The organism is Trueperella bialowiezensis (assembly GCF_900637955.1).
Taxonomy (GTDB): Bacteria; Actinomycetota; Actinomycetes; order Actinomycetales; family Actinomycetaceae; genus Trueperella; species Trueperella bialowiezensis.
In genome coordinates this window covers 746,371-804,041 of sequence record NZ_LR134476.1, presented here as the reverse complement: position 1 = coordinate 804,041, position 57,671 = coordinate 746,371, and the positions used below count along the sequence as shown (strand labels likewise).

The 57,671-nt window shown below is 59.4% G+C and carries 47 protein-coding genes, 2 tRNA genes and 1 pseudogene (2 of these 50 only partly in view); 36 read left to right on the top strand and 14 right to left on the bottom strand.

Features of this window, described 5'->3' with window-relative positions:
* The 3 genes from EL234_RS03725 to EL234_RS03715 form a co-directional block, all read right to left on the bottom strand.
* Positions 1–539, bottom strand: partial view of an amidohydrolase gene (locus tag EL234_RS03725; RefSeq protein ID WP_126416205.1) — the start only. It extends 682 nt beyond the left edge of the window; 539 of the gene's 1,221 nt are visible here — the first part of the coding sequence; it begins with the start codon at positions 537–539; its stop codon lies beyond the left edge, outside the window.
* A gap of 201 nt (positions 540–740) precedes the next feature.
* Positions 741–1,085, bottom strand: a complete 345-nt coding sequence (locus tag EL234_RS03720; protein ID WP_126416204.1) for a DsrE family protein — start codon at positions 1,083–1,085, stop codon at positions 741–743.
* 127 nt (positions 1,086–1,212) lie between these two features.
* Positions 1,213–2,481, bottom strand: a complete 1,269-nt coding sequence (locus EL234_RS03715) for an O-acetylhomoserine aminocarboxypropyltransferase/cysteine synthase family protein (RefSeq protein ID WP_126416203.1) — start codon at positions 2,479–2,481, stop codon at positions 1,213–1,215.
* A gap of 884 nt (positions 2,482–3,365) precedes the next feature.
* Between EL234_RS03715 and EL234_RS03710 the strand changes: the two genes are divergently transcribed.
* The 5 genes from EL234_RS03710 (at position 3,366) to EL234_RS03690 (ending at position 8,478) form a co-directional block, all read left to right on the top strand.
* The gene (locus tag EL234_RS03710; protein ID WP_126416202.1) at positions 3,366–4,931 is read left to right on the top strand and encodes a hypothetical protein; all 1,566 of its coding nucleotides are present in this window, start codon (positions 3,366–3,368) and stop codon (positions 4,929–4,931) included.
* Positions 4,928–5,419 (top strand): hypothetical protein, encoded by a 492-nt coding sequence (locus EL234_RS03705; RefSeq protein WP_126416201.1) that lies wholly within the window; start codon positions 4,928–4,930, stop codon positions 5,417–5,419. Before EL234_RS03710 ends, EL234_RS03705 begins: the two co-directional genes overlap by 4 nt.
* An 80-nt stretch (positions 5,420–5,499) precedes the next feature.
* A complete protein-coding gene (locus EL234_RS03700; RefSeq protein ID WP_126416200.1) occupies positions 5,500–6,675 on the top strand; it encodes a peptidoglycan-binding domain-containing protein in 1,176 nt (391 codons plus the stop codon).
* 71 nt (positions 6,676–6,746) lie between these two features.
* A complete protein-coding gene (locus tag EL234_RS03695) occupies positions 6,747–7,412 on the top strand; it encodes an ABC transporter ATP-binding protein (protein ID WP_197718458.1) in 666 nt (221 codons plus the stop codon).
* A 13-nt stretch (positions 7,413–7,425) separates the two neighbouring features.
* Complete coding sequence (locus tag EL234_RS03690; protein WP_126416199.1) at positions 7,426–8,478, top strand: ABC transporter permease; 1,053 nt, start codon at positions 7,426–7,428, stop codon at positions 8,476–8,478.
* 99 nt (positions 8,479–8,577) lie between these two features.
* Here EL234_RS03690 and EL234_RS03685 read toward each other — a convergent pair whose 3' ends face one another.
* Positions 8,578–10,332, bottom strand: a complete 1,755-nt coding sequence (locus EL234_RS03685) for a dolichyl-phosphate-mannose--protein mannosyltransferase (RefSeq protein WP_241969081.1) — start codon at positions 10,330–10,332, stop codon at positions 8,578–8,580.
* A 66-nt stretch (positions 10,333–10,398) separates the two neighbouring features.
* Here EL234_RS03685 and EL234_RS03680 point away from each other — a divergent pair, with 66 nt between their 5' ends.
* The 4 genes from EL234_RS03680 to rsmI all read left to right on the top strand — a co-directional run bounded on the left by EL234_RS03680 (position 10,399) and on the right by rsmI (position 14,863).
* A complete protein-coding gene (locus tag EL234_RS03680; protein WP_197718457.1) occupies positions 10,399–12,021 on the top strand; it encodes a succinic semialdehyde dehydrogenase in 1,623 nt (540 codons plus the stop codon).
* Positions 12,022–12,063: 42 nt separating this feature from the next.
* Complete coding sequence (locus tag EL234_RS03675) at positions 12,064–12,996, top strand: SDR family NAD(P)-dependent oxidoreductase (protein ID WP_241969079.1); 933 nt, start codon at positions 12,064–12,066, stop codon at positions 12,994–12,996.
* Positions 12,997–13,001: 5 nt separating this feature from the next.
* Complete coding sequence (locus tag EL234_RS03670; protein WP_322787218.1) at positions 13,002–13,370, top strand: metallopeptidase family protein; 369 nt, start codon at positions 13,002–13,004, stop codon at positions 13,368–13,370.
* A 668-nt stretch (positions 13,371–14,038) separates the two neighbouring features.
* Positions 14,039–14,863 (top strand): 16S rRNA (cytidine(1402)-2'-O)-methyltransferase, encoded by an 825-nt coding sequence (rsmI, locus tag EL234_RS03665; RefSeq protein ID WP_126416195.1) that lies wholly within the window; start codon positions 14,039–14,041, stop codon positions 14,861–14,863.
* 587 nt (positions 14,864–15,450) lie between these two features.
* Here rsmI and EL234_RS09515 read toward each other — a convergent pair.
* A pseudogene (locus EL234_RS09515) lies at positions 15,451–16,029 on the bottom strand (isochorismatase family protein); the annotation flags it as partial.
* A gap of 274 nt (positions 16,030–16,303) precedes the next feature.
* Between EL234_RS09515 and metG the strand changes: the two are divergent.
* The 7 genes from metG (at position 16,304) to EL234_RS03625 (ending at position 25,138) form a co-directional block, all read left to right on the top strand.
* Entirely contained in the window at positions 16,304–18,133 is a 1,830-nt protein-coding gene (metG, locus tag EL234_RS03655) for a methionine--tRNA ligase (RefSeq protein ID WP_126416193.1), read from the top strand.
* Positions 18,134–18,135: 2 nt separating this feature from the next.
* Positions 18,136–19,158: a TatD family hydrolase gene (locus EL234_RS03650; RefSeq protein ID WP_126416192.1), complete on the top strand. Its 1,023-nt coding sequence runs from the start codon at positions 18,136–18,138 to the stop codon at positions 19,156–19,158.
* A 194-nt stretch (positions 19,159–19,352) separates the two neighbouring features.
* Complete coding sequence (locus EL234_RS09290; RefSeq protein ID WP_164712332.1) at positions 19,353–20,684, top strand: aggregation-promoting factor C-terminal-like domain-containing protein; 1,332 nt, start codon at positions 19,353–19,355, stop codon at positions 20,682–20,684.
* Complete coding sequence (locus tag EL234_RS03640) at positions 20,651–21,658, top strand: ribosomal RNA small subunit methyltransferase A (protein WP_241969077.1); 1,008 nt, start codon at positions 20,651–20,653, stop codon at positions 21,656–21,658. The genes EL234_RS09290 and EL234_RS03640 overlap by 34 nt, the downstream gene beginning before the upstream one ends.
* Before the next feature lie 18 nt (positions 21,659–21,676).
* Positions 21,677–22,573 (top strand): 4-(cytidine 5'-diphospho)-2-C-methyl-D-erythritol kinase, encoded by an 897-nt coding sequence (locus EL234_RS03635; protein ID WP_126416191.1) that lies wholly within the window; start codon positions 21,677–21,679, stop codon positions 22,571–22,573.
* A complete protein-coding gene (locus EL234_RS03630) occupies positions 22,573–24,423 on the top strand; it encodes an ABC-F family ATP-binding cassette domain-containing protein (RefSeq protein ID WP_126416190.1) in 1,851 nt (616 codons plus the stop codon). Before EL234_RS03635 ends, EL234_RS03630 begins: the two co-directional genes overlap by 1 nt.
* A gap of 214 nt (positions 24,424–24,637) precedes the next feature.
* The gene (locus tag EL234_RS03625; protein WP_126416189.1) at positions 24,638–25,138 is read left to right on the top strand and encodes a MarR family winged helix-turn-helix transcriptional regulator; all 501 of its coding nucleotides are present in this window, start codon (positions 24,638–24,640) and stop codon (positions 25,136–25,138) included.
* A 135-nt stretch (positions 25,139–25,273) separates the two neighbouring features.
* On the opposite strand, the gene EL234_RS03620 is transcribed toward EL234_RS03625, so the two are convergent.
* The 3 genes from EL234_RS03620 to EL234_RS03610 form a co-directional block, all read right to left on the bottom strand.
* Positions 25,274–26,500, bottom strand: coding sequence for an ABC transporter permease (locus EL234_RS03620; protein WP_126416188.1), 1,227 nt, complete (start codon positions 26,498–26,500; stop codon positions 25,274–25,276).
* Complete coding sequence (locus EL234_RS03615; protein ID WP_126416187.1) at positions 26,497–27,465, bottom strand: ABC transporter ATP-binding protein; 969 nt, start codon at positions 27,463–27,465, stop codon at positions 26,497–26,499. Before EL234_RS03615 ends, EL234_RS03620 begins: the two co-directional genes overlap by 4 nt.
* 152 nt (positions 27,466–27,617) lie before the next feature.
* Positions 27,618–28,280: a TetR/AcrR family transcriptional regulator gene (locus EL234_RS03610; protein WP_241969075.1), complete on the bottom strand. Its 663-nt coding sequence runs from the start codon at positions 28,278–28,280 to the stop codon at positions 27,618–27,620.
* A gap of 125 nt (positions 28,281–28,405) precedes the next feature.
* Between EL234_RS03610 and EL234_RS03605 the strand changes: the two genes are divergently transcribed.
* From EL234_RS03605 to EL234_RS03595, 3 genes are all read left to right on the top strand, one after another.
* Positions 28,406–28,476: transfer RNA gene (locus tag EL234_RS03605), tRNA-Gln, on the top strand.
* A gap of 17 nt (positions 28,477–28,493) precedes the next feature.
* On the top strand, positions 28,494–29,543 hold the full coding sequence (locus tag EL234_RS03600; protein WP_126416186.1) for an NTP transferase domain-containing protein: 1,050 nt from the start codon (positions 28,494–28,496) through the stop codon (positions 29,541–29,543).
* 116 nt (positions 29,544–29,659) lie between these two features.
* Complete coding sequence (locus tag EL234_RS03595; protein WP_126416185.1) at positions 29,660–30,640, top strand: ribose-phosphate diphosphokinase; 981 nt, start codon at positions 29,660–29,662, stop codon at positions 30,638–30,640.
* A gap of 21 nt (positions 30,641–30,661) precedes the next feature.
* On the opposite strand, the gene EL234_RS03590 is transcribed toward EL234_RS03595, so the two are convergent.
* From EL234_RS03590 to EL234_RS03570, 5 genes are all read right to left on the bottom strand, one after another.
* Positions 30,662–31,945: an amidase gene (locus EL234_RS03590; RefSeq protein WP_126416184.1), complete on the bottom strand. Its 1,284-nt coding sequence runs from the start codon at positions 31,943–31,945 to the stop codon at positions 30,662–30,664.
* Positions 31,946–31,953: 8 nt separating this feature from the next.
* Positions 31,954–33,354, bottom strand: coding sequence for a short-chain fatty acid transporter (locus tag EL234_RS03585; RefSeq protein ID WP_126416183.1), 1,401 nt, complete (start codon positions 33,352–33,354; stop codon positions 31,954–31,956).
* Between the two features lie 96 nt (positions 33,355–33,450).
* On the bottom strand, positions 33,451–34,626 hold the full coding sequence (locus EL234_RS03580) for a thiolase family protein (RefSeq protein WP_126416182.1): 1,176 nt from the start codon (positions 34,624–34,626) through the stop codon (positions 33,451–33,453).
* Positions 34,626–35,285: a 3-oxoacid CoA-transferase subunit B gene (locus EL234_RS03575; RefSeq protein ID WP_126416181.1), complete on the bottom strand. Its 660-nt coding sequence runs from the start codon at positions 35,283–35,285 to the stop codon at positions 34,626–34,628. Before EL234_RS03575 ends, EL234_RS03580 begins: the two co-directional genes overlap by 1 nt.
* Positions 35,282–35,962, bottom strand: coding sequence for a 3-oxoacid CoA-transferase subunit A (locus EL234_RS03570; RefSeq protein ID WP_126416180.1), 681 nt, complete (start codon positions 35,960–35,962; stop codon positions 35,282–35,284). Before EL234_RS03570 ends, EL234_RS03575 begins: the two co-directional genes overlap by 4 nt.
* Positions 35,963–36,122: 160 nt before the next feature.
* On the opposite strand from EL234_RS03570, the gene EL234_RS03565 reads away from it, so the two are divergent.
* From EL234_RS03565 to EL234_RS03525, 9 genes are all read left to right on the top strand, one after another.
* Positions 36,123–37,037 carry a LysR family transcriptional regulator gene (locus tag EL234_RS03565; protein WP_126416179.1) on the top strand — a complete coding sequence of 305 codons (915 nt, stop codon included), beginning with the start codon at positions 36,123–36,125 and terminating at the stop codon, positions 37,035–37,037.
* Between the two features lie 187 nt (positions 37,038–37,224).
* Entirely contained in the window at positions 37,225–37,860 is a 636-nt protein-coding gene (locus EL234_RS03560) for a 50S ribosomal protein L25/general stress protein Ctc (protein WP_126416178.1), read from the top strand.
* 151 nt (positions 37,861–38,011) lie between these two features.
* Positions 38,012–38,599, top strand: a complete 588-nt coding sequence (gene pth, locus EL234_RS03555) for an aminoacyl-tRNA hydrolase (RefSeq protein WP_126416177.1) — start codon at positions 38,012–38,014, stop codon at positions 38,597–38,599.
* A gap of 27 nt (positions 38,600–38,626) precedes the next feature.
* A complete protein-coding gene (gene mfd / locus EL234_RS03550) occupies positions 38,627–42,199 on the top strand; it encodes a transcription-repair coupling factor (RefSeq protein ID WP_126416176.1) in 3,573 nt (1,190 codons plus the stop codon).
* Positions 42,200–42,337: 138 nt separating this feature from the next.
* Positions 42,338–43,129: a DUF3800 domain-containing protein gene (locus EL234_RS03545; protein ID WP_126416175.1), complete on the top strand. Its 792-nt coding sequence runs from the start codon at positions 42,338–42,340 to the stop codon at positions 43,127–43,129.
* A gap of 442 nt (positions 43,130–43,571) precedes the next feature.
* Positions 43,572–44,852 (top strand): phosphopyruvate hydratase, encoded by a 1,281-nt coding sequence (gene eno / locus EL234_RS03540; RefSeq protein ID WP_126416174.1) that lies wholly within the window; start codon positions 43,572–43,574, stop codon positions 44,850–44,852.
* 326 nt (positions 44,853–45,178) lie between these two features.
* The gene (locus tag EL234_RS03535; RefSeq protein ID WP_164712331.1) at positions 45,179–46,171 is read left to right on the top strand and encodes an FtsB family cell division protein; all 993 of its coding nucleotides are present in this window, start codon (positions 45,179–45,181) and stop codon (positions 46,169–46,171) included.
* Positions 46,172–46,239: 68 nt separating this feature from the next.
* On the top strand, positions 46,240–46,818 hold the full coding sequence (locus tag EL234_RS03530; protein ID WP_126416172.1) for a DUF501 domain-containing protein: 579 nt from the start codon (positions 46,240–46,242) through the stop codon (positions 46,816–46,818).
* The gene (locus EL234_RS03525; protein ID WP_126416171.1) at positions 46,815–47,786 is read left to right on the top strand and encodes a Ppx/GppA phosphatase family protein; all 972 of its coding nucleotides are present in this window, start codon (positions 46,815–46,817) and stop codon (positions 47,784–47,786) included. The genes EL234_RS03530 and EL234_RS03525 overlap by 4 nt, the downstream gene beginning before the upstream one ends.
* A 122-nt stretch (positions 47,787–47,908) precedes the next feature.
* Here EL234_RS03525 and nhaA read toward each other — a convergent pair whose 3' ends face one another.
* A complete protein-coding gene (nhaA, locus tag EL234_RS03520) occupies positions 47,909–49,258 on the bottom strand; it encodes a Na+/H+ antiporter NhaA (protein ID WP_126416170.1) in 1,350 nt (449 codons plus the stop codon).
* A gap of 181 nt (positions 49,259–49,439) precedes the next feature.
* Between nhaA and EL234_RS03515 the strand changes: the two genes are divergently transcribed.
* The 8 genes from EL234_RS03515 to EL234_RS03480 all read left to right on the top strand — a co-directional run.
* A tRNA-Leu gene (locus tag EL234_RS03515) sits at positions 49,440–49,513 on the top strand.
* A 271-nt stretch (positions 49,514–49,784) separates the two neighbouring features.
* Positions 49,785–50,069, top strand: a complete 285-nt coding sequence (locus tag EL234_RS03510; RefSeq protein ID WP_126416169.1) for a hypothetical protein — start codon at positions 49,785–49,787, stop codon at positions 50,067–50,069.
* A gap of 221 nt (positions 50,070–50,290) precedes the next feature.
* Positions 50,291–52,582 (top strand): VWA domain-containing protein, encoded by a 2,292-nt coding sequence (locus tag EL234_RS03505; protein WP_126416168.1) that lies wholly within the window; start codon positions 50,291–50,293, stop codon positions 52,580–52,582.
* 62 nt (positions 52,583–52,644) lie between these two features.
* Positions 52,645–54,027, top strand: coding sequence for a SpaH/EbpB family LPXTG-anchored major pilin (locus EL234_RS03500; protein ID WP_126417235.1), 1,383 nt, complete (start codon positions 52,645–52,647; stop codon positions 54,025–54,027).
* A gap of 64 nt (positions 54,028–54,091) precedes the next feature.
* Positions 54,092–55,003: a class C sortase gene (locus tag EL234_RS03495; RefSeq protein WP_126416167.1), complete on the top strand. Its 912-nt coding sequence runs from the start codon at positions 54,092–54,094 to the stop codon at positions 55,001–55,003.
* 119 nt (positions 55,004–55,122) lie between these two features.
* Positions 55,123–56,025 (top strand): PIG-L deacetylase family protein, encoded by a 903-nt coding sequence (locus EL234_RS03490; RefSeq protein WP_164712329.1) that lies wholly within the window; start codon positions 55,123–55,125, stop codon positions 56,023–56,025.
* A gap of 2 nt (positions 56,026–56,027) precedes the next feature.
* Positions 56,028–56,969 (top strand): ATP-grasp domain-containing protein, encoded by a 942-nt coding sequence (locus EL234_RS03485; protein ID WP_126416165.1) that lies wholly within the window; start codon positions 56,028–56,030, stop codon positions 56,967–56,969.
* A protein-coding gene (locus tag EL234_RS03480; RefSeq protein ID WP_126416164.1) for a glycosyltransferase crosses the window boundary here: on the top strand, positions 56,966–57,671 show its 5' portion. The gene runs 506 nt beyond the window's last position; the window shows 706 of its 1,212 coding nt (coding positions 1–706); its start codon is at positions 56,966–56,968; its stop codon lies off the right edge, out of view. Before EL234_RS03485 ends, EL234_RS03480 begins: the two co-directional genes overlap by 4 nt.

Genomic DNA, 57,671 nt, shown 5'->3' with positions numbered 1-57,671 from the left:
GAGACCGGAGCGGTAAGAACGTGCTGGCCGAGTGCCACGTCGGGCTTCGGGATCTTGTTGACCAGGCCGTCGTCGACCATCGACTGCGCACCTTCAGCGGTCTCCTCGCCTGGCTGGAAGAGTGCGAGGTAGGTGCCTGACCAGGCGTCCTTGTTGTCTGCCAAAATCTTCGCCGCACCAAGTGCACACGAGACGTGCATGTCGTGGCCGCACGCGTGCATGACGGGCTGCTCAACGCCGTCGCGGTCTACTTGCTTCGCCGTCGAAGCGTAGTCGACGCCCGTGTCTTCTTTGACAGGCAGGCCGTCGAAGTCCGCGCGGAACAGTACTGTTGGGCCTTCGCCGTTTTCGAGAATGCCGACGACGCCGCCGCCGACTTCCACCGTGTCGTATCCGATAGCGGCGAGCTCCTCGCCGATGCGCTTGAGCGTGTTCGTCTCTTGCATGGATAGTTCGGGTGTCTTATGCAAGTGGATGTATAGATCCTCTTGCCAGTCCTTGAAGCCCTCAATGTTTGCCTTGAGGTCAACCAGTGACATGTTTCCTCCTTTATTAATGCTGTCCAGCTAGGGATTTAGCCATCAGAATAAAGCCTAGTCGAAAAGCCGCGCGGAGGTGAGGATTGCAACAAAGTTGCCATGATTTTCACGACGCCGGCGGTGTATGGCGTCGTGAAAATATTATGCGGCGGAAATTTTTAACTGCGTGGTTTATGCGCAGCGAGCGCTGTCCGGTGTAAGTTATGCCTTCACGTATCCGTAGCCCTCAGCCTGAAGCCGGGCGATTTCTACGATTCCGGCGTCGACGACGCGCACGTAGTCCGGGATTAACTCCACTTTGACTTGCCGCTCATCCAAGGCGACTTCGCAGACGACAAAGTCAACGCCTTCTGCTTCCAAGCCGCGGATGCGTGCCATCCGGTTCGGGTCAGCTTCTAGCTGGGAGAACGACCTGACCGCACCGCCGTTAGCGACGACGACGGCGCGGTTGCTGGCGTCCGAGCGCACGAAGTTGCGTACCGAACGCAGCGTGAATGGCCAGCGGTCGTTTTCGTTGATGTGGAACACGAGCTTGTAGTTCGACATGATTTTCTCCTTTGAAAATTCGGAGCACAATTTAGTGTTGCTAGCCACATTACCGCGCCCTGCGGATATTTTCACGTCAAGATAATAAGTTCGTGTCCCTTTATTCAGTTGTTGGTGCGCCGATCAGTTATTTGAGCTGGTCAAGCGCCTGGGCGAGATCTGCGATCACGTCGTCGGCATCCTCCAGACCCACCGAAATACGGACGAGCCCCGGGGTGATGCCCGCTTCGATGAGCCCGGCGTCGCTGACCTGCCGGTGCGTCATCGATGCCGGATGCAGCACGCACGAACGCGAATCGGCCACGTGAACTTCACGCGAAACCAGTTTGAGCGCGTCCATGAACGTGGTGCCAGCCTCGCGCGTGCCGACGTCGATGGCGATCACGCCGGAGAACCCGCCGTCGAGGTATTTCTTCGCCAGCTCGTGGTAGGGGGAGCTGGGCAGGCCGGGGTAGCGCACTTCGCCGATGACGTCCGTGCGTGTGTCGAGGTACTGCGCAACTTTGAGCGCGTTGTCGCAGTGCCGGCGCATGCGCACGTGCAAGCTTTCGAGGCTGAGGTTGAGCATGAACGCCGAGTGCGCGGCCGGGTACATTCCGAAATCGCGCATGAGCTGCATGCGTGCCTTGATGACGTTCGGCGCGGCCGCGTAGTCCTTCGTGTAGACGACGCCGTGGTACGACTCGTCTGGTGTGGTGAAGTCCGGGAACTTGCCGTTGGTGTAGTCGAACGTGCCCGAATCGACGATCATGCCGCCCACCTGGACCGCGTGCCCGTCCATGTATTTGGACGTGGAGTGGATGACGATATCAGCGCCATATTCGATTGGCTTGCACAGCACCGGCGTGGCAAACGTGGAATCGACGATGAACGGCACGCCCATGTCGTGGGCGATCTTCGCGAACTTTTCCAAGTCGAGGACGGCCATCGACGGGTTGGAGATCGTCTCGCCGAACATCAGCTTCGTGTTGTCCTTGAACGCTGCCTTGATCTCTTCTTCCGAGGCGTCCTGGTCCACATAGATCGCTTCGATGCCGAAGCGCTTGAGCGTGACGGTGAACAGGTTGAGCGTGCCACCGTAGATTTCCGAGGAGGTGACGAAGGAATCGCCAGCCGAGCACAGGTTCATGATGGAGATCATCGTTGCGGCTTGACCCGACGACGTCGCCATCGCCGCCGCCCCGCCCTCAAGGTCGGCGACCTTCTGCTCGACCGCCATCACCGTCGGATTCGCGAAGCGCGAGTAAATGAGCGCGTGGGTTGGTTCGTCAAACACGGCTGCGATCGCATCCGACGAATCATAGGTGTAGGTGGTTGACTGCACGATGGGCAGCTGGCGTGGCTCGCCGTTTCCGGGCTGGTAGCCAGCGTGAATGTATTTCGTTTCGTCCTTCACAGTGCCTCCTTGAGCTGGGCGGTTACTGCGCGGTCAGCGCTCTTGGAAGTATCCTAATCTGCCAAGCGGCAAGGCGCAGAAGTGTCCGCGGTGGGCGGGCTCGGTAGTTTCGCTGTTCCGGGGGTACCTGTTTGCTTCGCGGGGTACCAAATCCGGCGATTTGTCTACCCCCGGAACGCAACGGGTACCCCGGGAATCCTTAAACTGACCGGGCGTGCGGCTGTTCACTGCTGTCGTCATTGACGGTGCAGTATCCCAAACTTGAAAAACTCATTGACGGCGAGAACTAACGTGCGTAGATTTGGCGCTAATGAGACAACCGTTTCATTTTTCACCAAAGGAATATAAGTGGGATTATCTCCCATCCCGCCCCATTGACAAAGGGGGACGCAAATGCATACCAAGAATAAAATCAAAGCAGCATTGGCAGCACTCGCTTTGGCTGTCACTGGAATTTTTGCAGGAACCGTACCCGCGCAAGCGTTTAGTTCAAGTTCCTCTCTCACCGCGAATGGCGTTACCTACAAGGTGTCGGCATACTCTTGTAATCTTTATTGGAGATCTTGCAATTGGAGCACCACTGCGTCGCTCAGTAAATCAATGAGGTACACCCACACCTCAAGAGTGAAAGCAAACGGATTTGGAGTCAAGGTGACAATCTCAAAATCTCCAGGCGCGACCCTGTCTGGAAACAGCACCAATCTTGTGACATCGACGCAACGCGGATATGGGCGCTATTCGCAAAATAAGGGTTTGGCGACGCCGTCGTTGTTCTCCGTGAGTGTTGCGGCTCGTTCTTCACTGACAGCCGGGGGACGAACTGTATCCACGGGCTGGACAACGTGGTGATAATCCGAACGGTTAGGGGCGCGAAGAAGGGGTCTTTGCCCTTCTTCGCGCTCCTAGCAAGTGCTAGTCTCATTGTTGGGTGTACGACAACTGTAAATAATGCTCACGACAGCATAGACCAAGCCAAGGCATCGGGACAGAGCCTACTTACTGCGAACGGTCTTCTATACCCACCCGAGTTATGGGGTGCAATCGAGCCGACGACGCTTGCCAGACTCAGCTATGCCCAGCTTGATGCAACGACAGCTCAGAGCTGGGACCTCACTCCTCAAGAAACGATTCATGCAATCCGCGAAGAAATGCCTGAGTTCACCGACGTTTACGTGAACTACTTGGTCGCAAACGCTTTGGATCGTGGCGTGTCAATGCCTGGCGCCGATCAGCCCTTTGGTATTAGCGATGACTCTTTAATTGAACAATGGGAAGATGCTCCAACCAATGATCTTCCAGTTGTCGGTATGTTGTATATTCATGCCATTGCCCAACAACGAGATCTTTCACTCCCCTTTAGTGATGCCCATCTAGAGGCTATCGAAGTGGCTTTCCGGTCCGATGATCTTTTCCAGGCGTCGGTTGCGTTTGAATTAGCGTCGCATTTTGCTCCGAGCCAGTTCGAATACGCTGACCTGCCGACGAATATTGCTGAGCCATCCGATGCGCCGTTGGCGCTTGCGAGTCTGCAGCGATCTGGCGTGGACTACGATTCAATTCCACATGACTTAGTAGAGATGGCAATTGCGAATGCGTCCACTTCTGACAACGCGTTTGTAGAAACAATATTTGCCTTACAGGACTGGGGTAGGGACGACGATGCCCATAACTTGTTTACCTATTTTGACCAAAGAAGGGTGTTTTCTCCTGTGGAAGTGCTGGACCAACCTCAATTTTTGGGCTCAGAGGGTTCCACATATCGTGTACTTCGCTACGAAGAAGAAACAGGAACTAAACTCACAACGGAGGCTGAACGCGACATTGTTCAGGAGACGTTGGAACAATCGAAATCTGATGATCCCTCAGTTCAGTTGGCAGTCACAGGATCACTTGTCTACCTTGATCCCGATTCGGTTAATCATCAAGAGCGCTCTGCGGTGATTGAGCGGGCATCCTCACAGCTCCAGTTTGATTCGGGTGGAAAGCTCGAACTTGAAGACGCATTCATGTGGATGTCGATCGCCGAAACAGCACATACGCTTGATGTTGCAGTCACCTATCCTGGACTATCAGAGGAGGCCTTCCAGACACTCGAACAGGAAGAGCCAGAAGTCGTAGCCCCAATAACTGCAAAATTAGTCCTTGCGATTGATACCGCAGAAGGCTCATCCGGGGATGCTGACGTGCTCCGCCTTTCGAAGATTCTTGAGAAACGTGCAAATGGAGCCAACCTTTCTGATATCTCCACCTCAGAGTTTGTTCACCTGCAGGTGGCATATCAGACGGCTACGAGCCAAATTCTGTTTCCACAAGCAGACTTTAAGCAGGAACTCGAATCTCGTGAGGGTGATTGCCGGGGCGGCTTTTCTGACATGGTACGTGAAACACGAACCCCTAAATCCGAATGCTCTATTGAGACAAACCGAATTTTGAAAGGAAATAAATTATGAGGAGTCGATCGTTCATCTGTTGCGTTACCGTTATTGTACTTGGACTCGCCGCATGCTCTCTGACGAACGAAGCTGAGCCGACGCTAACACCCACGGTTGATGATGCTGCGATTAATAACGCTTACTATCAATGTCTCGTCGATGCAGGCGTTCCTGCCATAATCTCGGAGGACGGCGCGATTTCATACAATGCGGAGACCGATGAGCAGGCAAGCCTCTATGAGGCAGCTGATGTTGCGTGTCAAGAACAAATTGAAGCGGCAAATCCCCAGATCGCGAGCAACCTCGATGAGCTAAATGCGCTTTATGATCAGATGACGAAAGTCCAGGAATGTGTTGCGGCTAACGGAATTGCGGTGGGTGAATGGCCATCGCGTGAAGTTTTTCTCGAAAACAATGGCGACTATTCAGTTCCAATCACTCTAGAACCGATGACTTTCGAACAGCTCGAAGAGCTTTGCCCTGATGAGATGGCGGCGCTTCCATGACCGCTCATCTAGTGTAAATCATTGAGCAGTGTAATAACGCTAAGGTCTCTTCTCCTTACTAGCTTGCTAGGAGTTTTCTCATGAAGAACAGATATTTAACCGTCGTGGGGCTCGGAGGAGCTGTACTTCTTCTGATCGTAACGGCATTTGGTTTAGGACGCTGGACGATGCATGAGGCTATGGAAGCGGGCTCCCCAACTGCCGAAACGGTTGAAGGAGAAATGTATTGGACGGTCAAACCCGAGCAAATTGGCCGGACGATTAACTACAGTGCAACAATTTCCTCGCGCATGGTCGACGGGCCGTTGGTTCATAATGATGGCGTCATTACAGCAATTCTCGGTTCTGGCGATACCCTCAATGAGGGGGCGCCAATTCTTGAGGTCAACCTTAAGACCATTGTCGTCGGCCAAGGTAACATTCCTGCCTTCCGTGACCTTGTTGAAGGGGAGGCCGGAGCAGATGTGCAGCAACTGCGTGACTTCTTGTGTCGCAATGGCTACGGCGTGTGCGCAGAAAATGAGGTCTTCACTCCGGCGATGTCGAAAGCTGTGCGCGCCTGGCAGAAAACACTAGGCAACGCTGAGACGGGGATCGTTCTCAAAGGCGACATTATGTGGTTTAGTAAGGCTCCTGTGTACGTGCATGTCAATAAAGACATTGCGGTAGGGAGCGCGGTCACAGCTACCGATCGTCCCATTATGATCCGATCAGGTGAGCCTTATGTGGAGATCAAAGCATCTGAAGAGCAGCTGGCGATCATTCCATCAGGCTCCCCCTTCACGCTCGAAGGCAAGTTATCGGGTGTCGTAGGTGAATTCACCCCAACCTTTTCATCTACAGGCGAAGCTGATGGGTATGTGGCTCCACTTCTTTCGGAGGATGGTGCCGAATCTATCTGTCATGAAGAGCCGCTGTGCGAAGAACTCTTGGCGGGGCAGGAAAGCGTCATTGCAAACATTGACATCCAGACAATTCCCCAGCAAGAAGGGCTAGGCGTGCCGACAACAGCTGTCATGTCCTCTGCAGATGGTTCGACGTATGTCACGTTATCTGACGGCGAGCGTAAATCAGTCACAGTGCTTGCGAGTGCTGGTGGAATAAGCCTAGTTGAAGGACTTGTGGAGGGTGACTTAATTAGGCTTACCGGAGAAGCTTCATCGACGCCAGAGTCAACCAGATCCGCGAGGTCGGGCAAGACAGAATCTGAGGATCTTGTCGGGGAGGATGGCCTCGTCGCGGATGAGACAGAATGAAGTTAGGCGAGTATTAGCGGGAGATATCTAGAGAGCTGTGACGATGAATTGGCAGAATCGAGCGAGCAAACGTGACTGAATTTGAAGAAACAGCGGTAGTGTTGGAGCATATCCGCTTCGGATATAGAAAAAGAGCTCCACTTTTCACCGACTTTGACATGTCAATCCCGAAAGGGAAAATGACAGCTATTACTGGTCCATCCGGATGTGGAAAATCGACGCTACTTTATATTATTGCGGGACTTCTACGTCCATATGCAGGGTCGATAACCGTAGACGGTGTAGAAATCCTCAATATGACAGATAGGGAATGCTCTAGGTTTCGTGCAACCCAAACGGGTTTTGTGTTTCAAGATTTCGTGCTCGACCCGAACCGATCCATTCTTGATGCTGTTCTCGAGCCGTGTATCTACGCGAACTACGATGAAAATTCTTTTAAGGCTCGTGCGCGCCATTTGCTCGATTCTTTCGGTGTGCTTGCGCCGGAAACTGCCACGCCTTTGGAGATTTCCGGTGGGCAAGCACAGCGAGTTGCACTCGCTCGTGCTGTTTTGCTCGATCCATCCGTAATATTCGCTGATGAACCAACAGGTAATTTAGATAAAGATTCGGCAAAAATTGTTCTGGATGTTCTGCATGACCTAACAACACAAGGTACTTCAGTTATCGTTGTGACCCACGACGACCGTGTCGCTGAGCGTGCTGACCATGTAGTGGGGTTGGAACGTGTTACGTGAAGCTTTCCGATCTATGAATCAGTCACTTCTTCATACAGGGCTGCTTATCTTCACAATTCTTGTTGCGACGATGGCTGTTGTACTTCAGTATGGTCAGGCGAGCAATCGTGTCAAAGAAATCCAAGAAACTTTCCACCAACCCGAGTTCCGCACGGTCGAACTAGTAGATGAACGAGAGTCGTATCCTTTGCAAGTAGATCGTATGGAACTACCGCTGAGAATCTCCGCTGTCCAACGGGTGTGGTCGCTATCACCAAGTTTCGATGTAAAGAATCCAGTGCTACCGGATCGCGGACGATTCTCAGCTGTTTACTTGACAGGAGACTTCGATGATCTGCCTATTACTCTGACATCGGGTCGAATACCGAATCGCACGTGCGAAGCGATCGCTCCGCGTATAAGCAAACAGAATTTAGGGCTAGATGAGAGCGGAGGCTTGATATCAACAGCTGGCGGCCAGCAATTCACTGTCGTCGGCTACTTTGAACCGGAACACAAGAGGGCTCCCCAATCCATTTTGGTATATGGCTGTAAAGCGCCAAAGATCCGGTCCATTTGGCTAGAAGTAGAAGACGTCGATACAATTGACAAGGCGGTTACGAGTACTCTGAAAATTCTCGAATTGAACCCTGCTACCACGAGTATTTCAAAGTCCGAGGCCATCGCTGAGATAGGTCGGAAGATTAACGATTCCCAACAGAACCACACCATCCTTACCGTCGGGACGGCTCTAATCGTAGCGACACTCATTGTTAGTCTCATCTCAGCGATGATGGTGAACTCACGAAAGGTTGAATTTGGCCGTAGACGTGCCTTAGGAGCTTCAAGAAAGTTTCTTCTCGGCTTGGTCACAGTCCAGATCGTACTCACAGTCGCTCTCGCTGCTATTCTTGGAATTGCCTTGGCTGCCATCATTGTTGCAGTCATCTGGCCGCTTGGGTTACCGACCCCGGCGTTTTGCTTTGGATTAGCCGGAACTCTCGTATTCGGCAGTATCATCGCCCAAACGCCATCCGCGATTTTGGCGGCTTTCCGAGATCCTGTCGAAGTACTCCGCACCCCGTAAGGACGGGCGATATTGCCATCGAGAGCCTTGTTGAATTCCACTCAGTGGGTTAGAGTCGCTTTTTGCCGAACTCTGATGGAGTAGCCCGCGGTGGGTAGGCTAGATCCAGCTGGGCATCCACATGTGGATCCGCCAGAACCAGCGCGGAACCGGGGTGCCCCACCATAGCGGCATCCAGAAAATAGCTGCGGCTACGATCAGCCCGGTCACCGCACCCACCATGATCCATTGCCGGCGGCCAGCTGGGCGGATGTCGACGACGGCGGGGCGCAGCTCGTGCGGTCCGGTTTGCTCAGTGCCGATCCGGGTGAACACCGCATTCAGTGGGCGGGGGTAGGCGCGCGGCGGCCGCAGCATCCCGGTGAGCCACGCCAGTCCGAACGTGAGCGCAAGAACGGTAAACGGCAGGAACGCAATGGCATAGAACTGGTAGATCGTGCGATCCAGGTACATGAACCACGGCGCATACATGGCCAGGTATCCGGCGAGGATCGCCCAAGCACGCCAGTCGCGGAGCCGAATCGCCGCCCATAGCACGACGACGAGCGCGGCCGCCGCCAGCCACCATACGAACGGGTTGCCCACCGAGGTGATGGCAGAGACGCAGTCGTCAGCTGGGCACGACCCGGCCGGTAAATCCTCGCCCGCACGCCAGTAGAAGCTCACGGGCCGCAGTTGCAGCGGCCACGCCCACGGCAACGACTGATAGGTGTGTTCGGAGTCCAGTCCGGTATGGAACTTCATCGTTTCGGCGTGGTAGTGGAGCCAGGAATTGACGACGGCGGGCGCGCCGTCTATCGGCATCGGCACCTGCTCTGCGGCGGGCAAGTTCGCGTTGCGTGCCTGCTGGTCGCGCGCCCATTGGCGATCCCAGCCCACGGGGTGGGCTAACCATGGAATCCACGCGGCGATGTAGGCAAGTAGAGCCGTCGGCACGAGCTGGAAGAATGCGGGCACGCCCTCGCGCCAAAAGCCCGCGCCCGCCCACAGCTTTGCGCCGACCTCTTTGCGGGCGGCCACGCCCCACGCGAATGCGAAGATTCCGAACGCGGCAACCGCATACGCACCCGACCACTTCACCCCGCACGACAGCCCGAGCAGCACCCCTGCCGCGATGAGCCAGGGGCGCCAGCCGGTGCGCGGGGCCCACGGGTCGGCGGGAACCAGCCGCCCGTCGTCGTGAATCCGTAGCTTATTGCTGGCGACGGCGTGGGCGAGCTTCGCCCGCGAATGGTCGCGGTCCTTGAGCAGTGCCCAAAAGCCGGCTAGGACGAAGAACATCAAGATGTTGTCGAGCAGGCCCGTGCGGGCCATGACGATCCCCATCCCGTCGAGCGCCATCGCGACGCCGGCGAATCCAGCGAGCACCACCGAGTTAAACAGCCGCAAGGCGATCCGGACGACGAGTGCCACGGCCAGTACGCCGAGCAACGCCGTCGTGAACCGCCAGCCGACGCCGTTGTCGTCGCCGAAGATGCGCATGCCCAGGCCCATCAGCCACTTGCCGAACGGAGGGTGAACCCAGCGGTCGGGGTCGTCTTTAAGTGCGGAGAGGTCACCTGCCACGAACAGCTCGTTCTGGTCATCGCCTTCCCACGCGCGTTCGTAGCCGAAATTCAGCAGCGAGTATGCGCCTTTGACGTAGTAGGTTTCGTCGAACACCATCTCGTGCGGATAGGTAAGCCGGGTCAGGCGCGTGACCGCGGCGAGCAGCGCCGCCAGGCATGTGACGATCCAGCCGCGTAGTCGTATCTGTGCGGGGAGCGTGGCGCCTTTCGGGAAAAGGCCGAGGCGGCCGCGCAGCTCGTCTTCGTATTGGGCGCGCTTAGCGGGAGTGAGGTGGATCGTGGTCACGCGCATGAGTCTACCGGCCGTGGACGGCGTCCGAGAATGTCGGAGCGAACGCGTAGAATCGAGCGCATGAACGAACTCGATCGCCGCGGCCGCCTCGCCCTGCAGCGCCTGCTTCCCGGCGTCGCCAGCACACTTCCGGGCGTCGACAGCAGCCCAGGGCAAACCGCTGACCCAGGGCAAACCGGCGCGCAATCTGGGAAGTTGGTCGTGCGTTCGCCGCTGACGGGCAGCGAGATTGCCGCGCTGAGCACCACTCCGGTGGCCGAGCTAGACTCCGTGTTCGCCGTGGCCAGACGCGTGCAAAAGCGCTGGGCAGCCGCCGACTTCGAGAGTCGTAAACAAGCAATGCTTGCCTTTCACGATCTCGTGTTCGCGGAGCAGGAGGCCCTGCTCGACCTCGTCCAGTGGGAGACGGGAAAATCCCGCGGCGCGGCCTTCGAAGAAATCGCAGATGTTGCCATCAACGCCCGCTATTACGCCCGAAGTGCAAAGTCGGCGCTTGCCGATCAGCGCGTACAAGGGGCGATGCCGATCCTGACGAAAGCGGTGGTCACCCGGCAGCCGAAGGGCGTCGTCGCTGTTATTTCTCCGTGGAATTATCCGCTTACGCTCACGGCGTCTGATGCCCTTGCTGCGCTCATGGCTGGCAACGCGGTGGTGCTGAAGCCGGATTCGCTCACGCCGCTCACGGCGCTCGCCGTCAAGGCGTTGTTTGAGCGGGCGGGCTTGCCTAAGGATCTGTTTCAGGTGGTGATCGGGCGCGGCTCAGATCTGGGGACGCCGATGATCGAGCGGGCGGATTACGTGATGTTCACGGGGTCTACCGCTACGGGCAGGCATATCTCGCGGCAGGCGGGCGAGCGGCTCATCGGTTTTTCTGCCGAGCTAGGTGGGAAGAACGCGATGATCGTGCGCGCGGATGCCCCGCCCGGGAAAGCAGCAGCGGGCGCGGTGAAAGCGTGCTTTTCAAATGCTGGCCAGCTGTGTATTTCGATTGAGCGAATCTACGTGCACGAGCGCGCATGGGATACCTTCGTGCCGGCGTTCCTTCGCAAGGTCAAGGCGATACGCGTGGAGGGCTCAATGCGCTGGGAAGCGGACATGGGGCCGCTGATTTCGCAGGCGCAACTCGAAAAAGTTAAAGCCCACGTCAGTGACGCCCGCGCGAAAGGCGCCACCGTGCTGGCTGGCGGCGAGGAGCTTCGCGGCGTCGGGCTGTGGGGGTATGCACCAACGGTGTTGACAGGCGTGACACCCGACATGGAAGTTTTTGCCGAGGAAACGTTCGGGCCGGTCGTCTCGTTGTATCGGGTGAGTTCCGACGACGACGCCGTGCGGCTAGCGAACGAAAGGCGGTACGGGTTGAACGCGGCAATCTGGACCAGGGATGTCGCGGGCGCCGAGGCGCTGGCCCGGCGGCTGGACGCTGGCATGGTGAACATTAATGACGGGTATGCGGCCGGCTGGGGATCGATCGGTGGGATCAACGGCGGGATGAAGGAATCCGGCATGGGGCACCGGCACGGCCCTGAAGGTATCACTAAGTACACGGACGCGCGCCTCGTCGTATCGCAGCGGGTGATGCCCGTGGCCGCGCCGCCCGGGCTTGGCAATAAGGGCTGGGCAAAGGTGATGGGCGGTTTTCTTACGGCGATGCGAAAGCTGCCGCCGTGGCTGGCCGGGAAGTAGGAACCCGTGGCTGACTGGGAAGTAGGAAGCTAGGTGATGAGTGTGCTGAAACGTAGGGTGCCGATTGCGGGCGCGGTCGTCGTCGTGACCGGCGGCGGTTCGGGAATCGGGCGGCTCATGGCGAAAGGTGCGGCGGCACGCGGGGCGAAAGCCGTGCTGGTTTGGGATCTGAGCCAGGACGCGGCGCGTGCGGTTGCCGAGGAGATCGGCCAGCAGGCGCGGGCGGTGTGCGTTGACGTGACGAGCAATGAATCCGTTGCTGCCGCCGCAGAGCAAGCGCTCGAGGAGTTCGGCAGGGTTGACATTTTGATCAACAATGCGGGCATCGTGACCGGCAAGGATTTCCTTTCCGTCACAGAGGCCGACGTGGAGCGTACGTTCGCCGTCAACACGACCTCCCACTATCGAACTGTAAAGGCGTTCCTGCCCGGAATGCTCGAGCGGGACCGCGGGGCGATTGTGACTATCGCGTCGGCGGCAGGGCTGGTTGGTGTGGCGCGTCAGGCCGATTATTCGCCGTCGAAATTCGGGGCCGTGGGCTTCGCGCAATCGCTGCGCGCCGAGCTGCGCCATCGCGGATCGAACGTTCACACGCTTCTGTACTGTCCGTACTATATTTCGACCGGCATGTTCGAGGGCGTGAAAACGAAATTCCGTTTGGTGTTGCCGATCATCACCCCCGACACCGCTGCGCGGCACGTGCTGGACGCCCTCGAGGCCGGGTGCCAGATGAAAGTCGATCCGCCGTTCGTGCGAGCGGCTCAGGTGGCGCAGGCCCTGCCCGTACCGGTGCTCGATAAGCTACTCGACTTTTTCGGTATTAACCAGACGATGGACGATTTCGTGGGGCGCAGCTCGGGAGTTGATGCCGAACCGCGCGGGGCTGATAGCGAACCGCGCGGGGCTGATAGCGAACCGCGCGGGGCTGACGCCGAACTAGCCGAGCGCGCGGTGCAGTCGCGGGAGGGGAAGTAGATCCCGTGGCAGTGGAGATGAGCCCCGAACGGTTCGAAGAACTCGTTGCCGATGCGCTTGACGAAATCCCAGAGCACTTCGCCTCCCAGCTTGAGAACCTCGTGTTCCTCATCGACGACGAGCCAACCGAGGAGCAGCTCAAAGAATCCGACGGGGAAGAACTACTCGGCCTGTACGAGGGGATCGCGCTGACCGACGGGGACTTTTTCGGCTACGCCGAACCCAATCGGATCTGGATTTTCCGCGGGCCAACCCTGCGCATGTGCGAAACCGAGGAAGAGGTCGCGGAGGAGGTAATCATCACCGTCTTCCACGAGGTCGCCCACCATTTCGGGATCGAGGAAGACGCCCTATGGGACATGGGCTGGGCATAGGTTGGCTGGGCATAGGTTCCGGCGGGTTTGGCGAGTTTCGCGGGCTCGCTCGGCTTCGGGGGCGTCCACTCTCGCGTTTCTGCTATATAAGCAGTTTTGAAGGGGTTTGAGGCCGTCGAGTCCCGCATTATTGCTGTGGTAGCAGAAACGCACGAAGGCAGGGTCAGAAGGGGGAGAGCCGCCGCCCGCCGACACGCTCTTACGCGCGTAAAACCTCGCATAAACCCCAATTTACCCCGGTTTTGGGCATAAAAAACGCGGACCCCGTTGTCCGCCTTTCCTACCGGCCACTATGCCGATTGTTATCTGTTATCGGTTGCCGAGCAGCTCAGCCTGAACCACGTGCTCGTGTGCGCGAGCAGCGTTCATGAGAGCGTTGCGGGTAACCTTCATGTTCGAAAACAGCTTCCAGTTCTTCATCAGTGCGTCCCTCCTTTCCTTTCTCCTCACATAGAAAAACCAGCTTTCGCTGGCACTGTGACCCGGTTGGTCACGTCTAAATCTTAACATTGAGATGTACGTATATAAAATTTGTTGCTCATCATCACATATTGGAACACCTGTCCGCATTCCGGGCGGCACTTGGCTCGACTTTTGGGCAGCCCACGCGCTCATGCTCGCGCCCATGTTGGGTGCCAACCTGCGCTATGCGGCGGTAGTCTGGCTCCATGATTGTTTTAGCTGGCACCCCGCTCGGTAACGACGACGACGCCTCACCCCGCCTACGCGCCGAACTAGCGGGAGCCGACCTCATCGCAGCCGAAGACACCCGCAGGCTCCTCAATCTTGCTGGCCGCCTCGGCGTGCAGATCTCGGCGCCCGTCACCGCCTACCACGAGCACAATGAGCGCGACGCCGCGCAGTCCCTAGTTGCCGCCGCCAGCCAGGGCAAGCGGGTGGTCGTGGTAACCGATGCCGGAATGCCTGCGATCTCCGATCCCGGTTACAGGCTGGTGTCGCTGGCTGCCGAACAGGGGGTCGCCGTGACGGTGGTGCCAGGCCCGTCGGCGGTCTTGACTGCGCTCGCGGTCTCGGGGCTAGCCTCAGACAGGTTCGCCTTCGAGGGCTTCCCGCCGCGCAAAGACGGCGAGCGCCGCAGCTTCTTCGCAGCCCTTGCTGCCGAGCCGCGCACCACAATCTACTTCGAAAGCCCGCGCCGCCTCGAGCAAACCCTAGCCGTCATGGCCGACGAGTTCGGCGCCGACAGGCGGGCTGCCGTCTGCAGGGAGCTCACGAAAACCCACGAGGAAATCCGGCGTGGCACGCTGGCAGAACTCGCCGAGTGGGCGCACGACGTACGCGGCGAGATTGTCATCGTCGTCGAAGGCGCCAGCCCACAAGCACGCGACGCCCGGTCGCATGTGCCCGAAGTGCTCGAGTTGGCCGCCGCCGGACTGCGCCTCAAAGATGCCGCCGCACACGTCGCCAAACGCGAAGGCCTACGGAAGAACGAGCTATACGATCTTGCGCTAGCCGCGCGCTCGGCTCGCTAGCTACCCGCTCAGATCGCTCACCGTCTGTTCAGCCCGCTCAGCTCAATAACGTTAGCTTGGGCCGGCTTCGGCCTGACGCTGCGTAGTCGCTAGCCTTGCGGCTTGTAGTCGATGTCCGAGAAGTCAAAGTCGGAGTCGTCGGCGTCGCCGGAAAAATCGATCTCGTCGTCGATGTCGAAATCGTCGAGGTCGAAGTCGGATAGGTCGTAGTCCGAGAGGTCTTCGTCTAGCTCCACGCGGTTGGCGAGCGTGTCAAGCTCCTCTTCTTCGCCGTCTGAAGTCAGTTCGGCGTCGGATTCTTCACCATAGTCGTCGAGGTTATAGGAGTCCTCCGCGGCGATGAGCGGCTTGCCGCGAACCGGTTCGTCGTCGCGATAGTCGGCCGCGCCGTATTCGTCGTCTTCGAAGTCGTCGGCAATCCCGTCGCCGTCGAGGTCGCCGGTCTGCATGTCGTCCCAGTCGGTGTCGTTCCAGTGGTCGTCGTCAGCCTGCCAGCCCTCGTTCCAGTCGGCGCCGGATTCCCAGCCGTCGTCGCCGTCGTCGTCAAAACCGGGGATCGGCGCGTCCTCGCCCTCCTCGTAGAAGCCGAAAGCCTCGCGCGAATCGAGCTGTTCCACGCCGGCCTCGTCCATTTCCACGCGGGCGGCCGCGCCGAGCTCTTCCGACGTCGGCACGGTCAGATCCGAGAAAACCCGCACCTTCCACCCGGAACGCAGGGCGTCCAACGCCGTCTCTTTCACGCAGTGCGATTCGGCGATGCCCACCACGTCAACGGTGGAGACGTCCGCCTTGCGCAAGATAATTTCAAGGGTGTCGCCGGCCGCGTTCTTGCCTTCAAAACCGGAGTAAGCGGCAGAGTATTCGCCCTTCTTCACCCCGTCGTCGAGGGGGAGGGAGGCGATGGCGTCGTGCAGCTCGGCCTCGGCCGTGCCAGCCACGCCGTGCGGCGGCCAAGAATCCACGAAATCGGGCTCGTCAGAAAAGTGGCTACCCGGATCAATATGCCAGTCCTGGGTGGTGACGATGAGGTCGTATTCGTCGGCGTTATCCGTCACGAAATCGGCGATTCGTTCGGCGACGGCGTTGCCGCCCTCCACGCCCAGCGCCCCACCTTCTGTGAAAGTGGGCTGTACGTCAACGATGATCAGTGCGCGAGATTCGGACATGAGGCTACCTCCTTGGTGGCTCCGGTCGTCGTTGCCGCTATTTTACTCGCTATACGCGCACTTTGATACTTGGCTTTCTAACTCGGGCTTATACTCGGCCCACTCCGCGTAGCACATGAAAAAAGGGCTGTTTTACATGCTTTTTGGCAATGAGATTACGCCTGGTCATGTTTTATGCGGATCCGCCCGGGTATCGCCGGTCGCGGAGCGCCGCAGGGCGAGCCGATTCCGGGCAAGTTTCACGTCTGGCGCCGAAAACGCATACCCTAGAGGCATGTCTAGAATCCTTTCAGCTGTCGCTTGGCCCTATGCAAACGGACCACGCCACATCGGCCACGTTGCCGGTTTTGGTGTGCCCTCGGATGTTTTTTCGCGCTACATGCGAATGCGCGGGCACGACGTGCTGATGGTCTCTGGCACGGACGAACACGGCACCCCGATTCTGGTGGCCGCGGAACAGCAGGGCGTCTCACCCCAAGAGTTGGCTGACACGAACAACCGGATCATTGTGGAAGACCTCGTCAAGCTCGGCCTGTCCTACGATTTGTTTACGCGTACGACGACGAAGAACCACGAGGACGTGGTCATGCACCTGTTCGAAGGCTGCCGCGATAACGGTTACATGATCGTGGAAGAAACACCCGTGGCGATCGATCCGGAAACGGGCAACACGCTTCCGGACCGCTACATCGAGGGCACGTGCCCGTTGTGTGGGGCGGCCGGAGCGCGCGGCGACCAGTGTGACGCCTGCGGTAACCAGCTCGATCCGCACGACCTGATCGACCCGGTGTCGAAAGTCTCCGGCCTTACCCCGGAGTTCAAGAAGACCGAGCACTACTTCCTCGACCTGCCCGCACTCGCCGACGCGCTGGGTTCCTGGCTGGACCGCGTGGAAGAAGACGGCAAGTGGCGTCCGAACGTCATCGCGTTTTCCAAGCACCTGCTCGAAGATATCCGCCCGCGGGCGATGAGCCGCGATATCACGTGGGGCATTCCCGTCCCGGGTTGGGAGGACCGGCCGAACAAGCGGCTGTACGTGTGGTTCGACGCCGTCGTCGGCTACCTTTCGGCAGCCATCGAGTGGGCGCGCCGCCGCGAAAAAGCGGGAACCGGCTCGAAGGACGACTGGAAACTGTGGTGGAACGACCCGCAGGCCCTGTCCTATTACTTCATGGGCAAAGACAACATCGTGTTCCACAGCCAGATCTGGCCGGCCGAACTGCTCGCCTACAACGGCGAGGGCAGCAAGGGCGGGCAGCCAGGCGAGTTCGGCACGCTCAATCTGCCCACGCAGGTGGTGGCCTCCGAGTTTCTCACGATGGAGGGCAAGAAGTTCTCCTCGTCGAAGGGCATCGTGATCTACGTTCGCGACGTGCTGGAACGCTACCAGCCCGACGCGCTGCGCTACTTCATTTCGATCGCCGGCCCGGAAAGCCAGGATTCGGATTTCACGTGGAGTGAGTTCGTGCGCCGCAACAATTCGGAGCTCGTGGCCGGTTGGGGCAATCTTGTTAACCGCACGGCTGCCATGATCGCCAAGAATTTTGGCGAGATTCCGCCAGCTGGCGAGCTCGACGACGTCGACGCGGCTCTGCTTGACGCGGTGGCTGCCGGTTTCGATACGGTCGGCGATTTGATCGGGAGCCATCAGCAGCGGGCGGCGCTCGCGGAGATCATGCGCTTGGTGGGGGAGGCGAATGCCTACGTGGCGCGTACCGAGCCGTTCAAACTCAAGGCGCCCGAGCAGCGCGAACGCCTGGGCACGATCCTCAACACGCTTATCCAAGCCGTGTCCGATTTGAACACGATGATGTGCGTGTTCTTGCCGCACTCGTCGAACACGATCGATGCGATCCTCGGCGGTACTGGGGATATTGCGCCGATGCCGCGCATCGAAGAGGTCACCGACCTCGACAACGGCTACGCCTACCCGATCATCACCGGCGACTACGGAAGCGTACGCACGTGGGAGCGCCGCATCGTCACGCCCGGCACGCCGATTTCGAAGCCGAAGCCCGCATTCGTCAAGCTCGACGAGTCCGTGGTGGCCGACGAACTGGCTCGCTTGGGCTACGACGTCGACGGCAACCCGCTCGAGGCATAAGCATGCACGACGTGAAGCCCGCCAAACGCAAGATCATCGGCAAGGGGATTCCCGGGCAGGCGATCCCGCCGCAGCCGGGCTCGAAGAAGGACCGCAAGCGTGCCTTCCCGCAGATCCCGGAGCCGTGCGCGGTGCCGATCGTGGACAACCACACGCACTTTTATCCCGATCCGGTGCCCGCAGACGGCGGGGAACCGGTGCAAAATGTCAACCTTGAGGGCTCGTGGAAGCCGCCGCTGCTGCTGCACAATCACCTGACGGGCATGCGCGAGGCGGGCGTGCGAGCGGCGATCTCCTCGGGCTGCGACGTGCCGATGCTCGAATGGACGCGCGATCTGGCCCGCGAGGTCGATGAGCTGTGGGCGGCACTTGCGATCCACCCGAACGAGGCGCCACTGCATGCGGGTGTGCGCGAGGTGGCCCCTGACGGCAACGAGCCGCGAGTGGATGCTCACCACGAGCAGTATTCCCTGGACGAGGCGGTTGCGAAAGTGGCGGAGTTAGCCGCCGACGACGCCGTCGTCGCCATCGGAGAAACCGGGCTCGACTATTTCCGCACCGGCGAGGCCGGGAAGGCGGCGCAGAAGCGTTCGTTCCGCGACCACATTGCGCTCGCGAAAGAGCTTGGCAAGCCGATGCAGATCCACGATCGCGAGGCGCATGCCGACGTCGTCGAGATCCTGCTCGCGGACGGCGCTCCGGAGCGAACCGTGTTCCATTGCTTTTCTGGCGACGCCGAGCTGGCGCAGATTTTGGCAGAGAACGGATGGTATGCGTCATTTGCGGGCAACGTCACGTACAAAGCGAACGGGGACTTGCGGGAGGGTTTTGAGGTGTTGCCCGACGAGCTGGTGCTCGTGGAGACGGACGCGCCCTACCTCACGCCGGAGCCATATCGGGGTCAGCCGAACGCGGTGTGGTCGGTGATCTATACGGCCCGCTATCTGGCCGATCTGCGCGGAATACCGGCTGACGAGTGGTGTGCTGTGATCGATCGGAACACGGCGGACGTTTACGGGATTTAGTGGCCGTCTTGCCGGTGCTGAGCCGTTGGCTTTCGGCCGTGATCCAGTGCGGTGGTTCGCCGACGCCGGGCGTCCAGGTTGTGGAATCGCCTACATCGCAGTTGCGAAAGATAACAATTTGATTACAATCGATCTCAGCAATGTTACAGGGCCCGTCGTCAATGCGACCACGGGATAATGTACTGGAGAATTTCTTGACGAGTAACACGCCGAGCAAGCAGCCCGCCTCGCGAACTGAGGCACGCTCATCAGCAGGTGCTGACACCGCAGTTACCTTCGACTGGAGCGGCATGAACGAGCCGCCCAAACCGGGTTCACGTAGGGCCCGCCGTCTAGCGGAACGAGAGGCGGCACGGGCCGCCGCTGAAGCCACCACGGCAAACGAGGGTGCGGCCACGGCAACCAAGGAGACGGCAATCAGGGGCGCAGCTTTCCGCGCACCCATTACCGCTACTCCAGATACGGCAGAGATTCCGCAGGTCAAGCGGGTCACCGTCAAGGGTGGCACGCCCTATGCGGAGACGATGAACTACCTGCTCGTGACCAGCCGGGTGAACGCGGCGCCAGTTGCGGCTCCGCGCCAGTACTCGAAGTCACGCCAACTGTTGAGTGCGACCTCCGTGCTCGTCGTCGCTACGGGCGCAGCGATTGCGGCCCCACTCATGCCCACCCGGCATGCTCCAGCCGAGCTTGCGGTAGCAGCGGTCGCGAACCCTGTGCAGGACGAAACCCCGGTAGCGGCTGCCAAGATTACGTTTGACGTCACTGTAGACGGCACGACGACGCCGGTCACCGCACCGGCAGGATCCACCTACGCCGGCGCGTTCGCCGAAGCTGGTATCGAAATCGGCCCGAACGACGAGGTGTCGGTTGCGCTCACCGACCAGATCACGGCGGCTCCCGTTACCATCGTGCGGGTGACCACGGCTACTGTGACAGAAGATTTCACCACCGAACACGAAACGGAACGCGTGGACGATCCTGATCTTGCTAAGGGCGAGGAAGTCGTTGAAACGCAGGGCGCGGACGGTACCGGCACGCGCAGCTACGAAGTGACCTACCGCGATGGCCAGGAATCCAGCCGTACCCTGCTGATTGAAGCGGTTCGCACGGAGCCCGTCACGCACGTCGTGCGAGTGGGTACCAAGGAGGTCGTGGAGCCGGAGGCCGCACCAGCAAGCGGATCGCACAGCGTTCCCGTGCCGGCCAGCGCGCCGGTCCCAGCCGGCTCGGCCCGCGAAATCGCTCAAGGCATGCTCGCGTCCTACGGTTGGGGCATGGATCAGTGGTCCTGCTTGGACGCCCTGTGGCAGCGCGAGTCGAACTGGAACACGTACGCCGCGAATCCGTCGTCGGGCGCCTACGGCATTCCGCAAGCCCTGCCAGGATCGAAGATGGCCTCGGCCGGCGCGGACTGGCAGACGAACCCCGCCACCCAAATCCGCTGGGGCTTGGGCTACATCCAAGGCCGTTACGGCAGCCCGTGTGGGGCGTGGGGTCATTCGCAGTCGCGCGGCTGGTACTAGTGCTCGGCCCGGTTCAGATTCGCGAGCTCGCTGATCGACTCGGGGTGCAGCCCACGAAAACGCGGGGCCAGAATTTTGTTCACGACGCCGGAACGGTGCGGCGTATCGTCCGCGATGCTGGTGTGGCCGACGGTGATGTTGTGCTCGAGGTTGGCCCGGGTCTTGGCTCGCTGACGCTCGCACTGCTCGAGGCAGGAGCCTACGTGTCCGCCGTTGAAATTGATCCGGTGTTGGCGGGCGCGCTACCGGATACGATTGCCGAGTTTGCGCCTGAGGCCGCCGCGGCCCGGTTCGCGGTGCTGGAATGTGATGCGCTGCAGGTGCGCCGAGGCGATTTGGCGGTACCGCCGGAACTGGCGGGTGTATCGGCTGGCGAACTGGCGGGTGCTGGTACAGGCGAGAGTTCGGCTGGCGCGAGCGACGGCCCGGTCAGCGAAGGCACGCTCGACCCCACCCACCTCGTGGCAAACCTGCCCTATAACGTCGCTGTACCCGTGTTGCTGACCGCGTTGGCAGAGTTTCCTAGCCTGCGGTCTGTGACCGTGATGGTCCAGCTCGAAGTAGCAGATCGGCTGGCCGCCCAGCCGGGCTCGCGCACGTATGGCGTGCCCTCGGTGAAGGCGAACTGGTATGGGAAGGTGCGGCGCGGCGCCAAGATTTCGCGCTCCGTGTTCTGGCCGGTTCCCAACGTGGACTCGGCGCTCGTGCACCTCGACGTACACGAGGGCGCCCATGCCGCCACCAACCCCGACTTGCGCGATCTGACCTTCGAGATCGTGGACGCCGCCTTCGCACAACGCAGGAAAACTCTGCGCGCGGCACTTGCCCCATGGGCTGGCGGCGCTGATGAGGCCGAAGAGATACTGCGCGCTGCGGAAGTGGATCCGACGCTGCGCGGGGAGCGGCTCGGCGTGGATGACTATGTGCAGATCGCCCGCGCCGCCCGGGAGCGATTCGGCCTAGCCCTTGCCTGAGGCGTTACGATAGTGGGCGTGCAACGCGTTTTAGTTTCAGCTCCGGCAAAGGTCAATTTGGCTCTCCGCGTGGGAGGCCCGCGCCCTGATGGTTTCCATCCGCTCGATACGGTGTTTGTAGCGCTCGATATTTTTGATGACGTCGAGGTCACCGCTGCCGACGAACTGACCTGCGAGATCACCGGACTGGGCGAAGACCTGCCGACCGATGAGACGAACCTAGCGATGCGGGCCGCGCGTGCCCTGCACGCGCGGCAGCGCTCGGAGGGGCCCAGCGGCGCGCACATATCTATTACGAAGAGGATCCCGGTGGCCGGCGGGATGGCCGGCGGTTCAGCCGACGCGGCAGCCACACTGGTGGCACTCAACAAACTGTGGGATCTCGGGCTGAGCGACCACCAACTCTCGCACATCGGCGCTGATCTTGGTTCGGACGTGCCCTTCGCACTCAAGGGCGGGATCGCCCACGGGCAAGGTCGCGGTGAACACTTAGACGAGGTCCCAGTGCTCGCACTACACGGCTGGGCGCTGATCACCCGCAGCGACGGACTGTCGACGCCCGCGGTATTCCGCGAGTTTGATCGCCTCAACCCCGATGCCGGCGAACCCGCCTCAACGGCCGACCTGCGCGAGGCGCTCAGCCGCGGCACGCTCGACGACGTGGCCGCGCTCGCGGTCAACGATCTGGAACCGGCGGCAGCCTCGCTCAAGCCCGAACTTGGTGCGATGCTCAGCGAGTTGCGCGCAGGCGGCCTACACGCCCTGCTCTCCGGTTCGGGCCCGACCATCGCGGTGCTCGCCGAGCCAGCGCAACTTCCTGGCCTGGCGGCTGACCTGGCCGCCCGCTACCCGGCCTGCTCAGTGCTGACCGCCTACGGTCCCGCCGCCGGCGCACACGTGCGAGAGGCAGAGTAATGGCACATATTCTTGGGATGGAAGACGTTGCCATCTCGCTTGGCACCCGGCCGATCCTCGCAGACCTCAATCTCGGCCTGGAAGACGGCAGCCGCATCGGAGTCGTCGGTCCGAACGGCGGTGGAAAGTCCACGCTGCTGCGCCTGCTCACGCGCGATCTGGAACCGGACACCGGGCGAGTCACGATGGTCGCAGACACGCATTTCGCCGTGCTTACCCAGAGGGACTCCATGCCGAACCAGCCCGTACGCGCCGCAATCCACGGCGAGGCCGCCACGTACGAGTGGGCGTCGGACGCCGCCATCCGCGAACTGCACGCTGGCCTCATCCCCGACATCGACTTAGACGCCCAGGTCAGCGAACTGTCAGGTGGGCAGCGCCGCCGGGTTGCACTTGCTGCGACGCTCGTGAAGCCGGCCGACGTCGTCGTGCTCGACGAACCCACCAACCACCTGGATATCGAGGGCGTCACGTATCTTGCGAAGTACCTCAACGAGCGGTTTGGTTCGGGGCAGGGCGCGCTCGTCGTCGTTACTCATGACAGGTGGTTTTTGGACGCCGTGTGCAACCGGCTGTGGGAGGTGGTTCCGGGGCACGACGGCGCCGGCGGGCGCAACCCCGTGGCCGGGCATGTGGAGACCTACGACGGCGGATATGCGGCTTATATTTTGCAGCGCGCCGAGCGCCAGCGGCTCGCCCAACAGGCTGCCGAAAAGCGGGCTAACCTGCTGCGCAAAGAGTTGGCCTGGTTGCGCCGCGGGGCGCCGGCTCGCACGTCCAAACCAAAGTTCCGCATCGAGGCAGCTAACGCACTCATCGCAAACGAACCCCCGCCGCGTGACACGGTGGAGCTCGCGCGGATGGCAACTCAGAGGCTCGGCAAGCGCGTGGTTGATCTGGAAGACGCGGCGTTTTCGTGGCCGGGCGCGGATCGGCCGGTTTTGGAGGGGGTGACGTTGCGGCTTGCCCCAGGTGAACGTATTGGTATTCTCGGTGCGAATGGCGCTGGAAAGTCCACGTTGTTGGGCCTGCTTGCGGGTCGCATTGAGCCAACTGCTGGCACGGTCAAAATCGGCAAGACTGTCAACGTGGCCGTGCTCTCGCAGAACACGCGAGAGTTGGACGAGGTTGCGCACCGGCGCGTCGTGGAATCAGTGGCCGACATCAAGCCGCACGTGGAGATTGGCGGCAAACCGGTGAGTGCCAGCCAGCTCGTAGAACAGCTTGGGTTTACGAGGGAGCGGGCGTGGACTGTGGTCGGCGAACTGTCGGGAGGAGAGCGACGCCGTCTGCAGTTCCTCCGCCTGCTCATGGGTGAGCCGAATCTGCTGTTGCTTGATGAGCCGACCAACGACTTGGATACGGACACGCTGGCAGCCATCGAGGATCTGCTCGACTCCTGGCCGGGCACGCTTGTGGTCGTCTCGCATGACCGCTACCTGCTCGAACGCACGACGGATCGGCAGATTGCCGTCATCGACGGGCGCGTGCGAGACCTGCCCGGCGGCGTCGACCAGTACATGGACATCGTGCGGCAGCGCGTGGCGGACAAGCCTGAGGCTAAGGAACCTGGTGCCGACCAGCACGCTGCGAAAACGACGTCGAACGCCGCGAAACACCGTGAGGCACGCAAGGCGATGGAGCGTGCCGAGCGGCGTATGACCCGCGTGCGAGGCAACATCGACAAGCTCGGCATCGAGCAGGCGGACGTGGCCGCGACCGTGAGCGAGACCGAAGAGTACGAACGCCTTGCAGATCTCGGCCGGCAGATCGCCCAGCTCAAGGATGAGCTCGACGAGCTCGAGCTGCAATGGCTAGATGCCGCGGAGGACGCGGAGCGTTACAGCTAGTCCCGTCAGGTGCAACCGCGCCGGCGTCGCTGGTCAAGTTTCGCTTCCCGGGGTATGCGTTTACTTCCGGGGGTATCAAATCCGGCGATTTGTCTACCCCGGGAACGCAACAGGTACCCCCGGAACGGCGGCGGGCTGGCTTGGCCGGGGCGCTGCACCGGAAAAGTAGCGCAAATTACACATCGTGTATCTTGATGTCGAGTAATATCGGAATATGACTACTGAGCGCGATGAAGTGGACGAGGTCGTAGCCGCATGGAAGCAGCAACGCCCCGATTTCGATGTTGAACCACTCGAAGTGTTTTCGCGCCTGTTACGGATCAACCGGCACTTCACCAAATTTCGCCGGGCGATCTACGCCAACCACGGTCTTGAGACGTGGGAGTTCGAAATGCTTGCCGCGCTACGCCGCGCACCGGGCCACACAATGACAGCCGGGCAGCTCATGAAGGACACGTTCGTCTCCTCAGGAACCATCACCAATCGGATTGACCGCATGCAGAAAAATGGGCTGGTCACGCGCGCGGCCGCCCCGGAGGACGGCCGCGTCGTTCAGGTGTGCGCAACCCCGAAAGGTATCGAAGCGGTTGACGGGGCGATGGGCGAGATCCTCGAGGTGGAGCGAGAAATCCTCAGCGAGGTCGGCCCCGAGCGCACCGCCGCAGCCGCCGACTACCTCAGCGCAATCCTCCAAGCGCTTGCGGCCCGCAGCTGATCATTTAAACCCGCAGCTAGCACAACGATTACAGGTTTGCTCCCGCGCCCTGGCAGTCCGCAACTAACCGGGTGCTAGCAGCCCGCAGCTGACCGCAAACTCCCACCCGCAGCATGCCCGGGGCAGCTGGCAGGCCTAGTTCCGCCCGCCGCGCAGGGCGTCGAGAACCTTGAGTTTGCGGCCCGTGTGCAGGATCGAGTTTTCGTAAATCTTGCCAGCCACGACCGCGACAGCCGGAATAGCGAGCGTGCTGAGTACGGCCGAAAGAATGAGCTCCGGCGTCGTGACAGTCTCGTAGGCTTGCCGGGCCGGCATGAGGAACGGGCCGAAACCGGGAATCTGCGAAAGAACTTTCGTCAGCGTCGAATCCGGTGCAGATGGCACGAGGAACAGCGCCGCATAGAACGGCACCAGCAACACCAGCGAGATCGGCGTGGTGACGGCTGCGAGATCCTCCTGGCGGGAGGCCGTGGACGCCAGCGCGCCGGTCAGCATGGCGTAGAAGAAGAAACCCAGCACGAGCCACACGAGCATCCAGCCGAGCAGGCTGGACACGTCGAGTGGGATGAACACGTCGGCGATCTCGAGCGCGACGAATGCGGCAAGCACAAACAGTGCGAACTGGCCGATGATGAAGATCCCAATTCCGAGCACTTTGCCAAGCAGCATCGTGCGGGGCTTGATCGTGGTGAGCAGGATTTCGACGACGCGCGAGGACTTTTCTTCGACCACCCCGTTGGCGATCGTCGTGATTCCCATGATGATCATCATGAACATGAGGAACAGCCCGATGAGCGAGGAGAAGTAGCCGATGGGGTTCGTCATGATGAGGTTTGCGCTGCCGATGGTTACGAGCTGCACTTGTACTGACACGTGTGCTTGTAAGGCGTCGAGTTGGTCTGCGCTGAGATCATGGCCGAGGCTTTCGGTGTACCACGCGGTGGCGGCCGCGTTGACGATGTTCTGCAGGCGCTGATCTGGCCCGCCAGCGCCGTCCGATCCCATGAGTACGAGCGGGTCGCCCGGAATGCCAGCGAGCACCGCGGCAGGGCCGGTATCCTCGGCCTGTGCGTTGGCTTCGAGGAAGGACTCACCCGTACCCTCGTCGATCATCTGCACATCTGCCAGTCCGCCGCTCGCTCCTTCAAGGTGTTCGGCGTAGTCAGCCATCTGCGCTTCCACCGCGATCACGGCAGGGGCCGGAGCGACCGGGGTGTCCTCGGCGTCGTCGTCGCCACCTAAAAATATGCGCCCCGCGACGCCGGCGATCAAGATCAACGCAACGACGACCACCGTCGAAATAATCATCGCCCGATTACGCAGCAGCATTGCAAGTTCACGGCGAATAATCTGAATGATCATGCTTTCTTACCTCCGAAAATGCGGGCGAAGAATCCGGGTTTCTTAGCGCTAGTGTCTGCGGCAGGCTGCGGAACTTCCACGATGTCGCCGAACAGGTCCGTCAGCGACGGGCGTACGTGACTAAAGCCGTGCACCGGGCTGACTTCGAGTGCCGCCCGCAGGGCCTGCTGGTCCGAGACCCCGGCCGGTAACCGGAAGCGGAGTTTGCGTTCGTCGCTGAGTTCCGCGGCGATCCCGAGCGGGGCTAACGCGCCGGCAACCGCACGGGCGTCTTCAGCTTCAATTTCGACGACGGCGTCCGAGCCCTTCGCCCGTAGCTCGTCGATCGTTCCTTCCGCGGCGATCTTGCCAAGCGAAGAAATTCCCACCCGGTCGCACAGGCGCTCCACAAGGTCCAGCTGATGGGAGGAGAACACGACGGTCGCGCCCTGCTGTGCTTTTTCGCGGAGAACCTGGCTCATGTCGCGAACCGCGAGTGGGTCGAGGCCGGAGAATGGTTCGTCGAGTACCAGCACTTGCGGGTCGTGGACGAGCGCGGCGGCCAACTGGACGCGCTGCTGGTTGCCGAGCGAGAGGGCCTGCACTTCGTCACCCCGACGCATGTGAACGCCGAGGCGCTCGGTCCAATACTCCATTGCCGCCGTCGCCTCGCTGCGCGACTTGCCATGCAAACGCGCAAAGTAGACGAGCTGTTCGCCCACCTTCATCTTGGGGTAGAGGCCGCGTTCTTCGGGCATGTAGCCGAAGCGTTGGCGATCTTCGAACGTGAGCGGTTTGCCGTTCATTCGCACGTCGCCAGAATCGGCTTTGAGCACGCCGAGCATGATCCGCATCGTCGTCGTTTTGCCCGCGCCGTTCGACCCGACGAAACCGTACAACTCGCCCGGGTGAACCGTGAAGTCCATGCCGTCGAGCGCCGTCGTGGATCCGAACGACTTATACAGTTGGTTTATCTCGAGACTCATCCAGCTTCTCCCTCGGTAAACACTGCGCCGAGTGGCGCGCAACACTTACAGGGTACGCGAGATGGAGACCTGGTTGGTAGGTCTGTAGATTGACGACGCCGTCGCACGGCCCTCGTTGCTCCGCGCGGCATCTAGCTCTTTTACGTGAACTCTTAGTTCTCTTGCGCGCCGTATTCGAGTTTGGGATCGCGTTCTAAGCCGCGCAGCCCGTTCCACATGATGTTGACCAGATGGGCGGCGAGTACCTCTTTGCTTGGTTCTTTGTGTTTGGCCCAAGATTGACCCATCGTGCCCATCATGCCTGCGAGCATTTGCCCGTACAAGGGCGCGGATTCCACGTTGAAGCCGAGCTGTTCAAAGTATGCGCCGAGTAGTTCGGTGAGGTGTTCGCCCATGTCCGACATGATGGTGGAGAACTGGGAGCCGGTGAGCACGTCTGGTGATTGGTGAACCATGAGGCCGAAGCCGTCCGGGTTGACTTCGATGTAATCGAGTAGCCCAACGATCGTCCCCTCCAGCGCTTGGCGCGGATGCAAATCTGGCCGGATCTGCGATTCGAGGATCTCGTTCAGGCGTGTGGTCTCACGGTCGACGATCACCTGGTAAAGGCCCTCTTTGCCGCCGAAATGTTCGTATATCACGGGTTTGGACACGCTGGCGGCGTTTGCGATTTCCTCGACCGACACGGCATCGAAACCGTGTGCAGCGAAAAGTTTGCGGCCGATGCCGATGAGCTGTTCGCGGCGTTGAACGCGCGTCATCCGGGCACGCTTCGGAGGGGAGGGCTGTTCAGGTGGGACAGTGTGCTTCGTCATGGCTCCATTATTGCAAGATCGCCGCGCTGATACTCAAAAGTGGTGAACCACCCACGCCGGGAGCGCCGCGATTTCGCGATCCGATTGGAAATTAGGCGGCTGGGGCTGGCACAATATAGGGGAATTCCGCCATGGTGTAATGGCAGCACACGGGTCTTTGGAACCCTTAGTCTAGGTTCGAGTCCTAGTGGCGGAGCGGTCAAAGGAGGAACCGTGTCAACATTGACGGCCGCAATCGTTCTGGCAGCAGGCAAAGGTACCCGTATTAAATCCGCGATCCCCAAAGTTTTACTCCCGATGTGCGGGCGTTCTTTGGTTGGTCATGTGAACGACGCCGTCACCGCAGCTGGCGCTGAGCATACGGTGTTTGTGGTGCGCCACGAACGCGAAAAGGTGGCCGCTCATATTCAGGAGATTAATCCGGGTGCGCTGATTGCTGATCAGGACGACGTGAAGGGAACGGGCCGGGCCGCGTGGTGCGGGTTGCAGGCACTCCCGGCCGATCTTGAGGGATCCGTGTTGGTGATCGCTGGTGACAGCCCGATGTTTACCGCTGCCTCGCTTGCCGAACTGGCGCGGGTGCATGCCGACGGCGGTAACGCCGTCACCGTCCTATCGGCCGTGTTGGACGATGCGACGGGCTACGGGCGCATCATGCGCGACGCCGCAGGCCCGGGTGAAGTTGCGGGTAACAAGGGTGCTACCGGCTCGGTCATCGGGATCGTTGAGCACTCCGATGCGAGTGAGAACCAGCTGGGAATTAACGAAGTCGGCACGTCCACCTATGTTTTTGACATCGCTTTCCTGCGGGAAATCTTGGACACCCTCGGCACGGATAACGCACAGGGCGAGGTATATTTGACCGACGCGATCGCGGCCGCACATAACTCCGGTCGCGGGGTCGGTTCGTTCGTACTTCCCGACGGCGCCGAAGCCTCCGGGGTGAACACGCTCGTCCAGCTGGCTGAACTGAGCGCAGAAAAGAATCGGCGCATTATTGACGAATGGATGTTGACGGGCGTGCGCGTCATTGACCCGGCCACCACGCAGATCGACGTGGGAGTCACACTCGAGCCAGACGCCGTCGTCGAACCGGGAACCATCCTGCGCGGAAATACGCACGTGGGCGCGTTCGCCGTCGTCGGCCCACACTCGACGCTCACGGACACCGAAGTGGGCGAACATGCGCAGGCGCCTTACGTCGTCGCGAATGGATCGCGGATTGAAGCTGGCCAAAACGTCGCACCGTTTAGCGTGCTCTAAGCCTGTGACCTTGGGTAAAGGCAGCCGAATGTGCGCAAATCGCAAATCTTCCCCCGCAATCGGGGGTAGGGTAGGAAACGCAAGAGCCACCTGTTGTCACGGGAGAAAGTAGTGTAATGACGGGCATCCACACCCACGGTGAGAAGCATCTGGTTTTAGCAAGCGGACGAGCACACCCCGAACTGGCGAAGGCGGTGGCCGCAGAACTAGGGATCGACCTGTTGCCGGTCACAGCCTACGATTTCGCTAACTCGGAAGTGTATGTGCGGTTCGACGAGTCGGTGCGTGGCTCGGACGTGTTCATCCTCCAGTCGATCACCGTGCCGGTGAACAAGTGGATCATGGAGGCGCTCATTATGGTCGACGCCGCTAAGCGTGCTTCGGCCAAGCGGATCACCGTGGTGCTGCCGAACTACCCGTATGCGCGTCAGGATAAGAAGCATAAGGGGCGTGAGCCGATTTCGGCGCGCCTGCTCGCGGATCTGTTTAAGACGGCCGGCGCGGATCGCATCATGTCGGTCGATTTGCACGCGGCGCAAACCCAGGGCTTTTTTGACGGGCCGGTCGATCACCTGTGGGCGATGCCGACCCTCGTCGAGTACGTGCGCACGCGGATCGACACGGCTAATTCCGTGGTCGTGTCCCCGGATGCGGGCCGAATCAAGGTGGCCGAACAGTGGGGCGACCGCCTGGGCGGCGTGCCGCTCGCGTTCGTCCACAAGACGCGCGACATCACGCGCCCGAACGAGGCGACGGCGAACCGCGTCGTTGGCGGAGTTGAAGGCCTGACGGCGGTGATCGTGGACGACCTTATTGACACGGCCGGCACAATTGCGGGGGCTGTGCGAGTAGTGCTCGAGGCCGGCGCGAAAGACGTGATCATCGCCGCCACTCACGGCGTGCTTTCCGACCCGGCTGTCAAGCGCCTATCCGAATGCGGTGTGCGCGAAGTGGTCATCACAGACACGATGCCGATCCCGGTAGAAAAGCGCTTCCCGCAGCTCACCGTGCTGCCGATCGCGCCCGTGCTCGCCTCGGCGATCCGTGAAGTGTTCAACGACGGCTCGGTGACAAGCCTGTTCGACGGCGCTTTCTAACGCCGCCGACAAAGGCCCAGCTTATTCAGAAATAGTGGTCGCTTTTTGAGCTGAGAGGCTAACACCTAAAATTTTGGTGACAGTCTCAGCCAGAGCGATCACTTTTTCGTCTTCGTTCAGTTTGCCAACTATTTGAAGTCCCAGCGGAAGTCCGCGAGTGACCGGAATTGGAACTGAAATTGCAGGGAACCCGAGCACGTTCCACGGATTCGTCAACTCCGCAAGACCGCCCCACGCATTGCTAACTCCCGAATCGTCCTGGATATCCCGCTGTCCGATGGCAGGGGTCTCTATTCCGACAGTAGGCAAAATGATCGCGTCATATGCCTCGAAGGCCTGCTCGACAGATTCGCGTTCTCTATTGCGGGCATCAAGAGCTGCTTCGTATTGTTCATCTGTTACTCCACGCAGATTCTCAATTCGTTCGCGGATCTGGGGATCATAAATATCTGGCCGTGATGATAAGAGGGGATCATGTATCTGGATACTCTCGTATCCAATAATGGTCAGGTAGAGGGAACGGAGCTTTTCAAGATCGATGCCCTCACGACAGTCTGAAAGTTCGACGCCTTGGTCTGACAGAGATTTGCAGGTGATCCTCCACTGCTCACGTATACGGGAACTGAGGCGGACCTGGGGATGGTCGGCCAAGTTTGCAAAGCGAATCGGTAACTCACCAGTTGACGTCTGGACTCGGCTCTCATTGGCTGAGAGAACGGGCCACGTCTTTTTCAATTGCTCAACTGAAGATGCCAGGACTCCAACGACATCGAGAGTCGGCGATAGGGGCATGACCCCGTCTAGCGGTAGCCGGTTCCATGTCGGTTTGAACCCGACGCAACCAACCATTGCGGCAGGAATTCTCACTGAACCCGCTGTGTCTGTTCCGAGTGCGACAGGGACAATCCCACGTGCGACAGCCGTACCAGAACCGCTACTCGAGCCGCCAGCCATTCGCGACCTGTCTTCAGGGTGTGTGACCGGACCAGCTGAGGACACATCACCGGTTGTTCCAAAAGCGAACTGATGGGTGTTCGTTTTTCCAACGACGACGGCTCCGGCATCAACGAGTCTTTGGACGACTGTTGCAGATGTATCTGGATAGTGTATGAAGTTGTAAGCTCCATAGGCGGTCGGCATGTCTACACAATCGATGACATCCTTGACGGCGATTGGTAAGCCAGCTAAGGAACCATTGCTGACGGCGGAGGAGTTATTCTTCGTAACGAATACGAAACTGTTGCTCCCGGAGCCGAGCTCAGCACGGGCAGATTGGACAGAGGTAGCAAAATCAATATCGTTCATATCAATACCTAGCCGAGATAACTCCAGCCAGCTAGTGCCGCGCTGAAGACAACAAGACCAACGAGGAACGTGACGAACGTGTACTTGAAAACTTCTCGCACACTGATTCCAGCTATTGCAAGCACTGGTAGTGCAAAGAATGGCTGAATCATATTCGTCAAGGTGTCGCCATAAGAAATAGTCATGACAGTGAGTGCCGGATCTACCCCAAGTTCGGCGCCCGCTTGAAGCATAATCGGGCCTTGGATAATGAATTGTCCACCGGCGCTTGGTACAGCCAAATTGACAATCATTGCTGAGACAAATGCGAACAACGGCAGTGTCTCAGTGTTGGAAATTGAAATGAAAGCGTCAGAGAGAACATTGATTAATCCGGTTCCGGTTGCGACACCAAGAATCCCTGCATACAAAGGGAACTGAAGCAGAACATCGCCCACTGAGCTTGTTGCATTTTTAACTAAAACGCCGAGTTCGCGAGGTGATCCCACGAACAGCATAATGCCAGCAAGCATCGCCCAGTTGACGATATTCAAGCTTAGGTCGAAGCCGTTTCTCGCGAAGTGGCTGATGAGAAAAGCGATAAGTAAGATACCAATAAATTTGGTTGTGATAGAGCGTGTTTCGATCCAATCTACGGGTGTCTCAGAGCTTCTAGGTATCACCGTCGATACGTCTCGCTCGAGTTCTTCCGAGTATGAGATTTCCTGGATTTCTTCGTCGGTTCGAGGGCGCACAAAATGGAGAGCGAAAGTTGTGAGAATAATGAATCCAGCGAGCGCAGCAAGATTCCACGGCGTCATGACCGTTTCGCTCAGTGGGATGGTATGCCCAAGTTGTTCTTCAACAAAAGACCCTCGAGAAGCAGAAGTGAGCGGAATAGTTCCGTTATACACGAGACCAGCCACAACAAAAGCTGAATAGGCTGATGCAACGAGTAAAGGAAAATCTACTTTGATGCCGCGGCGCGCCATCGACCCAGCAATTCCCTTCGCAAGAATAGCACCTGCAACGAGGCCGACTGCCCACTGGAAGATTGTCAATGCAACGGATGTTAAGAACACCATCGCATAGGCTTGCGGGGCAGTTTTAGGGAGATCAAAGACTTTCCGTAGCACTCGTTGTACAGGCCTTGTGTGAGTCAGCATATTTCCGAAGAAAAGCGCCAACGCTATTTGCCCCATGAACGCAAGGAGACCGGATAGCCCTTCTCCCCAGGCGTCAACAGTTTCGCGTGGTCCTGCATCTGTGAAGAGAAGCGCAGCAACCATAACTATAAAGGTAAGAAGTACAGCGAAAACAGTAGCTCCAGGAGTCCAGCGCTGAAATACCTGAGCGAGCACCATGTAAGGCGATGTCCGCTTCCTCTTTGGAGGCTTCGTTGTCTCCTTTTTCTCTGAGGTCGTATTCATCGGATTTACCTTTCTCTTTCGGGGAGGATTTTGAGAATGTTGTTTAAATAATGGAGAGAATCTTTTTTGAGTATTGCGCTAGCGAGGGCGCTAGCGTCATGCTCTTTCGATGATGATGGATAAGCCCTGTCCGACCCCGATACAGATTGAAGCCAACCCATAACGTAAGCCGCGTGCCTTAAGTGAATGTGCGAGATGACCGACAATACGTCCACCCGATGCGCCTAACGGATGACCGATGGCAATAGCGCCGCCGTCAACGTTGACTTTTTCAGGATCGAGATCCTTCCACTCCCGCAGACATGCGAGCGCCTGTGCTGCAAAAGCTTCGTTGAGTTCGACGAGGTCGATATCGTCCCAAGTCAACCCTGCTCGCTTGAGCGCGATATTTGCTGACTCAACAGGACCGATGCCGAAGATTTCCGGCGACACTCCGGATGCGCCTCGAGATACGATACGTGCTAGCGGTGTACCAAGAGTGTCCGCGAGACTTTCGTCCCCAACGATCATTGCGGCGGCGCCGTCGTTGAGGGAGGAAGCATTTCCTGCTGTTACAGTGCCGTTTTCTTTACGAAACGCAGTACGTAGTTTAGCCAAGCCCTCAACAGAGGTGTCCGGCCGGATTGTCTCGTCGCGCTCTAGGTCAACACCGGCTGAAACAATCTCGGCATCGTAACGTCCTGCATCCCAGGCTTCGGTAGCAAGGCGGTGGGAACGCGTTGCAAATTCATCCTGTTCTGTTCGTGATATGGCATAGCGTTCCGCCAGAATTTCAGCGCCTTCGCCAAGTGCAACGGTGTACTGCTTAGGCATATTGGGATTTACTAGACGCCATCCCAATGAAGTTGATTCAAGGGTTGCGCCCCCGGCTGGGTAAGCGCGTTCGGGCTTGAGCATGACCCACGGTGCGCGGGTCATGGACTCGACTCCACAAGCGATGACAGTAGTTGCATCACCGGTTTCAACTGCGCGAGCAGCTTGAATGACTGACTCAACACCCGATCCGCATAAACGATTAACCGTCACGCCCGGCACTGACACGGGAAGACCTGCTAAGAGCCATGACATGCGTGCTACATCGCGGTTTTCTTCCCCGGCACCATTAGCATTTCCCGCGATAACTTCATCGACACGCGCTGGATCAAGATCTGGGTGCCGCGCTAAAAGTTGAGAAAGTGTGGTGGCGAGCATGTCGTCAGGCCGTACCGTTGCCAGCGCCCTGCCAAACTTTCCAAATGGTGTACGTACAGCGTCATAAATGAAAGCTGACATTAGTTAACCTCCGTTGCATCTACAAGATCGAGCTCGAGCTTGTCGGCTAGCTCAGCAACCGTGATTCCGTGAGTGTCATGAATGATGGGAGTACCGTCTGTCAGCTCAACCGTTGCCAAATCGGTGTAGATCCGTTTGACACACCCCAAACCAGTTACCGGCATAGTGAGTTCCGAAAGGAGTTTTGGGTGTCCTTTCTTGGAGAACATGGTCATCATGACCCAGACTTCTTTGGCTCCGACAGCGAGATCCATTGCTCCGCCTACAGCTGGGATCGCGTCATCTTTACCAGAATGCCAGTTTGCAAGATCTCCGTTCACTGCAACCTGGAAAGCCCCCATGACGCATAGATCTAAATGGCCTCCCCGCATCATCGCGAATGAGTCGGCATGATGAAAGTACGAGCACCCTGGCAATTCTGTAACCGGGATTTTTCCTGCGTTGATGAGTTCTAAATCTATTTCGTCTCCCTTGGCTTCCGGACCCATGTTGAGCATGCCGTTCTCAGTGTGGAGAATCACCTGTTGTGAGGGGGCTAGGAAATTAGAAATCAGGGTGGGCATACCTATGCCGAGATTGGCAAAGGTTCCTGATGGGACATCCTTTGCTGCTCGCTGTGCAATACCTTCCCGAGTCAATGGGGATGCAGAGTTTTTCATGATTGAGCTCCATTCGGTGAATCAACCTTCACCACGGTGTCAACGTAAATACATGGCGTGATGACGTTTTCGGGATCGATCTGACCGGTCTGGACAATGTGCGAGACTTGGACAATTGTCCGCTTGGCGGCAGTCGCCATTATCGGCCCGAAGTTCCGCGCCGTTTTGCGGTACTGCAAGTTTCCAAGGCGGTCAGAGGCTTGCGCTTTGATCAAAGCAATATCGCCGAAGATTGGATATTCAAGAATGTAGGGACGGCCGTTTATTGTTCGGGTCTCTTTGCCCTCAGCTAGGAGGGTTCCATAGCCTGTATGAGTATAGAAAGCGCCGATTCCTGCACCAGCTGCGCGGATCCTTTCAGCAAGATTTCCTTGAGGAACTACCTCTAGTTCGATTTCGCCTCGACGATATTTTTCATCGAAATGCCAAGAATCTGATTGGCGTGGAAATGAGCAGATTATTTTGCGGACGCGACCAAGCTTGATGAGCCGAGCTAATCCCACGTCTCCGTTGCCCGCGTTGTTATTGACAACAGTCAGGTCACACGCACCTGAATCGATGAGCGCGTCGATGAGTTCTACCGGCTGTCCAGCTGAACCAAAACCGCCAATAAGAATTGTCGAACCATCAGGGGTGTCAGATAAAGCTTCTTCTACGGAGTCCATAAACTTCGCCATTTAAATGCCTTTGTTGAGATTGTTGACGATCGGATGCTTGACCGGGATCAATGCAACGTTGCGATCTCGGTGCTCAGCATCGTTAAAGCCAAGTGTGTATCGAATACGACAACGAATCATCTAAAATCAAATAATCAATCAGATTGTTTAGAAAAACTGAATGGAAAAGGCTATGGAAACGCGTTTGCTTGAAACATTCATTGTTCTCGCTGAAGAGCTTCACATTGGGAAGACGGCTGACCGTCTGCACGTTTCTCCTGCAACAATCTCGCAAAGGTTAGCGCAACTCGAAAAGCGGATCGGCGGTAAGCTCGCAGATCGCTCGACTCGCAGTCTAGTGCTGACCGATCTAGGGCACTTTCTACTCAACGAGGCAACAGTGTTGCTTGATCAGATGTCCGCAGCTAAAAGAAGGGTTCAAGCGAGGGCCTCGGGCAGTAGCGGTCGGCTACACATTTCTTTCATCGGCTCGGTTGGGCCAGTGGTGCTACCTGAATTAGTGGGACGGGTATCTGCGAACTTGCCGAATATGGCTCTTGAATTCGGCAGCCACGCTTTTACAAGAAAAATCGAGGAGCTATTGGAGCTTCGCCGAACTGATTTGGGTATTGTGCGCACACCGGTTCGATCCGCAGCTCTCGAATGGCGACCACTCTACGATGATCCGCTTGTTTTACTAGTTCCCGCAACGCACCGATTGGCAAAGGCTCAAAAAGTGGATCTGAACTCAGTTAAAGATGAAACGCATATTGTTTTCCCACAAAGGGAAGGTTCTGTAGTTGCAGACCAAGCTATGCGCATGTGCCGGGAAGCTGGCTATGAGCCGCGAAAAACAATCGAAATCTATGAAACTCTCACGGGAGTGGGTCTTGTTGCAGCAGGTATGGGTGTGTCAATTATGCCTCTGTCCACTCGGCGCATCGTTGGTTTGAAGGGCATTACTCATGTTGAGTGCAAGAATGGAATTATGACGCAGGTTGCAATGGTGTGGCGGAAAGATGACACAAATCCGTTACGTCAAAGATTTGTGAAAGAGATGGAGCGAGTCGGACGCCTACTGAGGAATCCCGTGTGATCTTTGCACGCGCGCTTTTCGCGCAGCTACCGCGGCGCTATAGTGGTGGAGTTGCCTCGGCGAGGGAACGTGTGCCAGCCACAAGCTGGTGGCACCAGTTCCGTTATCGACGCGGTGTCTATGCCTGCATAGTCTCCGTATCGGGGCGTGCTCGCAAATCGCGAGCGTTTAACGACAAGGAGAAAACATGGCATCTAAGACGCCGCAGCTGGAAACCACAGCACGCAATGAATTTGGTAAGGGCGCTTCGCGCCGCCTTCGCCGCGACGGCCTTCTTCCCGTGGTTGTGTACGGCCACGGAGAAGACCCGATTCACCTCACGGTCAATTACCACGATGCGTTCCTCATCGTGCGCGGTAACCCGAACGCGCTCATGCACCTTCTGATCGACGGCGACAAGCAGCTCGTCATCGTCAAAGACATTCAGCGCAACCCGCTTACCCGTCTCGTCGAGCACCTCGACCTGCTACGCGTGAAGGCGGACGAGAAGGTCCTCGTCGAGGTGCCTGTCGAAATCGTGGGCGAACCGTTCGGCATCGCGATCGCCACCCTCGAGCTTATGACCCTGCCCGTCGAAGCTCCTGTTACCGACATTCCGGAGACGATCGTCGTCGACGTCGAAGACCTCAAGGACGGCGAGAACGTGACGATCGCTGACATGAAGTTCCCCGAGGGTGTCACGACCGAACTTGAAGCCGACGAGGTCGTCGTCGTGGTTGCAGAACCGCAAGAAGTCGAACTTCCTGAACCTGAAGAAGGCGCTGAAGAAGAAGGCGAAGGCGCCGCTGAAGCTGACGCTGACGAAGCTGGCGAAGAAGAGTAACCAGCTGCTGCCGTTAGCGTGGAGGAGGGCCGGATTCGCCTACTGGGCGGGTCGGGCCCTCACTTCATGCATCGGTTTGTGACGGACACGGTTGATAGACTTGGCCGGGTCCGACCACCTGTAAGTCCAACCGGAGATCTGAAGGAAACCTATGTTTGCAGTTGTTGGCCTTGGTAATCCCGGGCCGCGATACGAGGCAACCCGCCACAACATTGGCCAGCACGTCGTGCACTTGCTGGCGCGCCGCGCGGGCACGGAGTTGGCGCTCCACAAGCAGACGAACACGCACGCCGCATCCGTGCGGGTGGGCGTGGCTCCGGGGGAGCTGGGTGAGCAGGTGATCCTGGGAATTTCGAACGCATACATGAACGTCTCCGGTGGTCCGGTGTCGGCGCTCATGAAATACTTTAAGATCGCGCCGGAGAACCTGATCGTCGTCCACGACGAACTCGACCTGCCATTTGGCACGCTGCGGCTCAAGCGCGGCGGAGGATCGGGCGGTCACAACGGGCTGAAAGACATCACGAAGGCGCTCGGCACACAGGACTACGTGCGCCTACGTTTCGGAATCGGGCGCCCGCCCGGCCGGCAAGACCCGTCCGACTTCGTGCTTGCCAAGTTTTCGGCGGCCGAAGATCGGCAGATCGACGTCTTGATTGACGAGGCGGCCGACGCCGTCGAAGACGTGCTCACCCTCGGCCTCGAGAAGGCCACACAGCGTCTGCACACCGGCAAGTAGCCTGCACGCACAAGTAGCTAGGAACTTATGGATCTGCGCCCAGTTCTCAACATTCTTCGGGACGACGCCGGAGCGTCCATCGCCCCGTATGCCGCCGATCGTTTCGGCGACTTCGCCATGCCACGTGGCGCCTTCGCGCCTGTTATTGCCGAGCTGGTTCGCGGCTCCGAGACGGGCGAAGCCGGTGCCCACACGGCCGAGCCCGGCAGCGGCAAACATCCCCGCGGCCTGCAGGTGGTGGTGACGACGTCGGGCAGCGAAGCCGAAGACCTGCGCTCGGCGCTGCGTGCCTACATTCCGGCAGAGAATATGGCGTTGTTCCCCGCGTGGGAAACCCTCCCGCATGAGCGGCTCTCTCCGCGCGCCGACACCGTGGCTGAGCGGCTAACCACGCTACGCCGGCTCGCACACCCAGAGGAGTTTGTGCCGCTCAAGGTGTTGCTCGTGCCGCTTCGCGCATTCTTGCAGCCGATCGCGGCAGGGCTCGGGGAACTGGAGCCGGTGACGCTCAAGGTGGGCGACGTCGTCGACTTCGAGCAGGTGCAAGAACGCCTCGTGCGGGCTGCATACACGCGGGTTGACATGATCGAAAGCCGCGGGCAGTTCGCCGTGCGCGGCGGAATCATTGACATCTTTCCGCCCACCGCCGACCACCCGCTGCGCGTGGAGTTCTTCGGCGACGAAGTTGACGAAATCCGTTCGTTCGCCGTCGCAGACCAGCGCTCGATGGACAACGTCGACGAACTATACGCGCCGCCATGCCGGGAAATCCTGCTTACGGACGACGTGCGCTCGCGAGCCTCGAAAGCGATCGAGGACCTGCCGGGCGCGGAGGAGATGCTGGCCAAGATCGCGAACGGGATCGCGGTGGAGGGCATGGAATCCCTGCAGCCGGTGCTCGTGGACAAGATGCACTTGCTGGTCGACGAGTTACCCGCCGGGGCACGGATCATCATGGCCGAGCCGGAGCGCCTCGCCCAGCGGGCCGAGTCCTTGCATGAAACCACGCAGGAGTTTTTGGCGGCGGCATGGTCGGCGGCGGCTGCGGGCGGGCAGATCCCGATCTCGGTGTCGAGTGCGTCGTTTGAGGAGATCGACGACGTCGAACGCGCGGCCACCGGGCGCGGGCTCGGCTGGTGGACGATTGGCGGATTCGCGGGCGCCGATTCGGTGCGCCTGGCGTTGCGAGAGCCGCAGAATTTTGCGGGCAATGTGGATGCGGCCTTGCGCCAGGTGGGCAAGCTGGCTCGTGAGCAGTGGCGCGTGGTCGTGGCCGTGGAGGGCGCCGGGCTGGGACGGCGTATCGTCGACCAGCTGGGTGACGTGGACGTTCCCGCCCGGTTCAGCGAGGATCTGGGCGAAGTGACCCCCGGCGTCGTCAGCGTGGTGACGGCTCCCGTGCAGTCGGGCTTCGTTGCTGAAGGTTCCAAGTTCGCGCTTCTGGGCAGTAACGACCTGGTGGGGCGTAAGCGGGCGCGCTCGGCGCAGCAGCGCCAGATGCCTAAGCGGCGTAAGAACGCCGTCGACCCGCTCCAGCTCAAGCCGGGCGACTATGTGGTGCACGCACGCCACGGCGTCGCTCAATTCGTGCAACTGGCCAAGCGGCGGCTGGGCGGGCCGAACGGGGCGCAACGCGACTACGTAGTGCTCGAATACGCGCCGTCCAAGCGGGGCGGGGCGCGCGATCAGCTGTGGGTGCCCACCGACCAGCTCGACCAGATCTCCAAATATTCCGGCGGCGATTCTCCGACGCTCAACAAGATGGGCGGGGCTGATTGGGCTAAGACGAAGGCGAAGGCGCGGGCGGCCGTCAAGCAGATCGCGAAGGAGCTCGTGCGGCTGTATGCGCAGCGCCGGGCCACGAAGGGGCACGCGTTTTCGCCCGATACGCCGTGGCAGCGCGAGCTTGAGGACGCCTTCGAGCACGTGGAAACTCCGGATCAGTTGGCGACGATCGAAGAGGTCAAGCGGGACATGGAGGCCCCGGAGCCGATGGATCGGCTGATTTCCGGCGACGTCGGCTACGGCAAAACCGAGATCGCGGTGAGGGCCGCGTTCAAGGCCGTGCAGGACGGCAAGCAGGTGGCCGTGCTAGCGCCGACCACGCTGCTCGTTGGGCAGCACGTGGAGACCTTCAAGGAGCGCTACGCGGGCTTCCCGGTGAACGTGGCGCAACTGTCGCGTTTCCAGACCGATCGCGAGGCCGACGAGGTGAAGAAGGGGCTGCGCGACGGGAGCGTCGACGTCGTCATCGGCACGCACAAGCTCATCACGGGTGACGTGCGGTTTAAGGACCTCGGGCTCGTTGTGATTGACGAGGAGCAGCGCTTCGGCGTCGAACATAAGGAAACACTCAAACAGTTGTATCCGGCGGTGGACGTGCTGTCCATGTCCGCAACGCCGATCCCGCGTACGCTCGAAATGGCCGTGACCGGCCTGCGGCAGATGTCGACGCTGGCTACCCCGCCCGAGGAACGCCACCCGATTTTGACGTACGTGGGCGTGCACGAATCCCAGCAGGTGGCGGCCGCGATCAAGCGCGAGCTGCTGCGCGACGGGCAGGTGTTCTACGTGCACAACCGTACCCAGTCGATCAACCGGGTGGCGGCGGAGCTACAGGAGCTGGTGCCGGACGCGCGGATCGGCGTCGCCCACGGCAAGATGAGCGAATACCAGCTCGAGCTCATCATCGACCAGTTCTGGAACAAAGAGATCGACGTGCTCGTGTCCACCACGATCATCGAAACCGGGCTCGACATTTCGAATGCGAACACGCTGATCGTGGAGAACGCGCACAAGCTCGGCCTGTCGCAGCTCCACCAGTTGCGCGGGCGCGTGGGCCGCGGGCGGGATCGTGCTTATGCCTACTTCTTGTATCCGCGTGATGGGACGATGACGGAGACGGCCCTGGAGCGCCTGCGCACGATCGCCTCCAACACGGAGCTGGGCGCAGGTTTCCAGGTGGCGCTCAAGGATCTGGAGATCCGCGGGGCTGGCAACCTGTTGGGCGGCGAACAGTCCGGGCATATCGCCGGAGTTGGCTTCGACCTCTACATTCGGATGATTTCCGAGGCGGTTGCGAACATTACCGGGCAGGACGAGCGTACGGACGCCGAGAAGGCGGGCGAGATCCGGATCGAGATCCCGGTGGAAGCTTACGTGCCGGAGACGTGGGTGACGTCGGAGCGGCTGCGGCTGGAGATTTACACGAAGATTGCGGCGACGACGTCGGAACCCCAGCGGGCCGACGTGCGGGCGGAACTCGTGGACCGGTACGGACCGGTGCCCGTGGAAGTGGACCGGCTGTTCGAGCTGGCACGCCTGCGGGAAAAGGCCGGGCGGGCAGGGATCGAGGAGATCACCATGCAGGGGCGCAACGTGCGGTTCGCGCCGGTGGTGCTGCCGGATTCGCGGCAGGCCCGGCTGCGCCGACTCTATCCGAAGGCGATTGCGAAGCCGGCGATCCGGACGTTGCTCGTGCCGACGCCCGTCGCTGATCCACGCAAGCTCGGCGCACAAAAACCGATCGACAACGAAGAGATGGTCGAGTTCGTCAACCAGGTGATCGACTCGGTGTTCCTTGCTTCTATCGGTAGTTAGGCCGGGTCTGTGACGTTTTCGCCGGTGTTCCGGGGTGTTGACCGAATTTTTTCTGTCCAGTTTAGGCGTATTCCTAGGCCTGAAAATCAGACACCTGAATCAATTTAGTGTCGGTGCGACAAGGTAAAGTTACTTGCCATGAGCTCACCGCATTCTTCTCAAACGTCCCAGCTATACGCCTATGTCGATGAGACTGGCGATTTGGGCGCCAGACCCGGCAAAGCTAGTCGGTATTTCGGGATGGCCGGAATACTGCTAGACGAAAAAGGAGCAGGCGAGGCACGCGAGTTTATCGAGAACCTTAAAGATGAATTCAATGTTCCTGATTGGAAAAATTTTTCGTGGAAAGAACATGTTCGGAAGCACGAGAGAAGAAAGTACATTTCCCAGCGAATGGGAGAGCTGGAAAATATTCAGGTCATTTATGTTTTCACCGATAAAGACCGCCTTAACGGCGAATACGTGAACGAGCGTGCCCGCCTCTATAACTACGTCGCGGGTGAAATGTTGAAAAGCCTATGTTGGGCAGCGCGGGAGTGGAACCGAGAGGCACCACTATCCATAAGGTATTCTCACGTGAAGAATCTGGATCACAATGGTGCAACAAAGCCGTACTTTGAAAAATATATTCTGCCGAATCTGAGCGAAATCTTGCCGCTGGATATTAAATGGGTCGATGCTCGTAATTTTAAGGAATCAGATTTAGCAGATCTTTTTGCCGGCTGTCTCTATGCTGCTATTAATCAGGACGAATATGGAAATCGTGAGGGCGCGTATCTGCGTAATGTTTGGCCTCTTGTGAATAAAAGTGAGCCTTGCGAAACGTCGGAAGAAAAATCTAGAACCCCGCTGGGGTTTACGCCCTTACCTGAATATAATGTAGTTGACGAGTTTGACTGGTTTGTCGATATTGTGCGTAATCGATTTTGAAAGAGCAATCGAGTGACCCCTCGAAGCTGATCCACCTAAGGAGTGCGTTGGGTTAACAAACGCCAGACATTCGAGCGAGCCACTCGATTGCTCTTATTTAAAATACTAGGCGTTAAAACGCAAAAACACAACAGTTTTAGAGACTGGTATGCCCATACGAACTTCGTAAGATAATGATAAACGGTCGCCTCAGCGGCGTAGTGCCGTTATCGAATCGTTCCTAATTCTGGGAGGCCTATTGGAATGTTGATCGCCGTCGTCGCTGCGGGCGGGACGAAAGCCGCCCACAAGCGGCGCGTGTCACACAAGGAAATTGCCCCGTGAGCAAAATTCGCAAGTTAGGCGCGGACGGCGGTGTTAATTGTCGGAGATTCGTAGGACAATGGTAGGTGGCGGCGAACGGTAACGCTTCGCCGGTGAATAACCTATAGAAGGAGTTCTTGTGGCAAACATTGAAGCCGTACATGCACGTGAGATTCTGGATTCGCGTGGTAACCCCACCGTCGAGGTTGAGGTTCTTCTCGACGACGGTCACTTCGGCCGCGCCGGCGTTCCCTCCGGTGCCTCCACGGGCGCATTTGAGGCTGTTGAGCTGCGTGACGGCGACGATTCGCGTTACCTCGGCAAGGGCGTTGCCAACGCCGTCGCTAACGTGATCGAGGAAATGGAAGAAGAAATCCTCGGCCTGGACGCCTCCGAACAGCGTTACATCGACCAGGTGCTGCGCGATCTTGACGGCACGGACAACAAGGGCAAGCTCGGTGCGAACGGCATCCTGGGCGTGTCGCTGGCGATTGCGAAGGCTTCGGCGGAATCGGCTGGCCTGTCGCTGTACTCCTACCTGGGCGGCCCGAACGCTCACATTCTCCCCGTCCCGATGATGAACATCCTCAACGGTGGCGAACACGCTGACACCGACGTCGACATCCAAGAGTTCATGATCGCTCCGATCGGTGCTCCCACGTTCAAGGAAGCGCTGCGCATGGGGGCCGAGGTCTACCACGCACTCAAGGCAGTCCTTAAGGATCGCGGCCTGAACACCGGCCTGGGCGACGAGGGCGGCTTCGCCCCGAACCTTGAGACGAACGCCGCTGCCCTCGACCTCATCGTGGAAGCCATCGAGAAGGCTGGCTACAAGCCGGGTGCCGACGTCGCGCTCGCACTTGACGTTGCGTCCACCGAGTTCTTCAAGGACGGCGCCTACCAGTTCGAAGGCGGCAAGAAGAGCCCGGCCGAAATGATCGCGTACTACGAGAAGCTCGTGTCCGACTACCCGATCGTCTCGATTGAGGATCCGCTGTCGGAAGACGAGTGGGATTCGTGGGTTGAAATGACGGCCGCGCTGGGTGACAAGGTGCAGCTGGTGGGCGACGACCTGTTCGTCACCAACCCGGAACGCCTGCGCAAGGGCATCGAACTTGGTGCAGCTAACTCGCTGCTGGTCAAGGTGAACCAGATCGGCACGCTCTCCGAGACGCTCGAGGCCGTGGAGCTGGCACACCGTTCCGGCTACACGTCGATGACCTCGCACCGTTCGGGCGAGACCGAAGACACGACCATCGCCGACCTAGCGGTTGCCACCAACTCCGGACAGATCAAGACGGGTGCACCCGCACGTGGCGAGCGCGTCAACAAGTACAACCAGCTGCTGCGCATCGAGGAAGAACTCGACGACGCAGCAGTCTACGCCGGCGCATCCGCTTTCCCGCGGTTCAAGGCGTAACCTCTAAACAAGTAACCTCGAAAAGGGCGCGGGCCGGAGCAGGAAAGCTCCGGCTCGCGCCCCTTTTCGGGTAAATCGCTCAGTGTGACAGGGTAAACCGGTTAGGCGAGCGGGCCAATGCTGGGTTCGTGCCATTCGTTTCCGCTATATAAGCAGAAACGGGGAGGTTTGGGGCCCTCGAGTTCGCCAGAACTGCTATATAAGCAGAAATGGCTGGGTGGGATACCTGGGCGTGCCGCGTGGGCGGGATACCTGGGCGGCGGTGCGCTGTGGCTCACCCGTTGCGCTGCCCGCCATTGATGCCGGCCAGCTTTAGACTGGTGGGTATGAGTTCGCGTCGCCCTACTGGTCGGCCCGGTCCGGAACGGTCGGGCTCGCGTCCGCGTGCCCGCAAGGATTCGGCGGCGGCAGCGGCCCGGCGTCGCGACAGTGCAGCTCCCATGCGCCCACAGCGCGCCGACTCCGGGAGCCAAGCGGCCGAGCAAGCTCCAAGGAAAGTGACCGCCGCGAATAGCCAGGCTGCGAACAGGGCTGGTACAGGCGGGCAGCGAAACCAAAACTCGTCCGGTAAGTCCCCACGGCCGGTACACAATCCGCGGCCGCCTGGGCAGAGTCGGGCCTCGCGGAGCAAACCCAGTGAGAACTCGCGGCCTGCGGCAACGCGCCGTGCCCCTGAATCCTCGGCGCGTGGAATCGAACGCTTTAATAAGAAACGCCACATCCGGTTCACGATGGGGGAGAAGACCCGGCAGTTTTCTCTGCGGGGTCTTGCCATCGTATTTTTCGTGCTAGTTGCGATCGCCATTGTGGCGCCGCCGATGAACCGCTACCTTGAGCAGCAGCAAGAAAAGCGCCAACTCACTCAGCAGTTGGAAGACGCTACAGAACGCGTGGCCCTTCTTGAGCAGGAGTTGGCGCGCTGGCAAGACGACGACTTCGTGCGCAGCCAAGCCCGCGAACGGCTCGGCTATGTGATGCCCGGGGAGACGCTCTACTTGGTGTCCGATCCGGACGAGGGCACGCACGAGCAGCAGCTTGCCGAGCGGACCAAGGAGATGAATGACCGGCGTCGTCAGGCTACCCCGTTCTATGTGACGATGTGGGATTCGATCGTGATCGCGGGTGGGGCCGGAGAGGAGACGAATCCGTCGAACGTGCCGCTGATCGGGCAGACGCCGGCTGAGGATACGACGTCGCCAGGTAGCAGCGAACCGGCAAGTGACAGTCCCGACGGCGATACGTCCGGCGACGAGGCCAGCGACGACGCCGGTGATAGCGACACCTCTGATGGCGGCGCACCCGACGGCGACGCCGAATAAGCGATGAGGAGTCGGCGCGTAAGGTGTTCGATGGGCGTCGTCAACGAGCCACGTTGTAGGCTGTAACCATGAGTGAAACCCCTACGATTGCGCTGGAAACGCTGAGGCAGGTGGCGGCAAACGCCACGGAGATTCGCGAATCGGACCACGCCGTCATTACTGAACAGCTCGGGCGTTATCCGCGCGGGCTGGTCGGGATAGGTGCGCGGTGCGCGTGCGGTGCTCCGGCTGTGACGATCACTTATCCGCGCCTGCCGGATGGTAGCCCGTTCCCGACTCTGTTCTACCTGTCGCTGCCTTCCTTGGTGAAAGAGATTTCGCGGATTGAAAGCGCCGGTCAGATGGTGGATTTCAACGAGAGGCTGGCAAATGATGCCGATTATCGTGCCGCTCACGAGCGCGCCCATCGTATCTATGTGGAGCGTCGGGAAATACTGGCGGACGTGCCGGAGATTGATGACCGTTCAGCGGGCGGGATGCCGGATCGTGTGAAGTGTTTGCATGCGCTGGCAGGGTATGCGCTCGCGGTTGGGCCGGGCGTGGTGCCTGCTGGTGATGACGCGCTGGCGATCGCCGGTTGGGATCCGGCCGTGTGCCGGTGTGTGGATCGGCGGGATCAAGCCCAGTCGGATGGAGGCCAACAATGAGGGTTGCAGGAATTGATTGCGGAACGAACTCGATCCGCCTGTTAATTGCGGACGTGCCCGACGAGGACGGGCCGCTCACGGACGTGGTTCGGCGAATGGAGATCGCACGTCTGGGGCAGGGCGTGGATCGCACAGGCCAGTTTGATCCGGTAGCGCTCGAGCGGACGTTGGCGTTCGTGGACGAGTATGGTGAACAATGCCGGGAGCACGGGGTGGAGTCGATTCGTTTTGCGGCGACGTCGGCCACCCGGGATGCGGCTAACCGCGAGCTGTTTGTGGCGGGCGTACGGGAGAGGCTCGGGGTGGATGTGCAAGTGCTGTCGGGTCAGGAGGAGGCGCGGGCGTCGTTTGCTGGTGCTACTTCTGTGCTGGCGGGTTCGACCGAGGAGCCGTTTTTGACGGTTGACCTGGGCGGCGGTTCGACGGAGCTGGTGCTTGGGCGTGCGGATGGCACGATCCTTGGGGCGGCGTCGATGGACGTGGGATGCGTGCGGATGAGGGAACGGCACTTGCATTCTGATCCGCTCACCGACGGCGAGATAGCGGCGGCGCGTGCCGACGTGCAGGAGGCGCTGGACACTACGGGGATTGATCTTTCCCAGACTCGTACGCTCATTGGGCTTGCGGGCACGATCACGACGATCACCGCGAAGGTGCTTGATCTTCGGGAATACGATGCGAAGAGGATTCACGGTGCGCAAATGTCTTTGGCGGAGGCAGACGGCGCGTGCGAGTGGTTTATTAGGTCGACGGCGGAAGAACGGGCAAGGCTACCGTTCATGCATCCGGGGCGTGTGGATGTGATTCATGCGGGTGCGCTCGTATGGCAGGAAGTGATCCGGCGTGTGGCAAGTGCGACCGCGGAAACTATCCCGCTGACTCATACGATCACGTCTGAGCATGACATCTTGGATGGGATGGCGCTGTGGGCGGCGCGTGAGCCTAATCCGCCGGCGTGGGTGCGGTAGAAGCCCGCGTTAGTGCGGTAAAGAGTTGATGTAAAAGCCGGGGGTGGTGCGGATATTCGCACCACCCCCGGCACTGTCGACCAGACCCTACAGACTCTGTCGGCCTTGAAGGGTCGTAGCCTCTAGCGGTCGTAGTGATTCGGCCCGACCTCGGGTTCGCCGCCGGGGACTTCACCCCAGGTGCGATCGTCGGCGCTCTCCGGAACACCAGAGCGTGCCGGATCAGCAGAGCCAGCCGGGGCTTCGGCGTCGTCGGCAGCGTCGGCAGCTGCGGCTACCTCGGGGTGACGTGCGTGCCAAGCGGCGCGCCAGCGCAGCAGGATCGCGCCGAGGATGAGCGAAATGAACGTGCCCAGGAGCACGGCGACGCGGGCGTGCGGGCCGGCCGGGACGCCGGCGCTGAAGGACAGCGTGGCGATCAGCAGTGACACCGTAAAGCCGATACCGGCCGTCATGGAGACCGCCAAAATGTCTGGCAGGCTGAGTCCCTTGCCGAGCTTGAGGCGGAAAACGTAGACGAGGATGGCCACGCCAAGCGTGATGCCGATGGTCTTGCCCACGGGCAGACCAAGGTAGATACCCATTGCGGCCGGGTCGGTCAGCATGGCGCCGATACCACCCGAGTCGACGATGTTCACGCCGGCCGCGAAGAAGGCGAAGATCGGCAGGATGATGCCCGCGGAGTAGAAGTTGAGCTTTTCGGTGAGCTCCTCGGTGAGGGGGAGCGGTTCGCTGGCGCGCTGGATGGCTGGGACTGTCATGCCGAGCGCGACCCCCGCGATGGTCGCATGAATGCCGGATGCGAACATGAAGAACCAGGCCAACAGGCCGAGCGGCCACAGGATGTACCACTTGATTATGCGGCGCTGGACCATGAAACCAAAGACGGCGATCGTCACCAGCGACAGGGCGAGGTAAACGAAGTTCAGGTTCGACGAGAAGAAGACGGCAATGATCGTGATGCCGAGCAGGTCGTCAACAACGGCGAGGGTCATGAGGAAGGTGCGCATCGCGATCGGCAAACCCTTGCCGAACAGGCCGAGCACGCCGAGCGCGAAAGCAATATCCGTGGCCACCGGCACGGCCCAACCGTCCCAGTTGGGAGTATCGGAAAGGAGCTGCACGACCGAGTACACGGCAACCGGGCCGGCCATACCGAAGACGGCCGCAATAATCGGCACGAGCGCACGCTTCGGATCGCGAAGAGAACCGATCACGAACTCCTGCTTCAGCTCCATGCCCACGATGAAGAAGAACAGTGCGAGCAGGAAATCGGAGGCGATGAGCGATGCCGTGATCGAGTGGCCTTGGAAAGTAAATAATTCGGTGAAGGCGAGCGTGTCGTATGCGTCGCGAGCGGCCTTGACCGGAAAGTTCGCCCAGGTAAGCGCTACTACCGCTCCGATAATAAGTACGACACCCGCGATCGTCTCGTTCTTGAGCGATTCGCGATACCTTGAAATGACACCCATTTTGTCCCCATTCAGGTCGATTGCTGCGTGTTGTCACGATTAGCTGTGCAGTGACTATCCCCCAAGCTTAGTGCCTTTCGTAGCCTACGTGTAAAGATTTGCCACCGATTGCAGGATTTTTAAGCTTGCGGAACGTTCCATATTTTGGCAACGGGTGGCAGGCGGGTAATCTAGGGCTTGCGCCCCCATAGCCCAACCGGCAGAGGCAGTCGACTTAAAATCGATACAGTGTGGGTTCGAATCCCACTGGGGGCACCGCCCGCCTACGCTGTTGCGACTAGCTCTTGTCGCGAACCGCTCTTTTGATGACACGCGCGAAAACAGCATGACCATTATTTCACGAGGTCATACGGCGTGTTGCGTAATTTTGCACTCGACTGTGAGCCGCGGTACAATGAGCCCGACAGCTTATTAAACATCAAAGCGATCACCGCGCAAGGAACATGCGCCCCATTTTCCTTTGAAGGTTGGGCAGGCCTATGGCAAGTTGCTTGAGCGGGTTCGTGCACTGAAAGGAAAACTGGCTATGGTAGCCACACTGACACGCAAGGCATATAAGGTCTTGGCGATATGTATCGCCTTGCTCATGCTGTCATGGCTTGGCTTCGATAACGAGAGCGCTTTCGGAACGCAGGTGTCCGACGTCGAACAGGCTAGCGACGCTGGCGAACCCGATCCGCTTCCCCCGTTAGAACAATCTCAAGCCTCACCTGCAGACGACGCCGACGCCGATCACACGCCCGAGTCCAGCGCTCCCGATCAACTAGAGAACTCCGCGCCCGGAACATCCGCTTCCGGGGGGGCTCGTTAGCTGAGGATCCGGCCCCGACTAAGGATCAAGCCCCGAACGTAGGGCAATCAACGAGCGCAGCATCAGCGCCGAGCGACGATCACAATCCCACCGCAGAGCCAAGAAATGAAAGTTCCGACGACGAGTCGCACAATCCCGATGGCTTACCAGAAGGATATGACGAGCCGTACACCGGGCTGGTAGACGTCGAAGCTCCACCACTCGAATCGTCTGCCCGCCTCATGTTCGCACCGCGAGCCTTTCGCTCCGCTTACGCGCATCCCACCCAACCGGGCGAAGTCAAAGTTTTCAAGAAGGCCGAGCCGGTTCCCGGCATGGTCAACATGTGGGACGTGACGCTGCGCGTAGAGGGCAAAGATAAGAAGCGGACCTCCGACATCGTACTTGTGATCGACACTTCTGGATCCATGAGGTATTACGGCCGGATGGATGCTGCGAAAGATGCTGCTAAGGCCTTTGTTGATACGCTCTTGCCCTCGGACAACACTCGTATCGCGGTCGTATCCTACGAAACTAACGTGACCGTACACAGCGGCCTGACAAATGATCCAACAGCGCTGCGGAGCGCCATCAACGGTCTGCGAGCTGATGGAGGCACGTTTACGCAGGCGGGAGTGCGGCAGGCTCGCAACATGCTCGAGTCGTCGACGGCGGACTACAAGCATATCGTGTTGCTCTCTGATGGCGTGCCAACATACTCGTACGCATTAAACAATCCAGGTAATTATCTTCAGCCCTACAACGGTAGGCATTGGGAAACTACTGCGAACGCGCCGGAATCGGCGTACAGGTATAACGTAGCAGTGGGAGATGGCACTGACCTCCATACGCAATATAACCGCCAACGCGCATGGAGGAAGCGGTACTACAACCACGGAAATTCGGCGATCGCTGAAGCTGGTTTCACGAAGAACGAAGGTACTCGGCTCTGGACAGTCGGGCTTCAGATGAGCACCACGGGTAATAGCATCATGCAGTCCATGGCGTCTCCGGATAGCTTCACGGACGTGCAAGATGTCAATCAGTTAACGCCCGTCTATCAGGCGATTGCGGGCTACATCGACGCCGCTGTGAGAGACGCTCAAGCAGTTGACCCGATGGGTCAGGGCTTCGAAATCCCGATCGCTGACGTCCAAAAAATCTCTGCCACACCCGCGAACCCAGCGCCGACCTACGAGAACAATACGATCAACTGGAAGCCCGGTTCGCTGACCAGGCCGATCGTACCTGGATCGGACGTGAAGTATGCGGAATTGAAATACCGCATCAGCATCAACGATAAGATTTTGGCCGCCACGCCGGATGCGTCCGGAAATTACCCGACGAACGGCGAAGCCAAGATTACTTACACGGACGCTGACTGGCAGCCGCAGAGCGTTCCGTTCCCTGTTCCAACGGTGAAGCCGACCCTGTACGTCGTGAAGAAAGTGCTGTACGACGACGCCGGAGCGGTCGTGAACACAGACATGGACTTCAAAGTCAACGTGACTGGGCCAGGTCTTGACAGTGTCCAGCCGTATGCTCGTGAAGTTATTCTCAATGCGTCAGATGCCGACGGGCGTGTGATCACCGACCTCAAAGTGCAGGGCAACTACACGGTCGAGGAAGAAGACCACCCGGACTATTCCACCACCTACGAGGTTAATGGCGTGCCCACCGGCAACGACGGCAAGGATCTTGCAACGTTCACGGTCACGGAAGGTGTGGAGCATACGATCGTCATCCACAACCGTCCCGCTACCGGAACGCTGACGATCGAGAAAGCTCTCGACGGCGATGCCACCGAGAAGGCTGCGGAACTGACATATTCGGGCACCTACACCTGTGAGCACGCCACGAAGCCAGACATCACGGGCACGTGGCAGAAGCAAGGTGCAGGCCAAGCCCTGCTGACACCGAGTGGGCAAACCACCGGCGTCGAACACGTTGATGTGCCGGTGAACTACACGTGCTCTGTCACTGAAAATGCGCTTACCGGCGTCGACGGCGAATACTACAGCTCAAGCCAGCAGATCGGCGCGCCGGTGACGATCACGAAAGACCAGGCCGCGAACGTCGTCGTCACGAACACCATTAACAAGAACGCCGGAAGCGTGGCGTGGACCAAGGTCGACGACGCGGGAGCCGGCTTGGGCGGCTCCGAATGGGTCCTGAAAGGTCCCGGACTGCCGACCCAGGGGCAAGCTGTTCAAGACGTCGGTAACAACGGGCAATTCACCGTAAACAATCTTGCGTGGGGCGAGTACACGCTCGTCGAAACCCTGGCACCTGCCGGGCACATGCTCGATGAAACACCTATCACGTTCCGGGTTGGCGACGTCGACAACACCGACGGCTTGAACGTCGTGCTCGATCCCGTCGTCAACGTCAAGGTGGTCGGGCCGAATATTCCACTGACAGGTGGGATTAGTCGTGACACCTACATGTATGTCGGACTCGTCGTCATGGTAGCTGGTCTTGCTGCGGCAGGAACTCACTCCATCCGGCGCAAGATGAGTGAGGAGAACGCCTGATCAGACCCACACAGCAACCAGTTAACAGTCAAACAAACACACCCGAAAAAGAAGGAAAAATAATGAAAACAACGAAGTTAGGGCGTGCAGTAGCCCTCGTTGGGGCGCTCACGCTGGCCTCACTCGGGCTTGCTACCGGCGCCGGCGCTACAGGTTTCGAGGCGCCTGATTCAACGCAGGAAGCTACTCTCACCATTCACAAGCATGAAGGTACCGGCACGGGGGACCTTGGCGAATACACCGGCCAGGCTCCTACTGGTCTTGGTACTCCGCTCGCGGGCGTCGAGTTCACGATCCAGCAGGTGGGCACGGACGTGGGCGGCACCTGTATGGCTCCCGACCTTGCCACTCCCGCCGGCTGGGAAGCAATCTCTGCTGCCACGGTCGACAACGTGTGTGACATCGGCAGCCCAGTTACCGTGACAACCCAAGCGGACGGCAGCATTAGCCAGACACTCGCCCACGGCATGTACAAGGTGACGGAAACCAACCCTGGTCCGAACCTCATTAAGGAAACATCGGTGCCGTTCCTCGTTACTCTGCCGATGCCGGTTCAGCCCAACACGTGGGATTACTCGGTTGACGCATACCCGAAGAACACGCTGGCTGACGAGCCCACAAAGCCCACCAAGGAAGCAGCCGACCCGGACAAGTTCACCCCGGGCGCGCTGATCGACTGGACGATCAAGGCCAACGTTCCGGCAGCGGCGCTCGCTTACACGGACGTCACTATCACCGATACGATCCCTGCCGGGCTCGAGTTCACCCAAGTAAAGTCCGTCAAGGTTGGTACAACCGAGCTGGTCAAGGGCGCTGACTACAACGATGGAGCAACCATCAAGCTGACCGCTGACGGCCTAGCCAAGCTCAACGCTCTGGTTGTTGGCACCGGCAACGCTGCGGACGTCGAAGTTGTTCTCGAGACCAAGGTGCTCGATACCATCGCCGGCCAGGTCACCAACGAAGTCAAGATGGACCTCAACGCCAAGCCGGGCGAACCTGGTACCGGTACCACGGTGTGGGGCAAGCTCGAGGTGAGCAAGGTCGACAAGTCCAACAACTCTCCGTTGAAGGACGCCGTGTTCTCGATCTACGAGGGCAAGTGTGCCGATAACGGCGCGCTCGTGGCGGATGGTCTGACCACTGACATGAACGGCAAGATCTCCCAGGTGCTTTACGTCGGCAAGACCGAGGCTGACACGAAGGATTACTGCTTGAAGGAGACGGCTGCTCCCTCCGGTTACATCCTCGACGACGTTGGCCGTGACGTCACGCTCTCCGGCACAACGACCGACGTCGTTCTGACGTTTGAGAACGTCAAGGTTGACGGTCCTGACCTCCCGCTTACGGGTGCTCAGGGCACCGCTCTCATCACGGGCGTAGGCCTCGTCCTACTTGCCGCGGGTGCGGGCACGGTTTACGTCGCTCGGCGTCGTCAACGCTAACACCTAGTATTGAAGGCGGGCCCCGGAACACCCGGTGGCCCGCCTTCTTATCATAAGGACCCCAATGTCAGCCAAGCATCGAGCCCGGAGCAGGGCGGCCACGTGGGCGTTCCCCTCGCTGTCCGCCCTCGGCGCGCTCATCTTTCTTCTCGGGCTGAGCCTTGCACTCTATCCGTCCGTGGCATCGTGGTTTTCCCAACACAATCAATCGAAGCTCATCGAGGAACTCAACAGTACGCACCGGGATATTCCCGTCCCTAACGAGCACATTTTGGACGCACGCGAATACAACCGGCTACTGGTTGGCGGGGTGATCGTTGAAGCGGATCGTCACAAGGCTACCGGCCAAGTCGAAAAAGAAGGCCCGTTCGACTACCACTCACTGCTCACGGCCACCGAGTCGGGGATCATGGCTCGCCTGCGAATAGAGTCCATCGACGTCGACCTTCCGATCTACCACGGCACGGCCGATGACACGCTACGCAAGGGGGTCGGGCACCTACGCGGAACCGCACTACCAGTGGGTGGCCCCTCACAGCGTTCGGTTCTCACCGCCCACCGAGGCCTACCGGAAGCCACACTTTTCAATGACCTAGACAAGGTGGAGATTGGCGACGACGTCGTCGTCGAAGTTTTTGGCGAAGTGCTCACGTACAGAATCATTGACACGCAAGTGATCGAACCTGATGACACGGAATCGATTTCGGTGGAGCAGGGCAAAGATTTGTTATCGCTGATTACGTGTACTCCGCTGGGGGTCAACACGCACAGGATTTTGGTGACGGGCGAACGAGTGTATCCCACACCTGAGGCCGACCTTGCCGCCGCGGGCCGCTCGCCCGATATTCCAGGGTTCCCATGGTGGGCGGTCATAGCTGGAGTATCCCTTGTTGCGGCGCCCGTCTACGTGTGGCGTGCTGGCTATGCGGAGGGCCGGCGCAAGCGGGCGCGCGAAGATGCCGCTGCCCGAGATTAAAAAATACTCATCTTTACCCGAGGTCTTCTTTACTTTTCGTTGCCGATCATGGAAGCGAGGCCGGGAAGCGCCCGCTCGACGGAAGGCGCGGCAACAGCACCCGGCGCGGAAAGGACATCATGGAGACCATCCATTGGGGGCTCGCGGCGCTGCTCGCCGCGGTGGCCATCGTGAGCGTGGCGGCGGAAAGCGCGCTGCGCAGGAAGCTGACTAATTACCGTCCCACTCAGATTTTGGCAGCGTTTGCCGGGATTCTTCTCACGCCGGCAAACGTGTGGGCGGCGATGGGGAATGTGAGCCCGACGGTATCGAAGCTGATCATCGCGGGGTCGGCGGCTGCCGTGCTCGCTGTGATCGCTCTGTATTTCGTGTTTTCGATTCGCCGCACGGAGACGACGTTGCCGCGGCGCATCCTGGCGATTGGTGCTCACCCGGACGATCTTGAGCTCGCCGTCGGTGGCACGCTCGCGCGGCTGGCTGATTCTGGTCATGAGATCCATTCGATCGTCATGACTGCTGGCAAGGTGGGTGGCGATCCTGCGATCCGCCGTGAAGAGGCGAAGAACGGTTCGAAGTTCCTCGGGGTTAAGCATGTGGATGTCCACGATTTCACCGACACGGATCTGGAGTCGGACATGAACGAGATGATCCAAGTGATCGAACGTAAGATTCGCTCGTTTAATCCGGACATTATTTTCACGCATTCGAAGCACGACCAACATCAAGACCACCATGCTGTGCACATGGCAACGGTGCGTGCGGGGCGGCGCCATCCGGCGATCCTGTGCTTCGAGTCGCCGTCGGTCACCCTCGATTTTTCGCCGAAGGTGTTCGTGGATATTGATGACTATGTGGGCGTGAAGGCCTCGGCGGTTGCCATCCACGAAAACCAGGCGGGTAAGCCGTATATGACGGAGGAACGCGTAACGGGCATGGCCCATTTCCGGGGCGACCAGGCGAAGATGACGCACGCCGAAGGGTTCGAACCGGTTCGTTTTGATGCTTTTAAGGGGACGTTTTAAACATGAAAATCTTGTTAACTGGCGCTGGTGGTCCGGCTGGCCGCGCACTGTATCCGCAGCTGGTCGACCGCGGCGTGGACGTGGTTCGAGTGGACATGGCGGGTGGCGAGGGTATCGTGGCCGTTCCGCCGGCTCGGCACAAGAATTTTATTTCGTTCATTAACGAGCTGGTTGATACGGAGGGGATCGACGCCGTCATCCCAACAGTGCAAGAAGAGCTCCCGGTTTTCGCGGCAGCAACAATGTTTGTGCCGGTGTTGATTTCGGAGCCGAACGCGGTGGCGATCGCTGACGACAAGTGGCTGACCTATCATGCGCTGAATCGCGCAGGGGTGTCGGTTCCACGGTCGACGACGCCGGGTGCGCTCGATACTCGGACGCTCGGCTGGCTCGGGGATCGCGTTATTTCTAAGCCGCGCCGTTCGCGCGGCGGGCGTGGCGTGATCGTGCACGAAAATCCGCGAGCCGACGAGCTGGCTACACTCCCGGAGGATTCGATTATTCAAGAGTTCGCTCCCGGTGAGGAATACGCGCCGAACGTGTTCGTCTCAAACGAGCGTACCGAGTGCGTCGTGCTGCGGAAGACCGCCCTGGCTTATGGACATCACGGTAATGCGGTGGCCACGGAAGTGGTTGACGAACCGGGGATCGCGCAGTTGGCGATCGACGCCGCGCGGGCGCTTAACTTGCGCGGTCCGGTGGATGTCGATATCCGGCGTCGTCGGGATGGAACACCGGTTGTGTTGGAAATCAACGCGCGCTTTGGCGCGAACTCGGCGAAAGCGCCAGTGATCGTCGAGGCCGCACTCGAACTGTTGGCTAACGCGCAGCCGAATCTGCGCCGCATGCCCGAACATGATCTGGATAAGGACGAGATTGGACGCTGGCTTGATGCGCAGGCTGCGATGAGCGCGCCGGCCGGCGAGGGGGTTGACAGCCAGTGACGTGGCTTTATGTACTTGTGGCGATTCCGTTCGCGATCTCGGCGGTCGTGGGCATGATGATCACAGCGGGTGCGCTGCTTTCTCAGCTTCGCCCGCGGGTCGAGCCGGCAACGAGTTCACCCAATCCGAAAGTGTCCGTGATCATTCCGGCCTACAACGAGGCCGTGGTACTCCGGCCGTGTTTGGATTCGATTTTGGAATGCGAATACGAAAACTTGGAGCTCATCGTCGTCAACGACGGTTCGACGGACGACACGGCCGAGATCCTGGCCGGTTACGAGAATCGGGCGATCATTATTAATAAGCCGAACGGCGGTAAAGGATCAGCGCTCAACGAGGGCATCCGGCACGCAACAGGGGAGATTTTGGTGTTCGTCGACGCCGACGGCGTGTTCACCAAGCACACGATCCCGAACATGCTTGCCGGGTTCCGGCACAAGAACGTGGGCGCCGTGTGCGGAAACGATCAGCCGATCAACACGCACAACGTGCTAACGAAAATTTTGGCGTTGATGACGCACACGGGAACCGGGCTCGCACGCCGTGGGCTCGCCCTGCTCGGCATGCTCCCGATCGTGGCGGGCAACTCGGGTGCTTTCCGCGCGTCGGTCATCCGCCAAATTGGCGGCCTGCGCGAGGACACGCTCGGCGAAGACCTCGAGCTCACGTGGCGCGTACAAGAGGCCGGCTACGAGGTTGAAT

What these genes read in the sequence shown, in the direction of transcription:
- EL234_RS03720 (WP_126416204.1), bottom strand. Translation starts at nt 1,085, where the DNA reads ATGTCGAACTACAAGCTCGTGTTCCACATCAACGAAAACGACCGCTGG.
- EL234_RS03705 (WP_126416201.1), top strand. Translation starts at nt 4,928, where the DNA reads ATGAGGAGTCGATCGTTCATCTGTTGCGTTACCGTTATTGTACTTGGA.
- EL234_RS03700 (WP_126416200.1), top strand. Translation starts at nt 5,500, where the DNA reads ATGAAGAACAGATATTTAACCGTCGTGGGGCTCGGAGGAGCTGTACTT.
- EL234_RS03690 (WP_126416199.1), top strand. Translation starts at nt 7,426, where the DNA reads ATGAATCAGTCACTTCTTCATACAGGGCTGCTTATCTTCACAATTCTT.
- EL234_RS03680 (WP_197718457.1), top strand. Translation starts at nt 10,399, where the DNA reads ATGAACGAACTCGATCGCCGCGGCCGCCTCGCCCTGCAGCGCCTGCTT.
- rsmI (WP_126416195.1), top strand. Translation starts at nt 14,039, where the DNA reads ATGATTGTTTTAGCTGGCACCCCGCTCGGTAACGACGACGACGCCTCA.
- metG (WP_126416193.1), top strand. Translation starts at nt 16,304, where the DNA reads ATGTCTAGAATCCTTTCAGCTGTCGCTTGGCCCTATGCAAACGGACCA.
- EL234_RS03650 (WP_126416192.1), top strand. Translation starts at nt 18,136, where the DNA reads ATGCACGACGTGAAGCCCGCCAAACGCAAGATCATCGGCAAGGGGATT.
- EL234_RS03630 (WP_126416190.1), top strand. Translation starts at nt 22,573, where the DNA reads ATGGCACATATTCTTGGGATGGAAGACGTTGCCATCTCGCTTGGCACC.
- EL234_RS03625 (WP_126416189.1), top strand. Translation starts at nt 24,638, where the DNA reads ATGACTACTGAGCGCGATGAAGTGGACGAGGTCGTAGCCGCATGGAAG.
- EL234_RS03620 (WP_126416188.1), bottom strand. Translation starts at nt 26,500, where the DNA reads ATGATCATTCAGATTATTCGCCGTGAACTTGCAATGCTGCTGCGTAAT.
- EL234_RS03615 (WP_126416187.1), bottom strand. Translation starts at nt 27,465, where the DNA reads ATGAGTCTCGAGATAAACCAACTGTATAAGTCGTTCGGATCCACGACG.
- EL234_RS03610 (WP_241969075.1), bottom strand. Translation starts at nt 28,280, where the DNA reads ATGACGAAGCACACTGTCCCACCTGAACAGCCCTCCCCTCCGAAGCGT.
- EL234_RS03595 (WP_126416185.1), top strand. Translation starts at nt 29,660, where the DNA reads ATGACGGGCATCCACACCCACGGTGAGAAGCATCTGGTTTTAGCAAGC.
- EL234_RS03590 (WP_126416184.1), bottom strand. Translation starts at nt 31,945, where the DNA reads ATGAACGATATTGATTTTGCTACCTCTGTCCAATCTGCCCGTGCTGAG.
- EL234_RS03585 (WP_126416183.1), bottom strand. Translation starts at nt 33,354, where the DNA reads ATGAATACGACCTCAGAGAAAAAGGAGACAACGAAGCCTCCAAAGAGG.
- EL234_RS03580 (WP_126416182.1), bottom strand. Translation starts at nt 34,626, where the DNA reads ATGTCAGCTTTCATTTATGACGCTGTACGTACACCATTTGGAAAGTTT.
- EL234_RS03575 (WP_126416181.1), bottom strand. Translation starts at nt 35,285, where the DNA reads ATGAAAAACTCTGCATCCCCATTGACTCGGGAAGGTATTGCACAGCGA.
- EL234_RS03570 (WP_126416180.1), bottom strand. Translation starts at nt 35,962, where the DNA reads ATGGCGAAGTTTATGGACTCCGTAGAAGAAGCTTTATCTGACACCCCT.
- EL234_RS03565 (WP_126416179.1), top strand. Translation starts at nt 36,123, where the DNA reads ATGGAAAAGGCTATGGAAACGCGTTTGCTTGAAACATTCATTGTTCTC.
- EL234_RS03560 (WP_126416178.1), top strand. Translation starts at nt 37,225, where the DNA reads ATGGCATCTAAGACGCCGCAGCTGGAAACCACAGCACGCAATGAATTT.
- pth (WP_126416177.1), top strand. Translation starts at nt 38,012, where the DNA reads ATGTTTGCAGTTGTTGGCCTTGGTAATCCCGGGCCGCGATACGAGGCA.
- mfd (WP_126416176.1), top strand. Translation starts at nt 38,627, where the DNA reads ATGGATCTGCGCCCAGTTCTCAACATTCTTCGGGACGACGCCGGAGCG.
- EL234_RS03545 (WP_126416175.1), top strand. Translation starts at nt 42,338, where the DNA reads ATGAGCTCACCGCATTCTTCTCAAACGTCCCAGCTATACGCCTATGTC.
- EL234_RS03535 (WP_164712331.1), top strand. Translation starts at nt 45,179, where the DNA reads ATGAGTTCGCGTCGCCCTACTGGTCGGCCCGGTCCGGAACGGTCGGGC.
- EL234_RS03530 (WP_126416172.1), top strand. Translation starts at nt 46,240, where the DNA reads ATGAGTGAAACCCCTACGATTGCGCTGGAAACGCTGAGGCAGGTGGCG.
- EL234_RS03525 (WP_126416171.1), top strand. Translation starts at nt 46,815, where the DNA reads ATGAGGGTTGCAGGAATTGATTGCGGAACGAACTCGATCCGCCTGTTA.
- nhaA (WP_126416170.1), bottom strand. Translation starts at nt 49,258, where the DNA reads ATGGGTGTCATTTCAAGGTATCGCGAATCGCTCAAGAACGAGACGATC.
- EL234_RS03510 (WP_126416169.1), top strand. Translation starts at nt 49,785, where the DNA reads ATGGTAGCCACACTGACACGCAAGGCATATAAGGTCTTGGCGATATGT.
- EL234_RS03505 (WP_126416168.1), top strand. Translation starts at nt 50,291, where the DNA reads ATGTTCGCACCGCGAGCCTTTCGCTCCGCTTACGCGCATCCCACCCAA.
- EL234_RS03500 (WP_126417235.1), top strand. Translation starts at nt 52,645, where the DNA reads ATGAAAACAACGAAGTTAGGGCGTGCAGTAGCCCTCGTTGGGGCGCTC.
- EL234_RS03495 (WP_126416167.1), top strand. Translation starts at nt 54,092, where the DNA reads ATGTCAGCCAAGCATCGAGCCCGGAGCAGGGCGGCCACGTGGGCGTTC.
- EL234_RS03490 (WP_164712329.1), top strand. Translation starts at nt 55,123, where the DNA reads ATGGAGACCATCCATTGGGGGCTCGCGGCGCTGCTCGCCGCGGTGGCC.
- EL234_RS03485 (WP_126416165.1), top strand. Translation starts at nt 56,028, where the DNA reads ATGAAAATCTTGTTAACTGGCGCTGGTGGTCCGGCTGGCCGCGCACTG.